Here is a 56,694-nt window from a genome sequence, read left to right on the forward strand (position 1 = left end):
AGCTCGGCGACCTCGTCGCGCGCGGCGAGACCGTCGACGCGGGCGCGCAGCTCGTCGAGCTCATCACGGCCGGCGACGTCGTCGCGCGAAGCGAGGCCCTCGAGGTGGGAACGCAGCTCGGCGACCTCGTCGCGCGCGGCGAGACCGTCGACGCGGGCGCGCAGCTCGTCGAGCTCACCGCGGCCGGCGACGTCGTCGCGCGAAGCGAGCCCCTCGAGGTGGGAACGCAGCTCGGCGACTTCGTCGCGCCCGGCGAGGGAGTCGATCCGGCCGCGCAGGTCGGCGAGGCCTTCGAGGCGCGAACGCAGCTCGTGGACCTCGTCACCGGAGGCGAGATCGTCGATCCGGGCGGCGAGCGAGTCGTGGGCGAGATCGAGGCGCTGATGGAGCTCGGCGACGTCGTCGCTCGCGGCGAGGCCGTCGACGCGGCGGCGCAGCTCGGAGAGCTCGTCGCTCGCCGGCAGTGCGTCGATGCGGGCGTGCAGCGCGGCGAGCTCGTCGTTGGAGACGGTGCCGTCGATCCGGCGGGCGAGCGCTTCGACCTCGTCGCGGCGGGCGAGCTCGTCGCGCACACCCGCGAACTCGCGGCTCGCATCGCCGAGGACGGCGATCCGTGCGTGCAGCGCGGCGATCTGGCGCTGGGTGTCGCCGACGAGGCTCTGGACCTCGCGCTCGACGGTCTCCTGGTCGGCGACGCGCTCGGCGACCTGCTCCTGCTGGTTGAGCTGCAGGCGCAGCTCGGCCAGGGCGCGGCGCAGCTCGGCGACCTCGGCCGGAACGGCACTCGTCTCGCTCTGGAGCTGGGCGACCTGGTCGGCGAGCGACGCGTGGCCCGCGACGAACGCGCTCAGCGACGCGATCTGGCCCGCGGCGGCGTCCTGCCGGGCGACGGCTTCGCGCAGCTCGGCGACTTCGGCGGCCGCCGAGTCGTGGCGGGCGACGGCCTCGCGCAGCGCCGCGAGCTCAGAGGCGTGGGCGATGTCGCCCGATGCGGACTCCTGGCGCTCGACGGCCTCGCGCAGCGCCGCGACCATCGCGGAGAGCGCCTCGTGGCGCGCGACGGTGTCACCGGAGGTGGACTCGTGGCGCGCGACCGCGTCGCGCAGCGCCGGCAGCTCCCGCGCGGCGTCCTCATGGCGCGCGACCGTCTCGCGCAGCTCCGCGAGCTCACCGGCTGCGTCCTCATGGCGGGTAACCGCCTCGCGCAGCGCCGCAAGCTCGTCGCCGTCGGCGTCACGTCGTGCGACGGCCTCACGCAGCTCCGCGATCTCGCCGGCAGCGCCCTCGTGGCGCGTAACCGCGTCACGCAGCTCCGCGAGCTCACCGGCGGCGCCCTCATGGCGCGCAACCGTCTCACGCAGCGCCGCAAGCTCGCCGCCGTCGGCGTCACGTCGTGCGACGGCCTCACGCAGCTCCGCGATCTCGCCGGCGGCGCCCTCATGGCGGGCCACGGTCTCGCGCAGCGCGAAGATCTCATCCGCCGCGGCCTCTTGACGCGCGACCGCATCGCGCAGCGCCGCGATCTCGCCGGCCGCCGACTCCGTGCGCGCTCGCAGCTCGTCCGCGTCGGCCTCACGGCGCGCGGCAGCCTCGCGCAGCCCCGCAACCTCACCCGCGGTCTCCTCGTGGCGCGCGACCGTCTCACGCAGCGCGGCGAGCTCATCCGTTGCCGCCTCATGGCGCGCGATGGCCTCGCGCAGCGTCGCGATCTCACTCGCGGCCGCCTCCTGGCGGGAAACCGCCTCGCGGACCGCGGCGACGTCGCCCGCCGCCTCGCGCAGCGCAGCGATCTCGCCCGTCACGGCCTCGTGGCGCGCGACGGCCTCACGCAGCGCGAAGATCTCATCCGCCGCGGCCTCGTGGCGGGCGACCTGCTCACGCAGCGCGGCGACGTCGGCCAGCGCCTCGCGGAACTCGGCGAACTGCGCCGTCACCGACTCCTGGCGCTCGACGGCCGCCCGCAGCTCGGCCACGTCGCCGGCGGCGGCGCCGCCACCCGCGACGGCCTCGCGCAGAGCCGCGACCATCCCGGACAGCGCGTCGTGGCGCGCGGCGGTGTCGCCCGCGGCGGACTCGTGGCGGGCAACCGCCTCGCGCAGCGTCGCGATGTCGCCCGCGGCGGCCTGGTTGCGCTCGACCAGCTCGCGCAACGCATCGACGTCCGACGCGGCGGCAAGGTCCGCGGAGGCGGCCTCGTGGCGCTCGAGCGTCTCGCGCAGCGCAGCGACCTCGGCGGCGGCCTCCTCCTGGCGCGTCAGCGACTCGCGCAGTGCGGCGACATCGGCCACCGCGGAGCGCAGCTCGGCGACGTCGCCCTGGTTCTCGACCGCCTCGCGCAGCGCCGCGACCATCGCCGACAGCGCCTCGTGGCGCGCGACGGTGTCGCCGGCGGCGGACTCGTGGCGCGCGACGGCCTCACGCAGGACATCGAGGTCCCCGAGGGCGGAGGAGGTGCGCGCGACGTCCTCGCGCAGCGCGGCGATCTCGGCGCCGCGCGCCTCGTGGCGCTCGACGACCTCACGCAGCGAAGCAAGCTCACCCGCGAGGTCCTGCTCGCGCATCGCCTCGACACGGGCGCGGAGCGTCTCGGCGTCGCGGGTCAGGTCGTCCAGGCGGCGGCGATCGTCGCCGGCCAGCCCTTGGGCGGCGGCGCGCTCGACGGTGACGGCGGAGAGCTGCTCGCGGACGGCGTCGGCGCCGCGCTGCACCTGCTCGACGCGCTCCAAAGCGGCCGACAACTCGGCGCGCGAGGCCTCTCGTTCCCGCTCGCGTTCGCGCTCCAGGCGCTCCAGCGTCGCGGCGAGCTCCTCACGGGCGACTTGTGCGGCCTCCTCGTGCTCGGCGCGCAGCGTCTCCAGCTGGGACGAGACGTCGGCGCCGCCGAGACGGGCCTCGAAGCGGCGGGCGGACTCGGCGATCGCGTCGACCGCGCGCTTCTCGGCGGCGGCGACGGCGTCGGCCAGGCGGCCGTCGGCGCGCGCCTCGGCGGAAGCGCGGTCGCGCTCGAACTGGTCCAGGCGGGCGGCCAGCCGGGCCGAGGCGGCCTCGGCGTTCGCCAGCGCCTGGCGTCCGGAATCGTCGTGCTGCGCCCGCTCGAGCCGCTCCAGGCGGGCGAGCTGCTCGTGGCGGTCGAGCTCGGACGGCACGCCGGACAGCGCACGCTGGATCTCGCCGCGCAGCGCTTCGGCGGCGCGGTCGGCGGCCGCGCCACGGCGCTCGGCCTCACGGCGCGCCTCGTCGAGCTGGGCGGGCAGGCCGCCCGCGACGCGCTCGAGCTCGTCGATGCGCTCGACGGCGCTGAGCAGCCGCGCGACGACCGCGGCGGCGTCGTCGAGGTCGCGGAAGTCGCCCTGGATGCCCGGATCGGTGTGCGCGAGCCGCTCTTCGGTCTCCGCGTCGGCGAGCGCGCGCTCGGCCTCGCGGCGGGCGAGCTCGGCCTCGACCCACGGCGTCGCCTGCAGCGGGCGGAAGATGACGAGCGTGCCGGCGGTCCGCCAGCCCTCCCACGGCTGGACCTCGGGCTCGATCGCGGCCTTCAGCGCGCGGACCACGACCGGGTGCTGCTGGCGCATGCGCAGCAGCATCAGGTTCAGCGGCAGCTCGAAGGAGAGGTCCTCGAGGAAGAGCGAGAAGTCGAAGCCCTCGTCGAGCTTGACCGGGACGAAGACGGCCTCCATCGGGAACTCGTCGCCGTCGCCGCGACGGCCGACCAGCTGCACCGAGCCGGAGACGCGCGGCGGCTCGGCGAGGTCGAGGAACTCGCGCCACGCCTGACCCGCGGGCGGCAGCGTGCCGCCGATCAGCGAGGCGAAGAAGTTCTGCCCGAGGATGGACTCGGACGGCTGATCGAAGAGCAGCTCCGCCGGCTCGGACCACTTGGAGACCGATCCCTGGCCGTCGGTGAGGACGAAGTACCCGTTGACGATCTGGCGCAGGATCGCGTCGAGGGCGTCGACGGGGCCCGCTGCCGCTTCCGCCATCACGGCGTCGGCCGTGTTGGATGGCGGGTTGGTCAGGGGGTTCATCGAGGAGGTCTCCGGAGGGTCAGGCTTGCGGCGGGTTCTCCTCTCTAATCGGCAGGCGTAGCCATTCGTCCAATAGGGTTGCCGCCGCACGCGAGTCGAGCGATGCTTTTCCGCCCGCTTGGAGCGCCAGCGAAGTCGTGAACCGCTCGTCGTAGAGCTCGACCGGCACGTCGATCGCGCGCGCCAGCCGCTCGGCGAACTCACGCACCTCGATCGTCTGCGCGGAGTCGCGCCCGGAGAGCGAGAGCGGGAGCCCGACGACCACCCGCTCGGCCTCCAGCTCGCGGATCGCCGCCTTCAGCGCCTTGAAGCCGTTCTTGGTCTGAGGCCGCAGCACCGGGTCACGCGGCGTCGCGAGCGTCCCAGAGGGATCGCTGACCGCGACGCCGCAGCGCGCCGAGCCGTAGTCGAGCGCGACGACGCGCACTCAGCCGGCGAGCGCGCGCTCGATCTCGGCGCGCGCCGCGGCCAGGGCGTCCGGCAGCTTGTCCGGGTCCTTGCCGCCCGCCTGGGCCATGTTGTCGCGCCCGCCGCCGCCACCGCCGACCGCCGCCGCCGCGACCTTCACGACCGCGCCGGCCTTGACGCCGCGCGAGATCGCGCCCGGCGTGACGGCCACGAGCAGCGACGCGCGGCCCTCCCCCGGCGCGCCGAGGACGACCACGGCGGGATCGCCGAGCTCGTTCTTCAAGCGGTCCGCCATGTCCGGCAGCGCCTTCGGGTTGGGCACGTTGCGGATCTCGAACACCGCGCGGATCCCGTCGATGTCGACGATCTCCGTCGGCGCGGCCGCGACCGCCGCCGCCGTCGCGCCCGACTCCAGCTGCTTCTCGAGCTCGCGGCGCTTCTTGACCGCCGCCGCGGCGACGTCGGCGACCGCGTCGGGCTGCGTGCGCAGGGCGATCGCGGCGTCGTGCAGGACGCGGTCGTGCTTGCGCAGCAGGCCGATGCCCAGCGGACCGGTGACCGCTTCGATCCGGCGCACGTTGGCGGCGCTGGAGGTCTCCTGCGTGATCTTGAAGACGCCGATCTCGGCCGTGGCGCGCACGTGGGTGCCGCCGCACAGCTCGCGCGACCAGTCGCCGCCGCCCACCTCGACCATCCGCACGACGTCGCCGTACTTCTCGCCGAACAGCGCCATCGCGCCCAGCGACTTCGCCTCGTCCAACGTCGTCGTCAGCGCCCGCACCGGCTGGTTCTCGAGGACCATCGCGTTGACGCGGTCCTCGACCCACGCGCGGTCCTCTTCGCTCAACGGCGAGCCGTGGGTGAAGTCGAAGCGCAGCTTGTCCGGCCCGACGTAGGAGCCGGCCTGGTGGACGTGGGTGCCGAGGCGCTCGCGCAGCGCCGCGTGCAGCAGGTGCGTCGCCGTGTGGTTGCACTCGGTCGCGCGGCGGGCGTGCCGATCGACGCGCGCGAACACCCGCTCGCCGTCGTGCAGCTCGCCGGTCAGCGGCTCGAGCACCAGCGCCTGATCGTCGCCGAGGCGCACGACGTCGACGACCTTGGCGCTGCAGCCGCCGTCCTCGCACTCGATCACGCCGCCGTCGTGGACCTGCCCGCCGCCGGTGGCGTAGAACGGCGACTCGACGAGCTTGGCCAGCACGCGGCCGTTCTCGACCGTCACGCCGGCGATCGCCGTCGTCTGCTCGGTCGTCTCGTAGCCGGTGAAGACCGACGGAGCGCCCGCGGTCGCGGCGAAGGTGCGCAGCTTCTCGCGCACGTCCTCCCCGCCCTCGCGGCCCGCCGAGGCGCGCGCCCGGACGCGCTGCTCCTCCATCAAGGACTCAAAGCCCTGCTCGTCCACGCCCAGCCCGCGCTCCGCGGCCAGCTCCAGCGTGAGGTCGAACGGGAAGCCGAACGTGTCGTGCAGCTTGAAGGCCTCGTCGGCGCCGATGCCCTCCTCGCCGTTGGCGGCGGCACGCGCGATCACGTCGTCGAGCATCTTCAGGCCGGACTCGAGGGTGCGGTTGAACGCCTCCTCCTCGTTGCGCAGCCACATGTCGACGGTGTCGGCCTGCTCCAGCAGCTCGCCGTAGTGGGCGCCCATCGTCTCGCGGACGACTTCCGCGTAGCGCGGCAGGAAGCCCGGCGCGATGCCGATCCGCCGCCCCTGGACGATCGCGCGGCGCATCAGGCGGCGCAGCACGTAGCCGCGGTCCTCGTTGGACGGGACGACGCCGTCGGCGATCAGGAACGACATCCCGCGGGTGTGGTCGGCGAGGACGCGCAGCGCGCGGTCGACGTCCTCCGACGAGCCGGCGGCCTTGCCCGAGAGCTCCTCGCCCAGCTTGATCAGCGGGATGAACTGGTCCGTGTCGAACACGCTCGTGACGCCCTGGAGGATCGCCGCGAGCCGGTTGAGGCCGAGGCCGGTGTCGATGTTCTGCGCCGGCAGCGGCGTCAGCGTGTTCACCGGGTTCTGCTCGAACTGCATGAAGACGAGGTTCCAATACTCGAGGAACCGCTCGTTCTCGCCGCCGGGAAGATCATCTTCCTTACCGAACGCGAGGCCGCGATCGAGGTAGAGCTCGCTGCAGGGACCGCAGGGACCGGTCGGGCCGGCCTGCCAGAAGTTCTCCGAGCGCGGGCACTCGACGATCCGCTCACGCGGCACCCCGATCTTCAGCCACGCGTCGATCGCCTCCTGGTCCGGGCCGAGACCGAGCTCCTCGTCGCCCTCGAAGACCGTGACCCAGATGTCGTCCGGGTTGAAGCCGAAGCCCTCCAGCGACAGCTCCCAGGCGAACGCGATCGCGCCCTCCTTGAAGTAGTCCCCCATCGAGAAGTTGCCGAGCATCTCGAAGAACGTCAGGTGGCGCGTGGTCAGGCCGACCTGGTCGATGTCCGGCGTGCGGAAGCACTTCTGACAGCTCGTGAGGCGGTGGTGCGGCGGCTTCTCACGGCCCTGGAAGTACGGCTTGAGCGGGTGCATCCCCGCGGTCGTGAGCAGGACCGACGGATCGTGTTCGGCGGGCACCAGCGAACCGGACGCGAGGCGCTTGTGGTCGCGGCTCTCGAAGAAGGTCAGAAAGCGGTTGCGGATCTCGTCGGATGTCACGCCGGTGAGTCTAGGCTGCCGCCCACGATGCGAGTCACCTCGACACGAGTGGTCTACGAGAACCGCTGGATGCGGGTCCACGAGGACCTCACGGAGCTCCCCGACGGCACGCCCGGCCTCTATGGCTGGATCGAGAAACCGGCGTCGGCGATCGTCGTGCCGCTCGAGCAGGACCACGTGTGGCTGGTGCAGCAGTACCGCCACCCGGTCGGCGAGCGCTTCTGGGAGTTCCCGCAGGGCTCGTGGGAGGAGACCGCGCCGGAGTCGGCGGAGGCGCTCGCGCGAGCCGAGCTGATGGAGGAGACCGGGCTGCGGGCCGAGCGTCTGCAGCCGCTCGGCCGGTTGTACTTCGCGTACGGAATCTCCAATCAGCCCGTCGACGTGTGGCGCGCGTCGGACCTCACGGAGGGCGAACGCGCGCTGGAGCACACGGAGCAGGGCCTGATCGCCCGCCGCTTTCAGCGTGCCGAGGTCGAGCGGATGATCGCCGCCAACGAGATCCGCGACGCCGCCTCGGTCGCCGCGTGGCACCTGGCCACGCGCTGACGCTACATCCGCAGGCGGCTCCGCTTCCCGCTGCGCATCTCGTCCTGGATACGGCGGATGCGCTCGTTCTGCGCGTCGTCGGCCTCCTGGTTGATGCGCACCTTCTCCGCCCACACCGCGGTCGACTCGTGGTTCTCGAGCGCCGCCTGCACACGCGGGCGGACCTCGTCGAACAGCGACGCGTACGGCTTGTCCGGATCAGCCATGAGGTATTCCCACGTGAACTCCGGGCCGGCCTGCTCGATCACGCGGACCCAGCCGTTGGAGCCTTCCTCGGCGCCCTCGGCCTCCCACGCGGCGATCATGTAGGCGTACGTCGCCTCGGGGTTCTCGGTGCGAAGGATCTCGTTGTTGCGGGCGACCGGACGGAACGCCGAACCAGCCGCGTTCTTGACGCCGGCGTCCTTGACGGATTGGGGCCAGGCGTCTACGTCGTCCTGTAGGTGTTGGAGCATCTCTTCGCGAGTCATCGTGTGACTATTGTGGCCCACCCGACGATGACGTCCCCCCGCAATAGGCAAGCCGACTGCCCCGGAGCCGCACCGTAGAAGGGTTCAGAGAGTTCCAATTCGAGTTCGCGATGGGTTCCCACAGGCGGGGATCCGGCCACGCGGCAGGGGACTGCGCGGGAGTGGTAGCGCAGCCGGACGGCGTCGACCTCGGCCCCCGGACGGTGCAGGCGAGCGCCACGAACGGCCACGCGGTCGACCGCCAGCTCGGCCCGCGAGCCGACGACGACGCGATTCGCACCCGCCTCGGTCCGCAGCACGTAGAGCGGCTCGACGGCCGCGACGCCCAGCCCCTTGCGCTGGCCGACGGTGAAGTGCTGGAAGCCGTCGTGCTCACCGAGGACCTCCCCGCCCGAGGACACGATCTCCCCAGGGGCGTCTTCCAGGCCGGCGTGCCGCTGCAGGAAGCGGGCCTTGCCGGTCCCGGCGAGGAAGCAGAGATCCTGTGACTCGGCGCGGGTGGCGACCGGCAGCTCGGCCTCGGAGGCCAGCGCCCGCACCTCCGGCTTGGTCAGCTCGGCGAGCGGAAAGCGCATGCGGGCGATCGACTCCGGCGCCAGCGCGGCGAGCATGTAGGTCTGGTCCTTGGCCGGGTCGGCGGCGACCCGCAGCAGCCCGTCCGGCGTGACCCGCGAGTAGTGGCCCGTGGCGAGGTCGGCGGCGCCCAGGCGCGTCGCCATGTCGAGCATCGCGTCGAGCCGGACGTGCCCGTTGCAGCCGACGCACGGGTTCGGCGTCTCCCCCGATCCGTAGCCGTTCAGGAACGGGTCGACGACGCCCGCGCGAAACTCCTCGCGCAGGTCGAGCGTGAAGTGCGGCATGCCCATCCGGTGCGCGACCGAGCGGGCGAGTCGGACCGCGTCGGCCGAGCAGCAGGACGCCGCGGCGTCGTTCTCCTCGTCGCGCCAGAGCTCGAGCGTCACCGCGACGGCCTCGCGCCCGGCGCGGGAGACGAGCAGCGCGGCGACAGCGGAGTCCACCCCACCGCTCATCGCGACCAGCGTCCGGCGGGGATCGAGCGGCACGGCGGCGTCGATGCAGGCGGCGCCCAGGGCTCGGTGCAGCGCGTCCCCGACGAGGTCGGCGGCGTGCAGCTTGCCCGGCGAGAGCCCGCCCAGCTCCGCGGCGATCTCGCGCGTTCCCACCCGCCCGGCCTCGAGCAGCAGCTCGCCTGAGACGAGCGTCACGGCCGCGCTGGCGGCCGCGGTGAGTGCGCCGCAGCCCTCGGCATCGAACCCGGCCTCGACGACGCGGTCGCCCGCCACGCGGACGGAGATCCGCACGAGGTCGCCGCACAGCACGCCGCCGGCGTGCCCGTCGAAACCCCCGGAAAGCACGACGCCGCGCCCCATGGGCGCGGCGAGGTGTTCAGTGAAGCGCTCGCGGTCCATCGACCGCAGATTCTATTTGGCGCGATTGATGGCGCAGGCGGTCGCGCCGAGGTCGTTCGCTTTCTTGTCGAACGTCCGCCAGGCCTTGCGCTCGTCCGCCGTGTAGTGGATGGCGACATCGTCGTAGATCGACTTCGACTTGCCGGCCTTCACGAACTTCCGAAGCAGCTTGATGTCGATGTCCGTCGCCTTCAGGAATGTGGTCTTGAAGCTCTTGAACTTGGCGGGAGCGGCCAGACGCTTGATGCCACTGCGGTAGTCGACCGTGAGTGCCAGGGCGCGCTTGTAGGACTTGACCCGTGCGGGCCGGCCCGGGACCGTCGGGCCCGACCACCGCTCCTGGCGGGTGTTCTGGTCGGTGCACAGCGAGTTGATGTCGCGCAGGTACGCGTTCGTGTGATTCGGCTGGATGCTGGCGCGACGCGCGTCGGCGATCACCTGATTGATCGACACCGTGTCGGCGTAGCCGGTGAGGACCGAGCCCTTCAGGTCGCGGTCGATGACGACGATCGTCGGGCTCTGCGTGACGCCGAGGTCATTGACGAGCGCGCCGTAGGTCGAGAGCTTGTCGAGCGCCACCTGCTTGACGACGACCTCGCCGTCGTAGCGGTTGGCCTTCTTGAGCTCGTTGCGGACGTAGCGGTCGTCGTCGGCGAGGGGGCGCCACGGCTTGGCGTCCTCCGACAGCACGCCGAGCACGAGCACCTTGCGCTCCTTCAGCGCGGCGGAGACGTCCTTCGGAAGCTTGGCGAGCGCCTCAGCCGGGACCGCGGCGATCGGGGCGGGCTGGGACTTGACGTCCGGAGCGGACGTCGTCGCCTTGCTGCCGGCGACGGCGGTCGCGGCGGGCGCGGCGGTGGTCGCGGTGGACCCGCCCGCGACCTTCTTGGCCGCCTCGACGGCACGGCCGAGGCCGGTCTGCGGCGTCGACACCGGAGGCGCGGTGGTGGTGGTGGATGTCGTCAGCGGCGGGACGGCCGGCTCGCTCTTCGGACGCAGGAGCGTGAACCAGGCAGCAAGGAACACGACGGCGCCGATGAGAATGATGCGGACGGGCTGGGAGATCTGGCTCACGAACCAGTGAATCGGCATCTCGCAGCCCGAGGTTGAGTCACATGGGGTGCCGACCCGACCCTGGACGCACATTCGGTCGAAATCTGGCGCGCATCGACTAGGTTGCTGAACCATGGTCCACCGTTTCGCCCTGGCTTGTGTAGTTCTGGCTTGTCTACCGACCGCCGCCGCGGCCGCAGCTCCTCCGAAGACCACCGTCACGGTGCCGCCGCCGCCGCGCACCGACTGGTTCTCACCTCCGACGATCGAGTGGCAGGCCGACCAGCCAGCCACCTTCCAGTGCAGTGATTGGACCCGCAAGACGTGGACCGCGTGCGTCTCGCCGTACGTTCCCGCGCGTGGCGAGATCGGCGGCCAGGACCTGTACGTGCGCGCGGTCGGCTCCGACGGCAGCACGGAGGCGAACCCGGTGCACATCTTCTGGGTCGCAGATTTCCCCCAGGATGCGGTGACCGAGGAATCGGCGATCACGGGCACCTTCGAGCCGGGCCACCAACTGACGTGCTCCGAGGGCCGATACACGTTCCCCGTGGCTGCGCCGTTCGTGTTCGAGTGGACACGCAACGGGAATCCGATCGGGACGGGCCAGACCTACACGGTGACCCAAGCCGACGTCGGCGCGCAGGTCTTCTGCGGCCTTCGGATCTACTACACGCCGGACCGATTCATCTATTGGTTCGGCGATCCGTACCCCGCCGAGCCGAGTTCCGACGTGCCGGTGACCGAGCCCTGTACGAGTTCAGAAGCCGCGACGCGCCACGCGGTCGACCCTGCGGGCGACGGGCTGGACAACGACATCACCGACATCTGGGCTCGGACGGACGACCACTGCGGCTTCGAGCTGACGCTGGGGCTCAACACGTTCTGGGATGGCGTCTACCAGAACTTCTACCTCAACTCGGACGGAAGCCCGTCGACCGGTGATCCGTCACACGCCGGGGCCGATCGCCGGTTCCGCATCTTTCGGGCCGCCGACGGCCAGCGCGTCGAGCTCGCCTGGTGGAACGACGCCGCGCTGGACTGGGCGGTCGCGCGCAAACTCCCCTACACCTGGGATCCGGCGGGGAAGCAGCTCAGCTTCGGCGCGTCGTTCGACGATCTCGGGCTCAAGCCGCACACGATCGCGCGGATGGCCTTCGACACCTTCACAGACACGGCCGAGCTGACGTTCCCGGTGACGCCGAGCGACGAGCCGCCCACTCCGACCCCCACCCCCACCCCGACCCCGACCCCGACGCCGACGCCGACCCCGACACCGACGGGAACGGACACCGGCGGCACGACCCGGATCACCGGTCACATCGCCAGGCTGAACGGGACGCCGCACCTCACGGGCAAGGCGAGAGTCGGCAAGCGCCTGACCTGCAAGGCGGGCACCTGGAGCGGCGCGCCGAAGCTCAGCTACGCGTGGAAGCGCAGCGGCAAGGCGATCAAGGGCCAGAAGCAGCAGACCTACACGGTGCGCAAGGCCGACCGCGGAAAGCGGTTGAGCTGCGCCGTCACCGGGACCAACGCGGGTGGGACGAAGACCGTCACCACCCGCGCGGTGCGCGTCAAGAAGTAGGCGGCGGGACCGTCAACCGAACCCCCACCTCGGCGAGCTGTGCCGCGTCCACCGCGGCCGGCGCGCCGGTGAGGGGGTCCGAGCCCGAAGCGGTCTTCGGGAAGGCGATCACGTCGCGGATCGAGTCGCGGTTGGCGAGGATCGCCACGATCCGGTCGATGCCGAGCGCGAGGCCGCCGTGCGGCGGCGCGCCGTATTTGAGCGCGTCCAGCAGGAACCCGAAGCGCGACTGGGCCTCCTCCTCGGAGATCCCGAGCGCGGTGAAGACCTGCTGCTGGACCTCGGGGCGGTTGATACGGATCGACCCGCCGCCGATCTCGGAGCCGTCGAGGACGATGTCGTAGGCGCGCGAGCGCAGCGACCCCGGGTCCTCGAACGAGCCCAGCGGCGCCGTGAACGGGTGATGGAGCGCGTCCCAGCGCTGCTCGCCCGCGTTCCACTCGAACATCGGGAAGTCGACCACCCACAGCAGCTCGTGGCGGCCTTCGGGGATCAGGTCGTAGCGGCGCGCGATCTCCAGCCGCAACTCGCCGAGCGAGACGGCGGCGACGTTCGGGTTGGCGTCGGCCACGATGCAGAGCAGGTCGCCGGCCTTGGCTCCGAGCACGCCCTCGATGGCGGATCGGTCGGCGTCGCTCAGCGCCTTCGCCGCGGGCGAGCGCCACGTGCCGTCCTCCTGGACGACCGCCCACACGAGCCCGCCGGCGCCGTAGCGCTTGACGACCTCGGTCAGCTGGTCGGCGACGGCGCGGGTCGCCTCGCGCGCACCCGCGTTGAAGCCGCGGACGACGCCGCCGCCCTCGAGCACGCCCTTGAAGACCCGGAACTCGGTGTCCTTGACGGCGTCGGCGAGATCGGCGATCTCCAGGCCGAAGCGCAGGTCCGGCTTGTCGGAGCCGTACTTGAGCATCGCCTCGTCGTAGCCCATGCGGCGCCACGGCGCGGGCGGCGCCGGGAAGTTCGCGGCCTCGAAGACGCGGGTGAGCAGGCCCTCGATCGTGGTGAGGACGTCCTCCTCCTCGACGAAGCCCATCTCGAGGTCCAGCTGCGTGAATTCGGGCTGGCGGTCGGCGCGCAGATCCTCGTCGCGGAAGCAGCGCGCGATCTGGTAGTAGCGCTCGTATCCGCTCATCATCAAAAGCTGTTTGAACAATTGGGGCGACTGCGGCAAGGCGTAAAACGCCCCCGGGGTCAGTCGCGACGGCACGAGGAAATCGCGCGCGCCCTCGGGCGTCGAGCGCGTCAGGATCGGCGTCTCGATCTCGAGGAAGTCGTTCGCGTTGAGGTAGTCGCGGATCGCCCGGTTGGTCGTGTGGCGCATGACCATCGCGTCGCGCATGTTCTCGCGGCGCAGGTCGAGCATCCGGTTGCGCAGGCGGATCATCTCGTCCACCGGCCCGTCCTCGTCGATCGCGAACGGCGGCGTCAGCGACTCGGCCAGGTGCTCGGCGTCGGTGACCGACAGTTCGATCTCGCCCGTGGCCAGGTTCGGGTTGACGTTGCCCTCCTCGCGCCGGACGATCTCGCCGGCGGCGGATACGACGTGCTCGGGCCGCAGGCGCTGCGCCAGAGCATGCGCCTCGGGCGAGGTCTCCGGGTGGAAGACGAGCTGGACGATGCCGGAGCGGTCGCGGAGGTCGATGAACACCAGGCCGCCGTGGTCGCGCCGGCGGTGGACCCAGCCGGCCACGCGCACGTTCTCGCCGACACGTCCGGCGTCGAGCTCACCGGCCCAGGCGTCACGGTACGGGTTCGCGCGTGGAGGTCTCAAATCTGTCCCCTGATGTGGTGCATGACGGACTCGGGCGCGACGAGTTTGTCCTCACCGCCGTCGCGGTCGCGAAGCTGGACGCCTTCGTCGCCGAAGATGGCAACGTAGCGGGCGCGGGTGCGTGACGCCTGCTTGAGCTGGCCCTTGAGGCTGCGGCCGGCGAGTTCGAGTCTTGCCGTGTGGCCGGCGCGGCGGGCGTCGGCGGCCAGGCGGAACGCGGCCTCCTTGTGCCCAGGCTCGTAGGCCACGTAGAGCTCGACCGGAAGCTCGACCGGCGGCGGTTGCGTGGACGCCATGAGCATCCGCTCGACGCCCGCCGCCCAGCCGATCCCAGGCGTGGGCGGCCCGCCGATCGCCTCGGCGAGGCCGTCGTAGCGGCCACCGCCGCCGAGCGTGTTCTGCGCCGCTTCCAGCGCACCCGACTGGAACTCGAAGAGCGTGCGCGTGTAGTAGTCCAGACCGCGCACGAGTGTCGTGTCGACGGTGTAGGAGAGATCCGAGGCGCGCAGCAGGTCCTGGACCTCGGCGAAGTGGTCGAGGTCCTCCTGCGGCAGCCGGTCGATCAGCCGCGGGGCCTTGGCCATCACCCGTTGCGTGGGTTCGTGCTTGGCGTCGAAGGCGCGCAGCGGGTTGAGGTCGATCCGGTCGATCACCTCGCGGCTGAGCTGATCCTCGTTCGCCCGCAGGTACGCGATCAGCTCCTCGCGGTAGGCCGCGCGGGATTCGGGCTGGCCGAGGCTGGCGAGCACGAGGTGGACGTCGCGCGCCCCGATCGCCTCGAGCAGCTCGGCCAGCAGCAGGATGACCTCCGCGTCCACGGCCGGGTCGGCGGACCCGATGGCCTCGACGCCGATCTGCCAGAACTGGCGGAACCGGCCGGCCTGCGGGCGTTCGTAGCGGAAGAACTGCGAGAGATACCAGAGCTTGACCGGCTGCGGCTCCTTGTGCAGGCCGTGCTCGAGATAGGCGCGGACGACGGGCGCGGTGCCCTCCGGGCGCAGCGTCAGGCTGTCGCCGCTGCCGTCCTGAAGCGTGTACATCTCCTTCTGGACGACGTCCGTCGCCTCCCCCACCGTGCGGCTGAAGAGGTGGGTCGCCTCGAAGGTGGGCGTCTCGATGCGGCCGTAGCCCGCCGCGCCGAGGAGCTTGGCGGCGGTGTGCTCGAGGCGGGCGCGCTCGTCCGCCAGTGAAGGCAGCACGTCATACGTGCCGCGCGGCGCCTGGATCTTCTTCGTCACCGGTGGGCGAGTTCGCGCAGGAATGGGTTGCTCGCCCGCTCGGCGCCGAGCGTCGTCGGCCCCATGTGGCCGGGCAGCACGCCGGTGTCGTCGGGCAGCGTGTCGAGCAGCTTCGCGATCGAGTCCAGCAGCGTCTGGTGATCGGCGCCGGGCAGGTCGGTGCGGCCGATCGAGTTCTCAAAGAGCACGTCGCCGGAGAACATCGCCTTCTCCGCCGGGATCGAGTAGGTCACGTGGTCGCGGCTGTGGCCGGGCGTGCCGATGACGTCGATCTCGAAGCCGGCGAGCTGGAGCTTGTCGCCGTCCTTGACGGTCTTCTCGGGCGAATAGGACTCGAACGGCCCGAAGCCCGGGAAGCGCATGTGGGCGTTGATGTCCTCGAGGATGAAGACCTCGCCCTCGGGGCAGTAGACCGGCGCGCCGGTGCGGCGCGCCATCTCGGCCACCGCGCCGACGTGGTCGAAGTGGCAGTGGGTGATCAGGATCGCCTCGACGGTCGCGCCCAGGTCGTCCAGCGCGGTCGTCAGCGTGTCCGGCTCGTCGCCCGGATCGATCAGGATCGCCTTTTCGGCACCTTCGAGGCGAGCGATCCAGGTGTTCTCCTGGACCGGCCCGACTGTCAGCCAGCGCGCCTCCATGGCTACTTCTTCGCCGCTCCCTGGCGTTTGAGCATGCGCGCGTACACCCACTTGTCGGTGGTGTAGGCGAGCGGCGTGTAGATCACCAGGGCCAGCAGGGACAGGAACAGGCCCTGCTGGATGCTGGCGCCGTTGCCGAGGATCCCCACCTGGGTGAGCACGAAGAGCAGGACGGCCATCGCGCCGGCCTTCAGCGCGGCGCTGTTCCAGGAGGGCGGCTTGGACTGGCGCCGCTCGCGCGCGGACAGCTGCCCGGCCTTCTTCTGCTCCTCCGCGGTGGGCTTACGGCCGGTGCGGCCGCGTGCCTCGATCGAACCGGCGGCGTTCCCGCGGTGCTTGGTCGTCCGCTTCTTGCGCTTCGTCTGGGCCATTGCCTCTACGAGAGTAGATGATCTTCAAGCGGTTTCGGGCCGCGGAGCGGGACGTCTTCGGGGAAGTCGACGAGCGCCGCCCGCGGGGCGGGCGCGACGAGCTCGGCGCCGGTGACCGTCGCGTGCTCGCGGACCGCCGCGACCACTTCGGCCGCGGTCACGCGCGTGTGGTCCTCGATGTTGGTCGAGACCTGGACGCCGTCCGTGAGCCGCAGCCCCAGCGCGCGGACGTCGAGCGTCTCGCGCAGGTGGCGCGCGATCGCCTTCGCGGTCTCCAGATCGGCGTCGACGAGGACGTTGAAGGCGACCAGCGGGGGCCGCGCGGCGACGAGCGTCGCGCCGGCGGTCGGATGGCTCGCGGGGCCGAAGTCGGGGTCGACGCCGTCGAGCCCGCCCGGCCGGCGCAGCTCCGCCCGCGTCCGCCCGCCCCCGAGCTCCCCGTAGAGATACACGGGGATGCCGAGGCGCCCGAGCTCCTCCGCCAGCACCAAGGCCTCCGCGCACGCCGCGCCGCGCTGGTCGTCCTCGAGGTAGACGATCGGGGCGACGTCGACCACCCCCACGCGCGGGTGCAGGCCCGCGTGCGTGGTGAGGTCGACCAGCTCGATCGCCGTCCTCGCCCCGTTGAGCACCGCCTGGTGCAGCTGCCCGGGCGCGCCCGTGAGCGTGTACACGGCGCGGTGATGGTCCCAGTCGGAGGAGTCGTAGATCAGGCCTGGCCCGAACGCCTTCGCGATCGCGCCGATGACGTCCTGATCGCGGCCTTCGGAGATGTTCGGGACGGCGAGCAGCGGCGGCATATGGGCGGAGATCGTGGCAGCCGAAAGTCGTTCGCTAGGCTAATTAGCGATGCAAACCATCTCCACCACGGATCTCGCCCATCGCCTGCGGCCGGTGATCGCCCGGCTCGCGCGGCGCATGCGCCAGCAGGCCGGTGGAGATCTCAGCCCGACCCAGGGCGCCGCGCTGAACACGGTCGCCTGTCACGGGCCGCTCACCCCGTCAGAGCTCGCCGCGCGCGAGAAGATCCAGCGCCCCACGGCGACGCGCGTGCTCGCGCGCCTGGAGGAGGCGGGACTGATCCAGCGCACCGCCGATCCCGCCGACCGGCGCTCGAGCCTCGTCTCCACGACGCCCGCCGGCACCGACCTGCTCGCGTCCGTGCGTGACCGCAAGGACGCCTATCTGGCTCAGCGGCTGGACCGCCTGAGCCCCGAGGACCTCGCCGCACTCGATCGCGCCGCCGGCATCCTCGAGCGTGTGCTCGAGGAGGGGGCCGAGTGAGCCCCGCCATCGCGCGCACGTTCTCCTCGCTCAAGGTCCCGAACTACCGCAAGTACTTCACCGGTCAGATCGTCTCGATCACCGGCAACTGGATGCAGACCGTCGGCGAGATGTGGCTGATGGTCAAGCTCACCGGTTCCGGCAGCCTGGTCGGCCTCACCGCGGGCCTGCAGTTCCTGCCGATCCTGCTCTTCGGCGCCTGGGGCGGCCTGCTCGCCGACCGCCTGTCCAAGCGCCGCGTGCTCACCTACACGCAGCTCTCGCTGATGATCCCGGCGCTGACGCTGTTCGCGCTGACGGCCTCCGGTGCCGCGCAGCCGTGGATGGTGCTCGCGCTCGTGCTCGTCCGCGGCGGCGTGCTCGCGATCGACAACCCCTCACGCCAGTCCTTCGTGGTGGAGATCGTCGGCTCCGACCGCGTGGTCAACGCCGTCGCGCTGAACTCCGTCGTCGTCCACAGCTCCCGCATCATCGGCCCCGCGCTGGCCGGCACGGTCATCGCGCTGATCGGCATCGCCCCCTGTTTCCTGGTCAACGCGTTCTCGTTCCTGGCGATGTTCATCGCGTTGCGGACGATGGACACCAAGGCGCTGCAGACGCCCAAGCCGGTGACCCGGCGGCCGGGCGAGGTGCGCTCGGCGCTGCGCTACGTCCGGCGCACGCCCGAGCTGCTGGTCCCGCTGCTGATGATGGCGCTGGTGGGGACGATCTCCTTCAACTTCCAGGTCCTGCTGCCGCTGCTGGCCGACTTCACGTGGCACGGCACGGCCACCACCTACGCGCTGCTGACCGCGGCGATGGGCGTCGGGTCCGTCGGCGGCGCGCTGGCCGCGGGGGCGCGCGGGCGCGTCTCCCCCAAGCTGCTGGTCGGCTCCTCGCTGCTGTTCGGCTTCGCGATGCTGCTCGCGGCCGGAGCGCCGACTTTGGAACTGCAGATCCTCGCGCTGGTGCCGCTCGGCGCGGCGTCGGTGACGTTCGCGGCGGGCGTGAACTCGACCTTGCAGGTCGCCGTCGAGCCGGCGATGCGCGGCCGCGTGATGGCGCTCTACAGCATCGTCTTCCTCGGTTCGACGCCGATCGGCGCACCGCTCGTCGGCTGGCTGGCGGGTGCCGCGGGCCCGCGGGCAGGGCTGCTCGCGGGCGCGCTCGCGGCGTTGCTCGCCGGAGTGGCGGCGTGGGTGTGGTTCGCGCGGGCGGGCGAGCTGGACGCGCTGTCCGTGCCGCGCGGGCACGGCGGACGGATGCGTGCGCCGCAGCGCCTGGTCGCCTTCGCGCGCGATCGCGTGAACTAAATCGCAACGCCCGAATCGGACGCGGACCGCTAGCGTCACGGGCATGCTCCAGCCGCCGTTCGCGGAGCGCCGCCCAGTCGTCCGCGAGGCCGTCGAGTGGGCCGCACGCATGCACGCCGACCAGCGCCGCGCGCTCGATCGCGCGCCCTTCGTCCTGCACCCGCTGGAGGTCGCGTCGCTCCTGAGCGGCCGCGGGTTCGACGACGAAGTGCTCGCCGCTGGCATCCTGCACGACGTCGTCGAGAACACGACGGCGACGGTCGCCGACGTGGCCTCGCGCTTCGGCGAGCGGGTGGCGGAGATCGTCGCGGCGGTCAGCGAGGACCCGTCGATCGAGGACTACGACGAGCGCAAGGCCGCACTGCGCGAGCGGGCGCGGGCGGGTGGGATCGCCGCGCGAGCCGTCTACGCCGCGGACAAGCTCGCCAAGGCGCGCGAGCTTCGCTCCCAGGCCGCGAGCGACCCGTCGGTGCTGGTGGACGCGCACAACCTGCTCAGGCTCGAGCACTACCGCCAGAGCCTCGCGATGCTCGTCGAGGCCGGCGACGACCAACCGATGGTCGATCAGCTCGCGTTCGAGCTGTGGGCGCTGCGGGCGCTGCCGCCTGAGGCGTGATCGCCCGGTAGATTGGCGGGTGAGGATGAGCACGCCGACCGCGTCGAGTCCGCTGGAGACCGTCGCCCGCAATCACGGGGCGACGATGGCCTCGCGCCACGGCCGGCGCGTGCCCGCGAACTTCGGGTCCGTGGGCGCCGAGGAAGCCGTCTGCCTCCGCGCGGTGGGGATGGCCGACCGCTCGGACCGCGACACCTTCGAGCTGCGCGGCACGCCGTCGGTCGTCGAGGGCGCGCTGATCGCGGTGGGTGAGTTCGCGTGGTGCTCGTTCGTCACCGCCGACCGGGCGCTGGCACGCTGCGAGCACGAGCACGCCGCGGCCTGCCGCTCGTTGCTGGCCAATCTCGACGGTTTGAATGCCGCGAATCGGACCGCCGCCTTCGCCGCCATCGGCCTGATCGGGCCGCGCGCGAAGCAGCTGCTGATGGAGATCGACCTCAACCCGTCGGGCGTCGTGATCCAGGAGGCGCTCGGCTGCTACGAGATCATCCTCCCCGCCGAGCGCGGCCCGCAGTTGTGGGAATACCTGCTCGAGGCGGGTGCGCCCTACGACCTCGCCTGCGTGGGGCACGACGCGCTGGACCGGCTTTCCGCCGCCCACCGTTTCGATGAGACCACCTGAGTGCCCCGTCGCCTGATCCCGCCTGCGGCGGGGCGCGCCGGCGCCCCGCCGTCGGCATGATCAGTGGTCGGGTCGGAAGGCGAACCAGCGGTGCCAGCGCGCGACTCGTTCGCCCAGCTGCGCGCCCTGGACGTCAGCGGTGCGGAAGTGGATCCCGCCCCACACCCGCGCCTCGATGATCTCGTCGAGCACCTGCGAGAAGCGCTCGAAATGTCGCGTCTGCCCGGGGAACCGCGGGCTGCTCACGTCGAACGCGATCCGGTCGGTGTGGAAGAAGTCCTGCAGCGTGTTGATGATCGAACTGGAGACGCAACTGTGCCCGGACGGATGGTCGGGGAAGTTCGGCGTCGCCAGACCCGCCTGCGTCGACGGGTCGAACAGCGGTAGCCAGTTCGGGTCGGCTTCCGTCTTCGGATTGCCGTCGGTGCCGGCGTTGCGGATGGCGTCGATCGGGCGCCAGAACAGGTGACGGTACTTGTCGTTCCAGCACGAGATCGCCGCGTCGGCCGCCGCCAGCGTGACCCTGCCGAACAGGCGCGCGTTCTGCGCCGGGCTGAGCTGGTAGCGAGCGGAGAGGTCCCGCAGAACGCCGCCGTAGAGCTGCAGCGGCTGCGCCTGCCAGAAGACGGCCGCCATCGTCTGGTCCGCGGTGCGGGTGGTGCTGGCGAGCGCGCCGATCTCCTTGACCTCGTTGAGGTCGCGCGCGTACGCCCGGCTCGTCAGGGGGTTCGGGCCCGGGGTCCCGAACCAGCGTGCGCTCGGGATGACGAACGGCCGCACGTCCCCCACCCACCAGGCGGGGTCGACCGCCGTCAGCGGCGGCGAGACGCGCCACGCTCCGGGTTCCGTCCCGAGCGGGTACGGATACGGCGCCCCGTGGGCCATCCGTCCGTCGTTGGCTCGCGCGGCCAGCATCGCCGCGGCCGCGGCCTCACCCGCGGCGATCCCGCGGGCCCGGCGCTCATCGGCGGGCAGCTTGGCCAGGGAGGCGTCGTAGTTGGCCTGTAGCACCGTGGCCTGCGCCGGGTAGAGCGCGACGAGCACCCGGAACGCCGCCGTCGCCGCTGCCGCGTCCTGCGACGCGGGGCGCCGCACCGGCGCGACACGCAGATACGGCCGGTGACTCCGGTCGATCGCGTTCACGGCGTCGTAGACGGCGCCGTGAACCATCGCGAAGCTGAGCGTGGAGGCGTGTGCCGTCGGCGGCGGGACGGTCGTCAGGATCGTGTTCTGCGCGTGCAGGTTCCAGTCGATGATCGCGTCGCCGCGCGCAATCGCCGGGAACGCGAACAGCACGCCAAGACAGATGACAACGAGCCGTTTCATGACGCCGGCTCGATGTTCTGGTTGACGCGGAACGTGTTGTCGGGGTCGTAGGCCGCCTTCACGCGCGCCAGCCGCGCGTAGTTGCCGCGGTAGCTCGCCCGGACCCGCTCGCGCCCCTCGTCCATCATCATGTTCACGTAGGCGCCGCCCGCCGAATACGGGTGCAGCGCCTGCTGGTAGTCCACGCTCCAGGAGCGGATCGCGGGCACGTTGGCGGGGTCGGGGTCGACGCCCGCGTAGACGGCGTTGAAGGTCGCGTCGCGATACGCCCAGGCCGTGTCCTCGTTGCCCACGTCGTGCGCGGCGCCGTCGATCGCGTACAGGTGCATCGTCGACTTCATGGTCGGCATCTCGGCGCCGAACCGGGCGTGCAGCGCCACGGCCTCGTCAGGGAGGTCGTTGACGAAGTCCGCGCGCCAATACCACTGCTCGCCCTTCGGATAGAGGGCGTCGAACGCGCCCTGCAGCATCGCGTGGGGCATCGGCCCAGGGCCGTGCATCAGCGGCTCCGGCAGGGCGTCGAGGAACGGCTGCATGTCGCGCGTCGCGTCCTCCTCGCTCCCGACGTGGCACCAGACGACGCCGCACACCTTGCGCATGTAGAGGTGCTCGGGGAACGGCGGGGCCGGCGGCACGGTGCAGAACGCGAAGAAGCCGTTGAGGTCGCGCGGGGCGGCCGGGAGGAACTCGCGGTAGACCGAGAGCACCTCGGTCGCCTGCTCGACCGGCCAGAACGTCGGCCCGCCGATGACGGTGCCCACCTCGTGCAGCCGGAACAGGAAGGAGGTCACGACGCCGAAGTTGCCGCCGCCGCCGCGCAGCGCCCAGAACAGGTCGGGGTGCTCGTCGGCGCTCGCGCGGACGGCGCGACCGTCCGCGAGCACGACCTCGGCCTCCAGCAGGTTGTCGATCGCCAGCCCGAACTTGCGGGTGAGGTGACCGAGGCCGCCGCCGAGCGTGAGGCCGCCGACGCCGGTGGTCGCGATGATGCCGCTCGGGGTGGCGAGGCCATGCTCGCCCGTGGCCGCGTCGACTTCACCCCACGTGCACCCGCCGCCGACGCGGACCGTCCGCGCGGCCGGGTCGACGTCGATCCGCTTGAACGCCGAGAGGTCGATGACGATGCCGTCGTCGCACGTTCCCAGCCCGCCGCCGTTGTGGCCGCCGCCGCGGATGGCGAGCGGCAGGTCGCGCGCGCGGGCGAGGGCAACCACGGCAGCCACGTCGTTGGCGTCGGCGCAGCGCGCGATCAGCGCCGGCCGGCCGTCGATCAGCGCGTTGTAGACGGGGCGGGCGTCCTCGTAGGCCGGATCGCCGGGGCCGATCAGTAGGCCGCGGAAGCCGGGCAGGTCCTGGGTGGGACTCATGAGATCGCTCATGGGCGCGACGCTAAGCGCCTCAGACGTCCGCGTCATGACCCGCCCTGACCCACTTTCGGCCGTCCGTGATGCGACCCGCGCACCTACGCGCCTGGTCAGATCTGACTATCGTCTGGCCGTGGGCGCCGACCTTCCCGGTCCGCTTTGTCTCCCTTCCGCATTCCCGTTCGTCGGGCGCGAGAGCGAGCTGGCGGCGCTGCGCGAGTTGCTCCCGACCGCCGACGACGCGCGTCGGGTGGCGGTGCTGGGCGGTGAGGCGGGCTCCGGGAAGAGCCGCCTGGTGCGCGAGCTCGCCGCCGAAGCGGCCGAGCGCGGCGCGCTCGTCCTCTACGGCGCGTGCGACGCGGTCGTCCGCGCGCCCTACGGCGCGTTCGTCGAGGCGCTCGAGCACCTCGCCCGCGTGCTCGAGCCCGCAGCGCTTCGCGCCGCTCTCGGGCCGACCGGCGGCGAGCTGGCGCGGCTGATCCCCGATCTCGGGGACCCGGCGCCGCGCCCCGAGACCGACCCGGACACCGTCCGCCATCGGCTGCACACCGCCGTGACGGACCTGCTGACAGCAGTGAGCCGCGACCGGCCCGTGCTGCTGGTGCTCGAGGACACCCACTGGGCTGACGCGCCCACGCTCGGCCTGCTCCGCCATCTGGCGCGGGCGAGCGGGCGGGCGCGGCTCCTGCTGCTCGTGACCTTCCGCGACGCCGAGGTACCGGACGGGCTGTCGGAGACGCTCGCCGACCTGCGCCGCTCCGACGACGTCGTGCGACTGCGCCTCCCGGGACTCTCCGGCGAGGATGTCGGCGACTTCGTTCGGCGGGCCGGAGCGGGAGCCGACGTCGCCGAGCTCGCCCGGACGATCAGCGACCTGACCGCGGGCAATGCCTTCCTGGTCTGCGAGCTGTGGCGGGCGCTCGTGGACACCAACGTCGTCCGGGTGGTCGACGGCGAGCTGCGGCTCGTCCGCCCGCTGGCCGAGCTCGGCACTCCGGAGAGCGTGCGCGAGGTCGTGGGCGGGCGGCTCGCGCGGCTGCGACCGGAGACGAGCGACCTGCTGGAGCTCGCCGCGGTCGCGGGCTCGGAGTTCGGCCTCGACGTCCTGCGCGCCGTCGCGGGCCCCGGCGAGGCGAACGTCCTCGGCGCCCTGGACGAGGCCGTGCGCAGCGGCATGATCGAGGAGCTCTCGTCGGTGCGGCTCGAGTACCGCTTCGCGCACGAGCTCGTCCGGCGGGCGCTGTACGACCGGCTGACCGGGCTGCGGCGCGCGGAGCTGCACCTGCGCGTCGGCGAGGCGCTGGAGGCGAGCGGCGCGCGCGGCGCGGCGGAGCTCGCGCACCACTTCACCGCCGCCGCGCCGCTGGCCGGCGCCGCGCGCGGCATCGCCTACAACGTCGACGCCGCCCGGCACGCGGCCGCCGCGCTGGCCTTCGACGAGGCCGCGGAGCGGCTGGAGGTCGCCCTTGGGCTGGGGGTGGTGTCCCCGGCCGAGCGCGCCGAGCTGCTGATCGAGCTCGGGCAGGCCAGGCACCGCGCGGGGCGGGCGGTCGAGGCGCTCGCCGCGTTCGCCGCGGCGGCGGACCTCGCGGACGCTTCCGAGCTCCTCGCCCGCGCCGCGATCGGATACGAGGACGCCTGTTGGCGCCCGGTCATCACCGACCAGCTCGCCGTGGACCTGCTCGAGCGGGCGGCGGCGGGGCTGGGCGAGGAGCCGTCGCAGCTGCGCGTCGGCGTGCTCGGGGGTCTCTCCCGCGCCCTGCTGATCCGCGGCGAGCATCTTCGCGGAGCCGCCGTGCGCGAGGAGGCGATCGCGATGGCCAGGCAGCTCGGCGATCGCGCCGCGCTCGCCACCGTGCTCGCCGCGAGCTACTGGTCGCGCGAGACCAACCCGCCGGGGCGGGTGCTCGAGGCGCTCACCGAGGCCCGCGACATCGCCGCCGAGCTGGGCGACGTGGAGCTCCGGACCGTGTCCATGAACTGGCGCGCAGGGATCCTCATGGCGCTGGGCGACATCGACAGCGCGCGGGACGAGGTCAACGCCGTGCGCGAGATCGCCGAGCGGGCCGCGCAGCCGTTCCATCTCCACGTGGCCGAGCATTGCGGCTCGGCGATCGCCTTGTGCGAGGGCCGGCTGGCCGACGCCGAGGCGATGGCGGAGCGCTCGCACGAGTGGAGTCGTCTGCTGACCGGCCGCGACGCGTCGGGTGTCTTCGGCATCCAGATGTTCGGCGTTCGCCGCGAGCAGGGCCGGCTCGACGAGCTCGCCCCGGTCTTGCGGCTGCTGGCCGGCGAGGGCGGGCACTGGCGCCCCGGGCTGGCGTCGCTGCTGGCCGAGCTGGGCATGGAGAGCGAGTGCCGCCGCGAGCTCGCCCGCGTCACCCGCGAAGGGCTCGACCAGTTCCGCGCGTCACTCTGGCTCGCCTCGTTGACGTATCTATCGGACGCCTGCGCGGCCGTGGGCGACGAGGTGACCGCCGAGGTGCTGTATCGCGAGCTCGCGCCGCTGGCCGGTGACAATGTGCTGATCGGCCACGTCGTCGCGTGCTACGGCGCGGCCGACCGCTACCTCGGCATGCTCGCCGCGGTGCTCGGCGACTTCGCGCGCGCGGAGCAGCATTTCGAAGCGGCGCTGGAGCTGAACCGGAGGATGGGCGCGCAGACGTGGCTCGCGCACACCGCGTACGAGTACGGGCGCTCGCTGCTCGTTCGCGGCGGCGACGAGCGCGCCGCCGCTCTCCTCGGCGAGGCGGAGGCGCTCGGCTCGCAGATCGGCATGCCCGCCCTGCGCCGGCGGATCGCGGCGCTGGGAGCGGAGACGCACCCCGCCACACCGTCGCTCCCAGACGGTCTCTCCTTCCGCGAGGTCCAGATTCTCAGCCTGGTCGCCGAAGGCCTCAGCAACCGCGAGATCGGCACCACGCTCTTCATCAGCGAGCACACCGCCGCCAACCACATCCGCAGCATCCTGCGCAAGACCCGCTGCGCCAACCGGACCGAGGCCGCCACTTACGCCCACCGCCACGGCCTGGTCGAGGTGTAGTCATGGGAGTACGATGAGCGTCGATGCCGTTGTACGTGATCGAGCGCACCTTCGCTGAAGAGCTCGAGCTCACGACGGACGCCGTCCGCGAGATCGACGAGATCAACGCCGACGAGAACGTCCGCTGGCTCTTCTCCTTCCTCAGCGCCGACAAGCGCCACACCTACTGCCTCTACGAGTCCCCTAACCCGGAAGCGATCCGCGCCGCCGCCAAACGCGCGAACGTCCCCGCCGACGCGATCGTCGAAGTCAGCGGCCTCGCCTCCCCGGACCTCGCCCCGCGCCTGCGCGAGTGGGCCGCGGTCCAAGCCACCACCTGACCCGCCTCACGCCCGCTCCGCGATTCCCGCGGACTGGCCGAACGGCGTGCTGATCGTGTCCCAACTGTCGTGCTCGCGGCTTGGGTCACGCGACGACGCTCGACGTGTGTCATCACCAAACACCACTCGCCGGCCGTCGGTTCCGCTCGCGCGACTCGACCGCGACAAGCTCGCGTTCGGCCCGGTTCGCATCGTCCGGGAATCCGATCGCGCCGCGTTCGGCCAATACCTGCGCGCTCGACGCGAGCGCCGTCGCACTCGCTCCCGGCACCGCAACGAAGGAGCGGCCGTGCCCCCGCTGCTCAATGGTGGGTTCGACGCCCACCCGGACCCGGACAAGTACATCCATGCGGCGATGCAGTGGCATTTCGGCCGCGACACGGGCTCGCCGTTCTGGCTCGAGCGCGCTCGGTCGCTTGGCTTCGATCCGCGTACCGACGTCCGCAGCTTCGACGACCTGTCGCTGTTTCCGAACGTCACCGACGAGCTGCGCGACGTCCCCGCGACCGATCTGATCCCGCGCGGCTACGGCGATCATCCCGACATCGTCGGGGTCTTCGAGAGCGGCGGCACGACCGGGTCTCCCAAGCGCATCGTCTTCCTGCGTGACACGTGGGAGCACAACCGCGAGTGGACGGTCGCCCACTACGCAGCGCGCGGTGTTCCGCGCGGCCGTGGTTGGCTGGCGCTGTTCCCGAGCGGGCCGCACATGGTCGGCGAGCTGTGGCGCTCCCACGCGGCGGCGATGGACGGGACCCTGTTCACGATCGACATGGACCCGCGCTGGGTCAAGAAGCTGCTCGCCGCCGGCCGCCGCGACGAGGCCGACGCCTACTCCGAGCACCTGATCGAGCAGGCGAAGTTCGCCCTCGAGACGCAGGACATCGGCGTGCTGGTGGCGACGCCGCCGCTGCTCGAGCTTCTGGCGCAACACGATGACCTCATCGCGCTCGTCCGCCAGAAGGTCCGCGCGATCGTGTGGGCGGGCGCCCACATGGACGCCGACACGCGAGCCCTGCTGCGCACCGAGGTGTTCCCCGGGATCGAGCTGATCGGTCTCTACGGCAGCACGATGGTGCTCGGCGCGGCGCTGGAACGGCCCGGCCTGAGCGCCGACGACGCGTGCATCTTCGACCCGCCGTCGCCGCAGATCTCGTTCCGGGTCGTCGACCCCGCGACCGGCGGCAACGTCGGCTACGGCGAGCGCGGCCAGGTGGTGATGAACCACGTCAGCACGTCGTTCCTGCTGCCGAACAATCTCGAGCGCGACGTGGCCACGCGGATCCGTCCGCCCGAAGGGCAGGTCGGCGACTCGGTCGCCGACGTCACACCGGTGGGCGCCTTCGAGGGCGCCGACGTCATCGAGGGGGTGTACTAGATGGCCGCCACTCACGACCTGCTGATGCTCGACGCGCTCGGCCCGGCCGGCGCCTACCAGACCCGCGAGCGGCAGACGATCACCGACGTCGCCGGCCACCCGCTGGCCGAGTTGAGCCAGGTGCCGCGCCTGTTCGTGACCCGTGCGATGGCGGCGCTGCGCAAGGCCGACCCCCTGCCCGTCGACGAACGGGTGGCGGCGATCGCGCGCGCCGGCGAGCTCTACGCCGGCGTCGTCGACGGCGTGCCGATCGCCGACCACGAGCACCTCGTCAGCCGCACCACCGGGCTGCCGATCTGCGTCGTGCGCGAGGCGACGCAGATGATCGCGCGATCCGCGGCGGAGGCCTACTCGAGCGCGCAGGCCGCCCGGCCGGCCGGGGCGGTCAACGACTGGCGTGACCCGCTCACGCATGCCGGCCGCGGCGTCTGGACGCGTCGCGGTGAGGTGTTCGCGGTGCACGCGCCCGGCAACGAGCCGGCCGTGCACGGCCTGTGGCTCGAAGCGCTGGCGCTCGGCTACCGGGTGGCGGTGCGGCCGTCCAGCCGCGATCCGTTCACACCCCACCGGCTCATCTCGGCGCTGCGCGCGTCCGGCTTCCGCGACGACCAGATCGTGCTGCTGCCCTCGAGCCACGACGTCGCGGAAGAGATCATTCGCGCCGCCGATCTCGCCCTGGCCTACGGCGGCGCGAACCTCATGCGCAAGTACGCGGGCTTGGCCTCGATGCTCCCGCAGGGGCCGGGCCGTTCGAAGATCCTCCTGACCGCTGAGGCCGACTGGCGCGAGCACCTCGACGTGATCGTCAGCTCGGTCAGCGCGATGGCCGGTCGCGCGTGCACCAACACCACCGCGGTGTTCGTCGAAGGCGACCCCACACCCGTCGCGCAGGCCATCGCCGAGCGTCTCTCCGCGCTCCCGAGCCTGCCGCCCGAAGACGAGCACGCGGTGCTGCCGGTGCTCCCGCTCGCCGAGGCGCAGCCGCTCGAGGACCATCTGCTCGCCAAGGCGCAGGGCACCCGGGCCTGGCTCGGCGGCGACGGGATCATCGACGATCTCGGCGACGGCAGCGCCGTGCTGCGCCCCGCGGTCCACCAGCTCGCGCGGCCGGACGCGCCCCAGGCCGGCATCGAGCTCGCGTTCCCCTGTGTCTGGGTCGCTCCGTGGACGCGCGAGTCCGGCTTGGAGCCGCTCAAGGACACGCTCGTGCTCACCGCCATCACCGCTGACACGGAGCTCGTCGACGCCCTCGTCGCCGACCCGACGATCCGCAACGTCTACGTCGGCGATCGGCCCACCTGGTGGCTGGAGCCCGGCATCCCCCACGACGGCTACCTCGGCGGCTTCCTGATGGGCGCCAAGGCCGTCATCCGCGACTGAAGGAGTCTGGCGATGCGTGCAGCACTGTTCGTCGAGCCCGGCCGGATCGAAGTCGGCCAGCGGCCTGATCCCGCGATCGTCGAGTCCACCGACGCCGTCGTCCGCGTCGTGCTCGCGTGCGTCTGCGGGACGGATCTGTGGTTCTACCGCGGCGACTCGCCCTTCGCGCCCGGGCCGATCGGCCACGAGTTCATCGGCGTCGTCGAGGACGTCGGCCTCGACGTCTGCACGATCGCGCCAGGGGACTTCGTGATCGCGCCGTTCGGGTTCAGCGACGGCACGTGCCCACACTGCCGGCACGGTGTCACCTCGGCCTGCGTCGCCGGCGGCCTGTACCCGACGAGCGGGGACGGCGGCCAGGGCGAAGCGGTGCGGGTGCCGTTCGCGGACGGCTCCTTGGTGGTGGTCGGCGGTTCCGGGCACTCCGACGAGCAGCTGGCGTCGCTGCTCACCCTCTCCGATGTCATGTCGACCGGCCATCACGCGGCGGTGTGCGCCGGCGTGGGCGCGGGCGACGTGGTCGCCGTCGTGGGCGACGGCGCCGTCGGGCTGTGCGGCGTGCTGGCCGCCAAGCGACTCGGCGCTGGGCGGATCATCGCGCTGAGCCGCAACCCGCGCCGGCAGGCGGTGGCGCGGGAGTTCGGCGCCACCGACATCGTCGAGCAGCGCGGCCCGGAGGCCATCGAATCCGTGATGGAGCTCACCGGCGGCGTCGGCGTCGATGCCACGCTCGAGTGTGTCGGCACCCGCCAGGCGATGGAGACGGCGCTGTCGATCGCGCGCCCGGGCTCGACCGTCGGCTACGTCGGCATGCCGCACGGCGTCGAGCTGCCGGTCGGCGAAATGTTCGCCCGCAACACCGGCGTGCGCGGCGGGATCGCCAACGCCCGCACCTACATCCCCGAGCTGCTCGAGGACGTCCTCGAGGGCCGCATCAACCCGGGCCGCGTGCTGGACTACTCGACTGGGCTGGACGGCATCTCCGACGCGTACGTCGCGATGGACGAGCGGCGGGCGATCAAGTCGCTCGTCCGGGTCGGGACCGCGTGAGGACTGGCATCGAACCGCCCCGCGAGGGGACCCGAAGCGCGATCAGGTAGAACACCGCGCCGGCCACACCGCCGACGACCCAGGAGATGTCGATGCCGCCGAGCGGCTCGACCAGCGGGCCGGTGATGATGGTCTGGTCGATGAACGGAACCTGGACGGCGACGGCGAGGAGGTACGCGATCAGGCCTCGCCACTGCACACCGCCGTACCGGCCGTGGGGAGTGAAGAACGAGGGAACGTCGTACTGGCCGTGTCTCACCAGGTAGTAGTCGGTCAGGTTGATCGCCGTCCACGGGATGAAGACGTAGAGCAGCACGTCGAGGAAGTTCACCAAGTTCTCGATGAAATGCCGGTAGCCGAGCAGCGCGCAGACCGTGCCGGCGGCGATCACGAGCAGCGAGCCGATCACGCGCATCGAGATCGAGTGACGCACGTCCTTGAAGCAGCTGGCGATGCTCGCCAAGGCGAGCATCCCGGTGTAGGCGTTGGCCACGTCGGATCCGATCAGACTCAGCGCCATCACCGGTAGCACCCACTGACCGGCGACATCCCGCACCGCAGCGACCGTCGAGGACGCATCTGGGAGGAGCGCGAAGAGGTATGCGCCGAGGACTCCGCAGAAGCTGGCGGGGATGGCGCAGCCGAGCACCACCGCCCAGAACGTCTTCGTCTTGTTGACCGTCTCCGGCAGGTAGCGCGAGTAGTCGGACACGTACGGTGCCCAGCTCGCCATCGCGATCACGAACAGCCCCGTGGCGCCCATGAAGAGCGCGAACGACGGCGCGTCGTTCGCGGCGGCTGGCCCGCTCAACCCCCCGTGATCGATCGCCCGGATGAACACGACGACGAACGTGATCGCGAGGATCACCGTCATCCACCGCTGCCACCGGTGGATCCAGTCGTAGCCGTAGAGCGTGATGACGGCCACCGGCACGGCCAAGATCGCGATCCAGCCCGGAAGGCTGATCGAGCCGACGAGCAGGTGCAAGGCATCGGCTTGGATCACGAGCTGGGCGGCGAGGAAGCCGACGTCCAGGACGATCGAAGCGGCGAACACGACCACGGCGCCGTAGAAGCCGAACTGACCCCGGCTCTGAATCATCTGCGGCACGCCCAGCGTCGGCCCTTGGATCGCGTGGAGCCCGACGAGACAGAGACCGATGGACGTGCCGAGCACGATCGCAATGCACGCCCAGAGGAAGTCGAGGCCCAGCGAGATCACGATGCCGCCGAGCACGACGTTGAAGATGTTCGCGTTCAGCGCGAACCAGAGCGTGAACTGATCGCGAATCCTGCCGTGACGTTCCGCAGGCGGAACCTGGTCGATCGAGCGGACCTCGATCAGCGACACGGTCGCCCCTTGGTGTTTTCACCCGTCCCCGACAGATGTTCAAGTGTCGGACATCCGTGTTCACGCGTCAACGCGGTTTGTCGCGGCTCCTAAAACGCGCCATTGTTCCGGATTCCTCATGTCGGCGACGAGGGAGAGCGAAGCAGAGATCCGGAGACTCGGTCGGCTCGTGCAAGAGCAGGCGGCGCTCCGGCGCATCGCGACGCTGGTGGCGCAGGGCGCTCCCCTGGGGAACGTGTTCGCCGTTGCGGCAGAGGTGATCGCCCGCGTATCGGGCATTCCGTCGGTGAGCATCGCCAGATACGAGGCCGACGGCACCGCGACCGAGTTCGTCGCGAACGGCACCCCGAGCGCCGACGTGCGCTCCACCGTCGACGTTCCGATCCTCGTCGACGGACGCATTGCGGGCGCGGTCATCATCCCATCGACTGACACCGCGCCGGCGCCGGTGGACGCCGCCGCGCGCCTGACCGATTTCACCGAACTGCTCGGGACGGCGATCACGAGCGGCCAGGCGCGCGCCGAGCTGCGGCGGCTCGCCGAGGAGCAGGCGGCCTTGCGTCACGTCGCGACGCTGGTCGCGCAAGGAGCCGAGCCGAACACGGTGTTCACCGCGGTTGCCGTCAAGGCGGCGCAAGTCCTCCGCGTGGGTGCCGTCAGCCTCCTGAGCTATGACGCGGGCACGCAGACCTTCACCAAGATCTTCGGGACGCACGGGGAGCGTTCCGCGGTGCCGGATGGAACCCAGTCGCGGGTAGCCGATTGCCCTGAGGGAGTCCTGGTCGTGGAGACCGGCCAGGCGGCCCGCATCGACGACTGGTCCCAGATCCCGGGGCTCGTCGCCGCGCGGCACCGCGAATTCGGCTTCGGCCAGGCAATCGCTGCCCCGATCGTCGTCAACAGCACCATCTGGGGCTACATCGGCGCCTACGCGGAGGCCGACGAGATCCTCCCGCCCGAGTCCGAGAGGCGGCTTGCGGATTTCACCAACCTCATGGCGACCGCTCTCGCGAACGTCCAGGCCCGCGACGAGTTGCGCGGGCTCGCGGAGGAGCAGGCGGCGTTGCGGCGAGTCGCGACGATGGTGGCCCGCGAGCGTCCCGCCGAAGAGGTGTTCGCCTGCGTTGCCGAGGAGGTGAGGCGGCTCGTACAGGCCGAAGCCGCAGCGGTCTGGCGCTACTGCTCCGATGGAGACGCGATCGTCGTCGGCAGCTGGGGCACGATCGCCAAGAAGCTTCCGGTCGGGCGCCGCGTGAAGCTCGACGGGGACAGCGTGGCGGCCATGATCTTGCGGACCCAGCGCCCCGCGCGCTTCGACGAATTCCAATCGCCCGCAGGTTCGATCGCCGCCGCGGCACACGAGGTGGGTGTGCGCTCGGCGGTGGGAGGCCCGATCCTCGTCGACGGCGCTCTATGGGGCTCGATCGTGGCCGGAACATCCAGCCCGACGTCGATGCCCGCGGACGCCGAAGCCCGAATCGCGCAGTTCACCGAGCTGGCGGCGACAGCGATCTCCAACCTCCAGGTGCGCGAAGCGCTCGCGGCGTCCCGAGCTCGAGTGATCGCGACCGGCGACGAGCAGCGCCGGCGAGTCGTGCGCGACCTGCACGACGGCGCCCAGCAGCGGCTCGTCCACACCATCGTGACGCTGAAGATGGCCCGCAAGGAGCTTGAGCGGTATGGACCGGAGGCCGCCGCCCTGGTGGACGAGCCACTGGAACATGCCACCAGGGCGACCAACGAGCTGCGCGAACTCGCCCACGGCATTCTCCCGACCGCGCTCACGAGAGGCGGTCTGCACGCCGGGATCAGCGAACTCGTCTCCACGATGTCCATCCCGGTCCAAGTCGCGATCTCCGTGCAGCGCACCTCTCCCGACGTCGAGGCGACGGCGTACTTCGTCGTGGCCGAAGCGCTCACCAACGTGGCGAAGCACGCGCACGCCCATAGCGCCACGGTCCGCGTGCACTTGGACGACGGCAACCTGCAGCTGGAGGTGCGCGACGACGGGGTCGGCGGTGCCAAACCCGACGGAACCGGGCTTGTCGGCCTCAGCGACCGGCTGGCCGTCCACAACGGAACCCTGCGGGTGGAGAGCCCGCCGCATGGAGGCACGGTCGTTGCGGCCTCCATACCGGTGGCCTGAACAGCGATCTCGAGCTGCCTCGCTAGACTGCGCGCCTGCCCCGCCGGAGTAGCTCAGTCGGTTAGAGCAGCGGAATCATAATCCGCGTGTCGGGGGTTCGAGTCCCTCCTCCGGCATCACCGCGTTTCGTCGCTTTCTTCGCTCTAGCAGGGCTTTCACGCAGTCGCTTCGCCTGGCGTCCGAGCTCGACGGACCCCAGCGAAACGCCCTGTTCGCGTCGCTTGTGTCCCCCGGCGTGTCCCCCACAGGGGCCGACTTTCCGGGCTGAGCGCTAGAGCGGGCATGGCGAACTGGCGAAAGACCCGAACCCCGAGCGTGTACGTGTCGCACGCTTCGGACTGCCCGGCGAACGCCGACCCGAAGGCCCGGTGCCGCTGCGAGCCGTCCTTCCGCGGCCGCCGCCGCCATCCGGTCACCGGCACGCCTGAGTGGCAGAAGCCGGTCGTCAAGAGTCGAGCCGAGGTCCTGACGTGGCTCGGCACCGCGAAAGCCGGCGGCGAGCACCTGCGCGAGATTGCCGCCCGCGGTCCGTTGTTCGAGGAACTCGCCGACCAGTGGCTCGACGGTGTCGAGCGAGGCCGGATCGGCCGACGCCGCGGCAAGGGCAAGGCATACGCCGACACGACAATTCTCGCGATGGGCCGCTCCCTGAAGTACCACGTGGTCCCAGAGTTCGGCCCGCGTTACGCCTCGGAGATCACCGAACTCGATTGGCAAGCCTGGATCGATGCCCTCGCCCGCCGCGGCCTCGCTCGCTCCACGATCGCGAAGCACATCTCCGTCGCCTCGGACATCTACGCGTGGGCCGCTGCACCGTCGCGCCGCTTGGTCCCGCACAACCCGCTCCGCCTCGTCGAGCTCCCACCCAACGACGAGAAGCCCCGCCTGCGCGTCGCCTTGGCGCCCGAAGCTGCGGCGCTCCTCGCAGCTCTCGAGCCGGTCGACCGTCTCCCCTACGCGATCGCCTTCTACGCGGGCCTCCGCCGCGGCGAGATCGCCCGCCTGGAATGGCTCGACGTCCTCGACGGCGACCGAATCGCGACCCGGATCACGGTCCGCCGCTCGAAGAGCGAAGCCGGGACCGGCCGACGCCCACCGATCGCCGACAACCTCCGCACGATCCTGTTGGAGGCTTGGCTTCGCCAGGGCGAGCCGCACGAGGGCAAGGTCGTGGATCGGTCGGTGATGTCGGGCAAGATCGCCAGACAGGCCGAGAAGGCCTGGGACCTCGCGGGCCTGAACCGAATCACGCTCCACGAGTGCCGCCACACCTACGCCTCACTGCTGATGGCGGCCGGCTACACGATCAAGGAGCTGATGGAGTTCATGGGCCACGCCGACCTACAGATGGTCAATCGTTACGTGAAGCTCCTGCCGCAGCCAGGCGAAGACGACGCGGCCGACCGACTCAATGACTACCTCCGACGCTCCGAGTCCAGCTGACCTCCCGTCCCAGCGAGGCGAGATCTGGAACGACACCGACGCGATCGCGCGCCACCGGGCGATGACGCCGTCACAGCGGCTCACGCTCGCGATCGAGGTCAGCCGCGCCGCGCTGCTGTTCGCCCGGGCGGGCGGAGCCGTCGACGTGGCGTCGACGTTCGACCCGGCCGGCCTCGTCGCGGCGTTGAAAGAGGCCTGCGTCGACTACGTGATCGTCGGCGGCCTCGCCGGCGCGGCCCACGGCGTCGTGCGGGCGAGCGCGGACATCGATCTCGTGCCGTCGCCGAGCGAGACTCTGGCCGCGCTCTCGTCTCTCGGCGCCGCCTACGCGGACGACGTCATCCGAACGCGCTGGGGCGACGTCCACTTCCAACGCGGGCTCTCGTATCTCCAGCTCCGCGACAACGCCCTCGCCGTCCGACTCGGCGACGCCAACGCCGCCGTCTGCTCGCTCGCCGACTTCCGCTCGATGAAGCTCGCTCTCGCCCGCCCGCGTGACCTGATCGACCTCGCGGAGCTTGATGAGCTTCACGCAGCATCAACATGAGATCGGTCAAAATGACCGATCTTGTGCAACCTCGACTCAGACCCTTCTTGTACAAGATCGGTCAAAATGTCCTATTCTGTGCACGATGCCAGGCAAGGCCTACAACGCGCTCATGGACGTGGCCGTGGACCAGTACGGCTACGTGACCGCTGCCGACGCCGCAGCCGTCGGAGTGGTCGCCGACCGCCTGCGCAAGATGGCCGAGCGCGGAACACTGGAGCGGATCGCGTACGGCCTCTACCGCGTGCCGGCGGTCGCGTTGACGAGCCTCGACGAGTACATGGAAGCGACGCTGTGGCCGCGCGGAGGCGGAGTGATCTGCCACGACACGGCGCTGGACGTGCACGGGCTGTGCGACATCAACCCGGCCAAGATCCACATCACGGTGCGCAAAGACCTGCGCATCACGCGTCGGATCCCAACCCTGTACCGGCTCCATTACCGCGACCTCGAAGAGCACGAGACCACCTGGCACGAGGGCATCCCGATCGTCACGCCGGCACGGGCGATACGCGACGGCATCGAGACACATGTGGGCACGCACCTAATCGAGCAGGCGATCGCGAACGCCCGAGAGCGCGGCGCAATCACCAGGGCCGAAGAGGCCGAATTCAAACGCCTCACCCTCCTCGACCGGCACGCCGCGTAGGTCTGACTCGATGCCCACCGAGCGCCGCAAGCCGCCGCACAACGTCAACGTCCTCATGCGCTGGGTCAACGAGCACGCGAAGGCGACTGACGTCGGCCGGAATCGCCTGCAGCGCTGGATCTCGTACATGATCGTCGCCGCCATGCTCGACCGTGTCCGCGACGAGGACGACGATCCGGTGTTCGCCCTCAAAGGAGGCGTGGCGATGGAACTGCGGCTCGGGCTGAAGGCGCGAGCCACGACGGACTATGACGCCGCCTATCGCGAGCGCAGCGGCGACATGCTCGCGCGCCTCGACGAGGCACTCACCGGCGACTACGGCGATTTCGTGATCACCGGAGGCCGGCCCCAGGCCATCGGGAACACCGCCGCGGTCCGACTCGAGGTCAAGCTCGTATACCGAACGCGTCCTTGGGGCACGGTCACGCTCGAGGTCGCCCCGACGGAAGGCGATTCAGGCCGGGAGATCGAACGGGTGCCCGCGATCCCGCTAGGTCCGTTCGGGCTGCGTGGGCTCGAGGCTGTCCCGTGCGTCGCGGTCCGCTACCAGATCGCCCAGAAGCTGCACGCTTGCACGGAGGACTTCGCTTCAGGACCCCCGAACAACCGCGTCCGCGACCTCGTCGACGTGCTCATGCTCCAGGGCCTCATCGACGACATGGCGCGGGTCCGAGAGGCCTGCATCGAGATCTTCCAGTTGCGCGCCAAGCACCCGTGGCCGCCAACCGTGATCGTCTTCGAGCGCTGGCCCGAGCTATACGCCGCGCTCGCTGCGCAGATCGACTTCGATCCATCCGACGTCAACCGAGCGGCGGCCGACGTCCAGGCGCTGATCGACGCGATCGACGCCGCTGACGGACCAACGTAGAGCCGTCCACGCACGCTGATCAGACCGCCGGGTCGAGCAAATCAGCCGTCGCGTCCTCGGGCGGATAGCCGTATGCGTAGACGAGCAGGTCGACATCGCCGTGGTTCGCGCTCTGCAGCGGCGTCCCGGGCGGCACGTTCACGACTCCACCAGTCGGCACGTCCACACGCTCCGGCGTCTCGCCCAGATAGATCGACAACTCGCCGGCGAGCACGACGAACGTCTCCTCCTGGATCGGGTGCCGATGGCGCTTGCCTCTCGCTCCGGGCTCATAGCGCCACACATTCCCCCGCACGTGCGTCGATCCGATGGCGTCGCTCAACTCGGCGACGTGCCGAGCCGGCTCGCCAGGCTCGTGCGGCCGGGTGATCCACTCGAACTCGTCCGGCCGAATCGCGCGAAAACTCATCCGACGAGCCTAGGACGCACGGGCTCTACGAGATACCGCGCGTTCCGCTGCGCCCAGCGCTCGAGCTCGATTGGCTGGACCAGGATCAGCTGCCCCGACGGAATGAGCTTCAGCTCGGCCTGCACAAACCGCTCGAAATGGCTCACGCTCATGCCGATCGAGATCGCCGACTCCTCTCGTGTGTAGGCATACCGGCGCACCGGCTCGATCGGTCGCTGCGGCATCTTCTTCGGCATGTGATCAGAGCTCCCGTCCACGTTGTTGTCCTAGTACTCGCTGCGTCGCCCGCTCGGCCATCGCCTCGTAGCGACTCTTCACGTCGTCTTCGCTCTGGACCTCGAAGGGCCGCGATCCATGCGCCTGCTCAATCTCGGCGCGCCGCTCGTCCGCGATCACTCGCGTGGCAGCCAACTCGCGAGCCCGGGCCGCATCGAGCCGCCGACGGCGTCCGGGGAGCCAAGTGCGGCCGCGCTCCTCGAGCGCGCGCCGCTCGCGCGTCGCAGCGGCGAGTTCATCCTCGCGCTCGCGGGAGGCGGGCCTTCCGGAGTCGATCGCCAGTACCTGCGCTTCACTCGACTCCATCGACCGCCTGAGCCGCTCGAACGCTCCGATGCCCGCCTGGTCGACCGGCGCGAACTCAGCCCGCCCGTCCTCCTCGCGCTCGGCGACGTAGAGCCGATTCGACTCGCGCCCGCGGCTGAGCGCCACGTACGCCCACTCGTTGCCGACGTTGCCGCTCGCCAGGACGAGCGAGTGATCCACCGTGAGCCCTTGCGCGACGTGGCCGGTGATGGCATAGCCATGCAGCAGCGTGGGGTCGCCGTCCCGCGTCGTCCCGTGCAGGAACTCTCGGTCCAGCCGCACGCGCCGACCGTCGACCTCCAGGGCCAGGGCGATCGCTGCCGGATCGGCTTCGGTCACTCTGCCGCGCTGTCCGTTGCTGACGCCGAGACGCGAGTCGTTCTGCTTCACGACAACCCGATCGCCGACCCCGAACGAGCCGCCGGCCAGGTCGACTTCCGGACCGCTCACGTCTCCACGGGCTCGAAGCTGCATTCGCGCACGGCTATTCAGATCGGCAACATCGGCCCGCAGCCGAGCAATCATCACGCTCTGGTCGCTGTCGCCCAGAGCAAGCCAGTCGGCGACAAGCCGTGTCCGGATGTCGTCGCTTGTCGGCTCGACAACCAAGCGCTCGTGGCTGGCGTACAGACCGAGCGCTTCGTCAGCGCGGCCCTCACGCAAGTGATCGAGAGCGACACGCTCCCATCGGTTGACCTGTCGCACGTTCTCGGTGAGCTCGATCGCCAGCCCTCGCTGAACAAGTCCGCGAAACGCACCGCCAGCACCGATCTCGGGCAACTGCCGGTGGTCGCCGATCAGCACGACCTTGCCCTCAACGCGCCCGACCTGGTCGACGAGCTCCGCCAGCTCCCGAGTGGGAACCACGCCGGCCTCATCAACCACCAGTACGCAATGGCGAGGCAAACCGGCCCCACCCCCGCGGCGAAGATCGCCGAGCAACGCCGCGATACTCGTGCTCTGAATCCCGGCGCCGGTCTGCATTTCGTTCGCCGCACGCCGCGCCGCCGCAACGCCGAGCACCGGAAAGCCGGCGGCCTGCCATGCCTCCCGCGCTGCACCGAGCGCGAACGTCTTGCCCGTCCCTGCCTTCCCGGCCACCACCGCGACACCGTCCCCGCTGAGACACAACGCCTCGACCATTCGCCGCTGCTCCTCGGACAATGTCGACCTGGACTCAATCGCCCGCTCGACGTCGTCATCGCCGGCCATACCGGCGCGACCCCCACGGCTGGATGCCACACGATCGATGAACCGCTGTTCAAGCGCGAGATGTTCCGGAGTTGAGTAGCGCGTCCGCTCGACCGCCACTGGCATCACGCGCCCATCCCGGCGTCGGAATACCTCATCCGGGTCACGTGTTTCGTCGTCCGGCACGAGCGCCACTGCTCGCGTCTCAAGAAACAGCTTCGCGGCCCGCTCCAGCTGACTGGCCTCGACGGCATTCCCGGTGGGTAGCGCCTCGCAGAGCGCCTGAATCACCTCGCCGGTCGAGAACGTTGCTGACCGACTAGTGATGCCAGTCGACCGAACCAACGCATCGAACACCTTCTCCCAGCGCGGCTCATCGACGTCACGTCCACGCACACGCGCGACGAACAGCGCGAGCTCGCGCTCGCCAAACCCAAGCTCCCCGGCTCGCACCTTCCACTCGGCGACTAGCTCGCCGGCATCGACCTTCGACTTGACCGCCCGCGTCGCCAACGCCGCGGCTTCCGCAGCCCGAGCTCCGGACGTGCCACGCTCTTCCAACGCCGCATCGATCTCGGCGCGGCGCCGACTGAACGCTTTCATCACCACGCGCGGCACTCCGACGACCTCAGCGATTCCTTTCCGCACTGGGCTCCACTCGATGCCGAGCGTCCGCGTCAGCTCACTTCGCAGCACGGCCTGGTAGACGAAGCTCGCGGTGCGCGCGTGCGCGTACAGCCGCCGGCCATCAAGCGCCGACCAGCGCCCGTCAAGCCCGCGCCCCAAGTTTGCGACGAGCACGTGCGTATGCAGCTGCGGATCGCCAGCGCGCGACGTCCTATGCCGAAACGCCGCGGCAATCAGCCCAGGCGCCTCCTCGACAATGACACCGCCATGGCCACGCCGGACAGCTGCTGCGTTCCTCTCGAGATATCCAGCTGCTTGCAGCACCGCGATGTCATGCGCAGCGCGAACGCGCTCATGGAGCCTGACCTCGCCGATCCCAAAGAGCACGCTGACGCTCTTCGGCGCCGAGAACGTGAGATCGAACCCGGCCACGCGCGCCCGACTCGACGAGCTCCGCAACTCGCGGCCGTCCTGAGGATGCGCTCCGGCGAGCACTCGCCGCAGAGCGTCAGCTCCGACGTCGTCGCGAAGCCCGATTTCGTATCCGGCCGATCCGATCCAACGTCCGCGTGCCTCGTGTGGGCCGAGATAATAGTCCTCGACGCCACTCCCGACGCTCTGCACGACGTCGACCCGCGCCTCGGCCTGGTCGAGGTAGTACTTGGCCTGTCCGGCCGCGAGCTTGCCGATCGAAAGCACTGTTCCTCGCCCTAAGCCGCCGAGGGACGCGTTCTGGCAAATAACCTCGTCCGAGTAGCTCTTGATCGATCTCGATTGCGGTCTCCCACTACCTATCTAGCCGGTGAGAACCTCCTCGCGGCCACGCGCGGCCTGCGCCGCTTGAGCCTTCGGTCGAGGCGTGACGACCCCGAGGATGATTAGCCTCCCGGCGCTGGCCCGCCCAGCGGGGAGCGTTACCCCCGCCTGATGTGCCGCGGCGACGGATGGCGAGTGGCCCGAGGAGCACCTGCACCCCGGTGCAGGGGTGTGCACGGGTCTTTGCAGGATCTCGGCGTGCGATCTGGAGGACCTGCTCTTCGCCGGACTGCGCGGGCAAGGGTCACAGTGCACCATGCTTGTCCTAATGAGCACTATTCAAACGAAGCTAGTCCGCATTCTGATGGCTCTTGCGGTAGCGGGCGCGGTCCTCCTCGCAGTCGCTGCAGTGGTCGCCTTCATTCGCGTGTCCGCCGACTGGCTCGCAGCGACGGACGGAATCGCAGACCCGACGAAGCGCGCAGAAGAGACCGGTCGCGCACGCACTGTCGTCCTAGCGGTCCTCGCTGGCACGCTGGCTGCGGTGGGGGCCTATTACACCCATCGCAACTACCAGCTCACCAGGCAAGGGCAAATCACCGAACGATTCACGCGCGCCGTCGATCAACTGGGGAATCGCGACAGCATGGACGTACGCCTCGGGGGAATCTATGCGCTTGAGCGCGTTGCGCGAGATTCCGCATACGACCATGGCCCAATCGTTGAGATCCTGACGGCCTTCGTCCGCGAACGCACTCCGATCCCGGATGAAGACGTCATCGAAAACCTCATCCAGATGGAACCCGACGTCTACCCGAAGCCGCCGGAAGCAGACGTCCAGGCCGCGCTGACCGTGCTCGGGAGACGCAAGGCCGCGTACGATCCGCCCGCGCCATGGCGGATCAACTTCGCGGGCTGCTATCTGCCAAGGGCGCATCTGCAGGGAGCACAACTGCAGCGGGCCGACCTCTCTTACACGGTCCTGACCGATGCGAAGCTCGAAAGGTCGGTGCTGACTAATGCACGGCTTGTCGGCGCCAAGATGTACATGACCAACTTGACGGACGCGAAGCTAACGGGCGTGAATCTTCGTGAGGCGTTCGCGAACCGAGCAGTCTTTGCCTCGGCCGATCTGTCTGAGGCCGTTTTGGCAGGCGGTCGGTTTCGGGGCGCAGAATTCGTCTATGCGGCGCTTCGGGACGCCAAGCTTGACGACGCTGATCTCGAAGGTGCGAGCCTCAGCGGCTCGAATCTCGCCGGGGCGAGTCTGAGTGGTGCAAATCTCGCCAACGCATCGCTGACGCGGGCGGACCTCAGCGCATCGCACCTGGACGGCGCCCGATTCGGCGGCGCCGATTTCCGGTCGGCCCGGCTCGGAAATGCCCGCTACGACTCAGACACGGTATGGCCGAACGGCTTCGATCCGGTCGCGGCCGGCGCGGCTTGCATCAGCGCCTCGGCAGACGCAGGCTCTTGACTTTGGTCAACGAGGTTGTAGACGATTGACAGATGCTTCCCGGTGAGCGTTCCACGTGACCGACCTGCTCCGAATCCGAAATGAGGAAGTGGATCTGGGTGAACACCCGGACCCGGGGACCCTGCGAGGCAAGGTCGAGCCGTGGTTGGCGGCCGTCCTTCAGAGCGAACACCTATCGCTGCTTCTCGGGAACGGGCTTGCGATGGCGATCGGCTACGCCGCCGACGCCGTGCCGCCAACGATGGCAGCGAGTCCGTTTTCCGGCCAACTGGCGGACGAAGTCGAGGCCGCGGCAAAGCGGTCAGCTGCCGCGACTGGCCGAGGCAGTCCCAACATCGAGGATCGAATTCGAACCGCCCTGGCGCTTCAGGCTGGGTTGGAGATCATGGGCGACTCTCGATCCGAGCTTTGGGCTGATCAGATCGACGGAGCGCTTCGCGGGCTGCTGTCCGAGGTTCTCGCGGGCGAGCGGGGAATCAAGAAAGCAGTTGAGGCCGCGTCCGACTCCGGACTTACAGCACATCGACTGCTTGTCTCATTTCTCCTGACGTTCGCGAGCAGGAGCGCCTCTCGCGATCGCCTCAACCTCTTTACGACGAACTACGACCGCATTGTCGAGTTCGGATGCGATCTTGCTGGCCTCCGGCCGATCGATCGATTTGTCGGAGCGCTCGAACCAGTCTTCCGTTCATCGCGCGTCGACGTTGACCAGCACTACAACCCTCCCGGTATACGCGGCGAGCCTCGCTATCTGGAGGGAGTACTTCGACTAGGCAAGATCCATGGCTCTCTGGACTGGCGTTTCCGGAACGGCGCACTGCGCCGCGTCGGCCTGCCATTCGGCGCCGATCCAGGGCATCCCGAGATCCTGCCGGACCCCGCGCTTGGACTCATGATCTATCCGAATCCGGCCAAAGATGTTGAAACCCTTCTTTATCCGTATGCCGAGTTGATGCGGGACATGTCAGCGGCGCTCTGCAGGCCCAACTCCGCCTTGGTTACCTACGGATATGGATTTGGGGACGACCACATCAACCGCGTCATCGCAGACATGCTTGCGATTCCTTCGACGCACCTGGTTGTTATTTCTTTTGACTGGTGCGAAGGTCGGCTGGCGCGCTTCCTCGATCGTTCAGGTCGTCCCGCCCAGGTGACGCTGATGGTCGGCAGCCACTTCGGCTCCCTGCCGACACTGGTCGATCACTATCTTCCTAAGCCAGCGATTGACACCATCAGTCTCCGAGAGGCCGAGTTGCGCCAACGTCGGCAGCCGAGACCATCTGAAAGTTCCGATGTAGGTGGAGGGGGAGTGTCGTCCTGAGCACTCCCGTTGAGCACGCAGCTTCCCTATCTGTGGGTACGGTCGAGTCGGTTGCTCCGCACGAGATCCGCGTATCGTTGGACCTCGATGCCCCTCAAGCCGTAGCGCTCAACGCTGGAGAGCCGCAACGGTTCCCGCGAATCAACGGTTTCGTTCTGATCCCGAACGAGATCGGCTCTGTCGTCGGCATCGTGACGTGGCTTGGCGTGGAGCGGTCGCCATTCCCAAAACGCACTGGCCTTCGCGACTTCGGCCTCGTTGATCTGCCTTATCCGCTCCGTAAGCTCACGCTGGTGCCCCTCGGGACTCTCAAGTCCCGCGTGGTAGGGGAAACGCTGGTCTACGAACTTCAACGTGGCGTCGCGAGTTTTCCCTCAGTCGGTGATCCGGTTTCGCTGCCTACTGCGGCACAGCTTCGCGCTCTGGTAGAGGCGCGAGACGTCGACCGCCGCGTGACGATTGGGCATTCGCCTCTTGGGGCAGACGCACGCGTGTCGGTCGATCCCGACAAGCTGTTCGGACGACACCTGGCGGTTCTCGGCAACACGGGCTCTGGCAAATCGTGTTCAGTTGCTGGCTTGATCCGATGGTCTCTCGAGGATGCGGCTGCAGCGCGCGTCGACAAGTCGAAACCCGTCAACGCTCGGTTCATCGTGCTCGATCCCAATGGGGAGTACCGCCGAACATTCGAAGATCTGGGCCAAGTGCGCCTGTTCGAGGTCGTCGGTGGGCAAATCGCTGAGTCCGAAAAGCCTAAGGCGCAGCCGCTGCGAGTGCCGGCGTGGATGTGGGACAGCCACGAGTGGGCCGCATTCGCACAGGCCGCGCCGGCAACCCAGCGTCCACTCCTGCTGCAAGGTCTTCGGAACATGCGCTCCGGCGCGATCCTCGAAAGCGGGCCCGCCCTCCGTCTTGCGCGCATGGTCGGAGGGCATCGTGTGTTGTTGAGAGACCGCGTGGCGAGCGTCCCGGCGTACACGGGCCGCTACAAAGGCGCTAAGGACTGCGGAATCCAACTTGACGCCTTTGCTGAGGGTCTCGAGCGCTACCGAGGCGAGATTCCCGCGGCCGAGGGCGAGCTCGATGCGCTCATCGGAGGAATTCAGAGTGCGACAGCGTCGCGACGCAACGAATGGACGCCGCCAGGCGAGAATCGTCCGGTCGTCAGCTTTGATGATTTCAGCGAGGGAGCGCTTGAGGACGTCCTGGTCCTGATCGACAAACTTCTTGCGACACTTCCGTCCCCACACCCGCTGGGTGGGTCGAACGAAGACGCGCCGATCGAGTTCGACCCCACCGAACTCGCGGGCCATCTTGAAGTGCTCGCCGGAAGCGCAGAGTTCGCCCAGGCGGCTGCGTGGGCGGGAACGTTGCTCCTACGCGTTCGATCAATGCTCGCCGACTCCCGGGTGGGACCGATCGCCGCACCGCCGCAGGACATCACCCTCGCTCAGTGGCTTGAGGACTATCTCGGACTCCCGGACGGATCCAACGGCTCGATTGCAGTCCTCGATTTGTCACTCGTTCCCGCGGAGGTATTGCATCTTGTCATCGCGGTACTCTCACGCCTCATCTTCGAGGCACTTCAGCGTTATCGGCGGCTGAACGGGGTTGAGCTCCCAACAGCCTTGGTACTGGAAGAAGCGCACACTTTTGTTCAGCGGTATCTACCCGATGAAACGATCTCGTTGGCTGGGCGTCAATGTCGGGAAACTTTCGAACGAATCGCCCGTGAAGGTCGAAAATTTGGGCTCGGCTTGGTCCTGAGCTCCCAGCGACCCTCGGAGCTTTCCCCGACGGTGCTCGCACAATGCAACACTTTCCTTCTTCACCGTCTAGTCAACGATCAAGATCAGCAACTCGTTGCGCGCCTCGTTCCCGACAACCTCGGCGGCCTTCTACGAGAATTGCCAAGTATGCCTTCGCAGCAAGCGATTCTTCTCGGATGGGCGACGCCGGTGCCAGTCCTTGTCGAGATGCGACACCTGCCGAAAGAACAGCGACCGCATGCGGCTGACCCTCAGTTTTGGGGTGTTTGGACAGGATCCGAGAAACGGGAGGCCGGATGGGAGCCCGTGATTACGGATTGGACGGGCGATTCGGGCTAGATCGATCCACGCCGCATCCGTCTACGGGTGACTCTTGTGTCCCCTCCCGTGTCCCCCAACCCTGCCAACAGGCGGCTGAGAGCCAATTCCGATGACAATCATAATCCGCGTGTCGGGGGTTCGAGTCCCTCCTCCGGCATCACCCGAATCGCCCGGATTTCCCGCCCTAGAGCGCGAAATCAGCAGAATCCTCTCAAGCGCCCGAACCTCAGCGGACCCCCGTTGACCCCCTCTCGCGTGACATTTGTGTCCACCCGTGTGTCCACCCGAAGTCGGTTTGGTTCGGCGGCAGGATGTCGCTGCGCTTCCGCCGCACGAAGACCCCGAGCGTCTACGTCGCGCACGAGCTCGGTTGCCCCGCATTCGCGGCGGATGGGCCGCGCTGTCGCTGTACGCCGTCCTATCGCGGGCGCCGCCGGCACCCGGTCACCGGAAAGCCGCTCTGGGGCGGGACGACCAAGAACCGCGCCGAGGTCCTGAGCTGGCTGGCCGACGCCGAGGTCGCCGCCGAGTCCGCGGCGATCCAGCCTCCGCTCGGCCCAGCGCTCGAGACGCTCGGCGACCAATGGATGGAGGGCGTCGAGGCAACGATCGGCCGGCGCCGCGGTAAGGGCAAGCAGTACGCGCAGACCACGATCGACGGTTACCGCCGCTCGTGGCGGCACTTCGTGCGGCCCGAGTTCGGGCCGATGGTGGCCGAGGAGATCAGCGAGATCGAATGGCAGATGTGGGTGGACCAACTCAGTCGTGAGGGGCTGTCGCGCTCGCGGATCGCCAACCACGTCGCCGTCGCATCCTCGATCTACGCCTGGGCCTTGTCCCCCAGCCGTCGCCACGTCACTCGCAATCCGCTGCCGGATGGTCGAGCTGCCGCCGAATGATGAGAAGCCGCGCCTGCGCGTCGCGTTGGCGGCGGAGGCCGAGCAGCTCCTGGCGGCCCTGTCCCCCGAGGACCGCGTGCCATACGCCATCGCCTGCTACGCCGGGTTGCGACGCGCCGAGATCCATCGCCTCGAGTGGCCCGAAGTTCTCGACGAGGGCAAGATCGCCAGCCACATCCTCGTGCTGCGCTCTAAGAGCGAGGCCGGGACCCAGCGCCGCCCGCCGGTCGCCGAGCCGCTGCAGCAGATCCTCGCGAGACTTGGCTGCGCCGCGGGCGGCCGACCACGGGAGCGGTGTGCGAGCGCTCCGTCATGTCCGGAAAACTCGCATCGGCCGCGACGGCAGCGTGGGAGAAGGCCGGACTGCAGCGCATCACGTTGCACGAGTGCCGACACACCTACGCTTCGATGCTGATGGCTGCCCACTACACGATCAAGGAGATCATGGAGTACATGGGCCACGCTCGATCTGCAGATGGTCAACCGCTACGTCAAGCTGCTCCCGCAACCACGTGACGACGACGCCGCGGGCCGGCTCAACGTCTACCTGCGGGCCTCGCGCACGCATTGACCATCGGCCGACGCATCCGGCCCATAACACGGATTTGACGTAAAGGACGACGCTGCCGGGGGCTGGCAGTGTCCCGTCGGCGAGACATCGGCAACCACTGTCGTCGCTCTACCCCAGCTCGTGCTCTCAGTGGCGCAGCGTGAGGTGGATGACGGTCTCGGCGGCGCCGGATGGCATCACCGCGACGGTCACGGCGAGCGACTTCAGCTTGCGGATCTTGCCCGCGAGTCGGCGAACGAGCTTCAGCCGGACGTTCGCCGTCTCACCGGCGGCGGCCGAGAAGTGTCCGCGAGTCAGGGTGAGCGTGCCCTTTGCCATGTGCAGGCGCTTGGCGGTCGCCGCGGCGACCGTGACCTTGACGGTGCCGTGGCAGGCCTTGGCGCAGTGCATCGAGAGGGGCAAACCCTTCTTGGCGGCGGTGGCGAGGTGCGCGCGGGTGAAGGCGATCCGCGAGACGACCGGTGTCGTCGGGGTTGGCGTCGGGGTCGGGGTCGGGGTCGGCGTCGGCGTTGGCGTCGCGGGGTCGATGAACAGCTCCTCGTCGGGCGTGAGCCAGGGGTCGCTGTAGCCGTCGATCACGTGCAGCGCGATCAGCAGGCAGTCTCGCTGCGGGGAGGTCGGGATCTCATCGAGCGACTGAGGACAGTGCCCGCCGCCCGGGCCGACGAGCCTGCGGTTAGACGTCAGGGGAAAGCGTACGTCGAACTCGCGCCCGGCCGGCATCGTCCACGCGTGCCCTGCGTCGTCGGATGGGATCGCCGGCCCGTAGGCGCCCGCGATCGTACGCGCTGGACACGGCGGGTAGTTCGCTTGCGGCCCGTCCCCGTCGGCGTACAGGCAGGTGATCGGATGGGTGGCATCGATCGCCATCGACACACCCGGGGGCAGCACGATGTCCAGCTCGGCGAGTTGGTCCCCGCTGCTGCAGGCGGTGTCGGTCGTCGCGCCGAAGACCGCGCGGGCGTAGAACACCTCGCCGGCCTTGGGGAGCTTTGACGGGTCGGCGAGATAGCCGGCCTTGGCGATCGCACCGATCTCCTGGAGGTTGATCACGCACTTCACCTGCGTGCTCGTCGCGGGCACGCCATCGTTCCACTGCTCGGCGGCGCGGGCGGTCGAAGCGGCGGCGGAGAGAACGCAGGCGGATGAAAGGACCGCGACGAGCGCGCCCAGCGACGCGATCCTGCTCCCTGCCCTCATGACGCGGACTCCCCGACCGCCGCCGCGACGGCGTGCTGCAGCGCCGCGAACAGCTCCGTCCAGCCGCTGAACGGCTGCTGCGGCCCGTCCGCGACGACGAGCCGGCCGGCCACGGGCCGCTGCGCCGCATCGAGCTCGACCCGGGCGATGATCATTGGCTGGTTGCGGGGCACCCCTCCACCCTGCTCTGTCGCGGGCGTGCCCGCATCTCGGTAGGGACCACAGAAGTTCTGAACGACGTAGCCGGTCGTGGTTAGCTGTCTGATCATGGGGGAGCGTGGCTTCAGCGACCTGCTCGAGCGAGTCGCCGAGGCCGATGCGCTCCGCGCCGCCGTTGCCGCCGCCCGGCAGGGGCAGGCGTGTGGACTGCTGCTGGAGGCGCCCGCGGGCATCGGGAAGACGGCGCTCCTACGCGCCGGCGCTGCTGCCGCCCGCCAGTCCGGCATGACGGTCCTCACCGCGCGCGGCGGCGAGTTCGAGCGGGCCTTCGCGTGGGGGGTGGCGCGCGAACTCTTCACGCACGCCTTCCGAGACGCTGCGCCGTCGTTCGACGGCGCAGCGGCGCTCGCCGCGCCGCTGTTCAGCGCGGACGCCGTGCCCGCCGATGACACGCAGGCGTCGTTCGCGCGTATCCACGGGCTCTATTGGCTCGCCGTCGCCCTCGCCGAACGCGCGCCGCTGGCCCTCGTGGTCGATGACCTGCACTGGAGCGACGAACCGTCGCTGCGCTTCCTCGCCTACCTCGCGGTGCGGCTGGAGGGACTCCCGCTGCTGCTGCTCGCGGCGACGCGTCCCGCGGCCGGCGAGCCGCACGGGCACCGGCAGGTGTTCGATGCCCTCGCAACTGCCGCGCCCATCACGCTGCTGCACCCGGCGGCGCTGAGCGCGGCCGGCAGCGCCGCGCTCGTCCGCGACGCGTTCGACGAGCGCGCCCCCGACGCGCTGTGCAGCGCCTGCCACGAGATGACCGGCGGCAACCCGTTTCTCCTGCGCGAGCTGGCGGGTGACCTGCGGGCCGATGCGGTCGAGCCCACCGTGGCGGCGGCCGCAGCCGTCCGGCAGATGACGCCGCAGATCGTCTCGCGCAGTGTCCTGTTGCGTCTGGCGCCGCTTCGCCCGGAAGCCTCCGCGCTCGCCCAGGCCGTGGCGATCCTCGGTGCACGCGCCGACTTGCGGCGCGCGTCCGCGCTGGCCGGCATCGACATGTCCACTGCGTCCGCGTTGGCCACCGCCCTGTTGCGCGCCGACATCCTCGAGGACGACCTCGGACTCAACTTCCGGCACCCGATCGTCCGCGCCGTCGTGCTCGACGAGCTCGGCCGCCCGGAGCGTGCTCGGCTCAACGCCGCCGCCGCACGGTTGCTGTACGGCGACGGCGTCCCGGCGGAGGAGTTCGCCTCCCACTTGCTCGCCGCCTCGGCGAATGGCGATCCGTGGACGGTCGCGCGTCTCGGCGAGGCCGCTGCCTCAGCACGCGCCCGCGGGGCGCCGGAGATCGCGGCCGCCTGCCTACGCCGCGCACTCGACGAACCGCCCGCCCCGGCCGACCGCGGCCCCCTACTGCTCGAACTGGGCACGCTGCAGGCCGTGCTCGACCCCGGGGCCGGCCACGCGGAGCTCCGAGAGGCGCTGGCGCTCGCGCCGGGTCCTGACGAGCGTCAGGTCGCGACGCTCGCCCTCGCGCACGCGTTAACGTTGTCGGGCGCCTTCGCGGACGCAGCCGCGGTGCTCGACGAGGACGTCGCAGACGCCCAGCCCGACGTTGTGGTGGCGCGCCTGGCCGCGGTGCGCTGGGGCGTCGAGACGCAGGAGTTGCGCCAGTTGCTAGTCGAAGGGCTCCGGACACGCGTCGCGGAGCAGGGGGAGGCAGTCGACCCGCGGCTGTCGGCAGCGTTCGCGGTCGAGACGGCGGCGGCCGGGCGTGATCGCGCCGCCGCCCTGACGCACGCCCGACGAGCGTTGGCACACCCCGAGCTGTTGACGCAGAGCGCGAACGTGAGCCTGATGCCGGAGGTCGTCAGCGTCCTGGTGTTCGCCGACCACTACGACGAAGGCGACACCGCGATCACGGCGCTCCAGACCATCGGCCGAGCGAACGGCTGGCCCCTTACCGCAGCGATGGCCGCGACAGTCGCCGCCATGTCCGCCTATCAGCGCGGCGCGATCAGCGACGCCGCCGCCTCCGCCCGCGAGGCACTCGAGGCCCAGGACACGATCTGGCTCACGACGATCGCCCTGGCCTTTCTGCTCGCGGCGCTCGTCGAGCGCGGCGAGGCGTCCACGGCGCAACGCGAGCTCGCGGCCCGCGGCCTCGATCACGAACTGCCTCCAATCTGGCCGGCCAACGTCCTGCTGCACCATCGCGCCCGCGTCCACGCCGCACTCGGTGACCTCGACGCCGCCGCCGCCGACCTGCGCCACAACGGCGAGCTGACAGCGGCATGGCGCGTCGAGGACGCAGGGATGATGCCGTGGCGCTCACAGCTCGCGCTGGTGCTCGCAACGCGTGGCGAACACGCCGCAGCGCAGGCACTCGCGGCGTCAGAGCTCGAGGCCGCCCGGCGCTGGGGCGCGCCGCGGGCGATCGGCGTCGCCCTGCACGCCGCCGGAGTCGCCGCCGCCCGCGACGGCGACCTGGCCTTGCTCACGGAGGCCGTCGCGGTGCTCGACGCCTCCGACGCACGCCTCGAGCACGCGCGCGCCCTGACCGAACTCGGTGCGCTGCTGCGCCGACGCGGCGAGCGCTCCGCGGCCCGCGAACGGCTCGGCCAGGCCCTCGACCTCGCGCACCACTGTGGCGGCCTCGCGATCGCCGAGCGGGCCCGCCAAGAACTCCGCATCGCAGGCGCGCGACCCCGCCGGGATGCGCTTCGCGGCCGTGACGCGCTCACACCCAGCGAGCTTCGCGTGGCCCGGATGGCGGCCGACGGAATGACGAACCGGTCGATCGCGCAAGCGCTATTCGTGACGCTCAGGACGGTCGAGCTGCACCTGACCAGCAGCTACGCCAAACTCAGAATCGGCTCCCGGACCGAGCTCGCCGACGCGCTGATCGCCGCCGCGTCGTGAAAGCATGGAGGAGAACACACGCGGGAAGTGGCTACTCACGGCGGAGCGATCGACCGCCAGCGCGCCGCGAATGCTCGGCCCTTGCCGGCCGCTCACGTTGGCGCCCGGCGGCCGGCACGGCACCGCGGGCAACGGTTGTGCGTGGCATTTGAGGTCAATCCCCGAAGAGCACGGGCCGAGGTTACGCTCGATGCCTGGCCGGCGAGTTGGCCCCTCATCCATCGCCGTGTTAGCCCCGGCGGCATGGCGGCATGGCGGCTGGGACCGCCGCGATCCTTCCGGCCGGAGTCATGACGCGTATGTGGTGATCTTGACCGGGATCGGGACGGACGTGACCTCCTCAACGATCCGTTCGACCTCGACGTGCACATCCGTGACGTCGGGCACCACGTCCAGAACGTCGGCTTCCAGGACGCCGGCCGGGCACCCGACCAATACGACGGCCTCGAACGCCACGACCCTCTTCGCGACCAGTTCCTCGTCGCGCTTCGACCGACGCACCGGCTCGCCGCCGAGCCACGCATCCGCCTCATCGACGGCATCCCGGTCCTGATCCGGCCCGAGTCGGGCCTGCGAACCAGCCCAGGCCGGGCTGGCGCGGCGGGATCTATGACTTCATGCGCCGCGTCCTGACGACCGAGCACGGCAAGGCGCTCTACAAGCAGCGACAACACATCATCGAGTCCGTGTTCGGCAACACCAAACACAACCGCGGCATCACCCACTTCCATCGCCGCGGAAGAGCCGCCGTCAGAACCGAATGGCGGCTCTACATGGCCACCCACAACCTGCTCAAGCTCCACAACTACCACCTCGTCCGACAGGCGGCCTAGGGGCCGCCCGCCGGCGGCTGCGCCGCCGGCGCTTCGACGCCGACGCGAACGAGCCGCGCGAGTCAAGTCCCGAGACGTGGTGTAGGAGCGTGGCGTGTCGATCGTCGGTGACGACGTCGGCCGCGGCCCGTCGGGTGGGCGCGCGCGATTGGTGTGAGTCGGATGCGCGGACAGCAGCGGTTCGTGGTGTAGCTCAGGATCGTCGGGCAGAACGTCAGTTACGAGCGACACGGCAAGGGGTTATTCACGGCGCGCTGCGTTCAGCACGTCGAGTGTCCTCGACCGGCAGACTTGGGCCTAACGAAGTGCTCGTCGGCCGTGGGTTGCTGATCGCCGGTGCAGACGCGCCCGGATGCCGCGGCGCCGTTCGCGCACGAGCGAAGCGCCGGAAGACGAAAAAGCCTGCGCGTGGGGTGCCGTACATGTCGGTCAGTCCGGCGTCGAAGCGGGCGTCGGACGGTTCGCCAAACCACTTGTAGACGTAGACCCGCGTCAGCGTCGACCGCCGGCCGCGGCGCGGGGCGTCATAACGGTCGGCGAGCGTGAACAGCCAGCGCGTGCTCTGCGCCGCACGCGACTCGGAGTATCCGAACTGCGCGCTGTCGCCGAATCGGACGATGCCGCCGGTCTCGGTCAGCCAGAGTTCTCCCGGCGCCGTGGCGAGCATCTGACGCGTGTCGGCGGAGGTATGGAGGTTGACGTCCTGGTAGTTATGGAGTCCCCAGAGACGCGGACGTCCCGGCGCGCGGCGCATGAACGCCCGCAGATAGGGGAACAGATTCGCGGTGTCGAGCAGGTCGGCGGCCATCACGCGGAAGCGCCGCGTGCGGCTCTGGTGCAGCAGCACGCGGTAGTAGCGGACCGCGAGATTCGGGCTCGTGAAGGTGGGCTGTGAGATGTGGTTGACCTCGTTCCAGGCCGAGTAGGTGCGCACCCACGGGAAGCGGTCATCGAACGTTCGGATCGCTTCGCGGTAGGCGCGCGCACTCGGCGCGCGGCACGCCGGGTCCGGCGCGTAAACGCGGCCGTCGAAGCACCCGCGATGTGCGGTGAACGTCACCAGCACGTCCTGCCCGCGCGCCCGCGCGGCGTTCATGAACCCGGTGACCTCGGCCTCCTGGCCGTGCCGGTACCAGTCCCACGGCACGAGATAGCGGACTCGCGTCAGGCCAAGACTCTGCCACGCCGGGTTGTCGAACATCGCCGCCGCCTGCTCGCTCACGCCGACGCGGTAGGAGCCGACGGCGGTGTCCGCGGCGAGCGACGCCGCCACAAGCGCGATGAGCACGCCAAGCAACCGCATCTCGACACTGACGCTATCCGAAACCCGCTCGCTCCGCGTCGGATCCCTTAACCGTTCGTTGACGCGGGGCCATGCGCGGGCGTAGCGTCGGCGGCACGCCCCCTGTCATTCGCGCTCCACCCGTCTCACGGCAGTTCCTCACGCACCGAAGGTCTTTGAGGAAAGGCGAGAGACATGCGTATCAAGCGTTGGTCCGACCCGGCAGTTGCGGCCGTTGTCGCGCTCGCGGTGCTGGCCGCCGCCGCACCGGCGGCAACAGGCGGGAAGGGGAAGACCCTTCGCCTCGTCGCCGTCCAGAAGCAACAGCAGTTCATTGATCTGGCCCCCACCGGTCCGTCGCTCGGCGACCAGCTGGTGTTCTCAGACACCGTCTACCGCAACGGTCGCGAGGCCGGCACCGACGGCGCGGTCTGCAGCATCACCCAGATCGTTCCGCCGTACACGGTGGCGACGTACCAATGCGTGGCCACGATCCGGCTGCGCAACGGGCAGATCACCGTGCAGGGGCTCAACGAGTTCCAGGGCCAGGGCGACCCCGGGCCGTTCAGGTTCGCGATCACCGGCGGGACAGGCACCTATAGCGGCGCGTCCGGGGAGGTGGTCGTCCGCTACGACAAGGCCGGGAAGGGCCACTACACACTCCGCTTCGACGCACGAAAGAACCACCGGCGCTAGACACGCGCGACGGCTGCGGGCCGCGGCGCCCGGACGCACTCACGCCATCACGGTGCCGACGGACGTCGCGGAGCCAGCCAATGCACATCGTCGACGCCGGCCCCTGATCCGCGCTACTCATTCGTGCGGTGTGCGCGCGGACGCCTCAAAGGTTCGGCGGACAACCTGTCCCTATTGCGACCGCGCGACCGAGCGACAGTGCAGGCATGAGCGATCAAAATGCCCTCATCACCGGCGCCACCTCCGGCATCGGGAAGGCGTTCGCCGAGCGCCTGGCGAGCGACGGCTACGACCTCAACATCGTCGGCGGGCGCGAGAAGCGCCTGGCGACTTTCGCCGCCGAACCACTGTCGTCACCGTCGAGACCGTCGCGGCGGACCTCTCGACCGACGAGGGAGTGGCGACCGTCGCGGACCTCGCGGCATCACGGCCACTCACGTTCTTGGTCAACAACGCGGGTGTGGCCCACTACATGCCGCTGCCCGAGCTCGCCCAGGAACCGCTGTCTGACGGCGCGATCTCTGGCGCGGACGGTCGCGGGGCGTCCACGCGTTACTGGCGCTGCCCGCTCCGCGCGTGACCGTCATCTCGACCTGCGGCGCGTCGAAACCGGGGGCACTTCGACATACCCGTGTACGTCGCCGACCGCGTTCTACCCGCGCACCGGTACGCGGTAGCGTGCCGACCCGGCCGTGCGAGTGAGGACGCCATCCGGGGTTGTGCCGGAGCGGGACCGCGCGCAACCGCTGCTGGCGTACGTGTAGGTTTGGCCGGATGCGACAAACCCGCGGAACAGTCGCCATCGGACCAGCGTCTCCCGGCATCTGGCTGGCGCGGCCGCGGAACTCGGTCGACACCAGCACACCCCGGGCTGCGCCCGTCACGCCCACGCGGCCTGCCCCGCCGTCTGGCTGGTCAGGAGGCCAGCTGCGGGCGCAGCGTCACCGTGAGCAAGCAAGACTCGACGGCCTGACAGTGCAGGTGCTCCGGCTTCTCGCGAACTCGTGACCGTTCACCCCGGTCAACGCGAGGCGGCGCCTATCGGGCGCTGAGCGAGCCCGACGTGGTGGCGGTGCTCCGGCCGGCGGAGCGCGACCCGTTGATGAAGCGGCCGCGCGCGGTGAGAGCGCGTCGTGTCGCGCGCCGTGACGACGCGGTCGTCCATGGCGGGGAACGGCGCACGCGGTTGCGCTGACGCCGATTCCGCGCCGGCCAATTCGAGGCTCCGCCGGATGTGCCTGCTACGACGTTCGCGGGCGCGGATCGGGACCCGCCGTGACCGCCCACGTGCCGGACGCCGTGGCTTCGGGGAACGATGTCGCGGCAACCACCGCCGAGGTCGAAAGCGCCAGGCGTGGTCTCCGCCGCCGCCCGTGGGCGGGTCGAAGGAGCTCTGGCTCAGCAGCCGGGCCGCCGGCGCGGTCGGCGTACTGAGTGTCGGCGTCGTCGAAGCGCGCCCGGACGCGGTGGGGCCAGCGCAAGCCATCGTTTCCACACGGCTGATCGTCGGCCGCGCGACTGGGTTTGCCTCCGACCGCTAGCGCGCTCAGGCGTCGTTCGGAGCAAGATCCGGCTCGCTCGTGGGGCGTAAGCTCGACTCGAAGAGGAGGTGACGATGGCTCACAGCAAGGAGCCCGCGACGGACGAGCGGATTGTCCGTCTGCTCGAGGAGATCAAGGAGCAGCTCGCCGACATCAGCACGCGGCAGGAGCAGATGGCGCATGACCTGGCCCGGCTGCTCAAGCACGCGTAGCGTCGCGTCGCACGCCGACTTCTCGGGTGGCGGGTCAAGGCGGCGCTGGGGGCGCCGCCGTTGCTGCCTCGACCGAGTGGGCCGCTGCGGTCAGTTCGTAGCCGACCGAGTAGCGGACCCGGTGCGCTCGCGCGCCCAGGCCAGCAGTTGGTGCGTGACGCCAGCGGTATCGGCCCTGAGCAGCAGCGTGAGCTCCTCGATGTGCGCGGCCGGGATCTGCGCGAGCGCGTGCTCGGCGACGGCGATCTGATCGGCCGCGGTGTTGGTGCCTGCGTTGCCGGGTCGTAGCTCGCCGCCGAGCGCCTTACCGGTCTCGTGCGCGTCGGCGAGCATCGGGTGAAACCCGTAGCCGCCTTTGAACGCGCCGGCCGTGCCCTCCTTCTCTGAATGAGCGGTGATCAGCGCCCGCGTCGAGATCGATCGTCAACGCCGTCGGGGCGCCGGCCTGCTCCCAGACCCGCGCGCGAGCGATCGCATGGACGGCACGCAACCGATCAAGCGCGCCGAGATCTGAGGCGATCATGTCGATCACCCGAAACGCCGTCGACCGCGACGCGACCTCCCCGAAGAGCGCCGCCTGATCGCTCATCGTCGCCAGCTCAGACAGGCAGTCGCCGCCGTCGGCGAGCACGACCGCGAGATCGCGGAGCACACGACCGGGGTCATGACCGCCCCCGCGCCGGCGCAGCGGACGCAACCGCGCAGACAACGCCCGCGTCAAGCCCGTCCGCTCCGCTACTCCGACCAGCAACGCGCTACCGGCGTGCGAGACCGATCCCGCTCCATCCGAGCTGACCTTTAGCGTGGAACGGCGCCCATCGCGCATCACCCGCAAGGTGATCCCCCCGAGTCGAAGCCTTCAGCAAGCAGGCCGAGATGCGGCCGTCTCCGAAGTTGCCGATGAGCAGATCGCCGGAGAAGCGCCCGAAGCCCGCCGGTGCCTGGGCGAGGCCCCATGGGGCGTTCAGGTGACCGAATTGGGCGACGCGGAGCCGGCCGGCGGTGTCAAACGCATCGACGATGCCCAGGCCGCGGCCATGGGCCTCGTCGTCGCTGCCGGCTTGCTGCTTG

The 56,694-nt window shown here is 70.2% G+C and carries 49 protein-coding genes, 1 tRNA gene and 2 pseudogenes; 28 read left to right on the top strand and 24 right to left on the bottom strand.

Annotation, left to right across the window (positions count from 1 at the left end; translation table 11 throughout):
- The 3 genes from OM076_RS37160 to alaS form a co-directional block, all read right to left on the bottom strand.
- On the bottom strand, nt 1–4,025 hold a 4,025-nt coding region (locus tag OM076_RS37160; protein ID WP_270045239.1), incomplete at its 3' end, for a coiled-coil domain-containing protein.
- Between the two features lie 19 nt (nt 4,026–4,044).
- A complete protein-coding gene (ruvX, locus tag OM076_RS37165; protein ID WP_270045240.1) occupies nt 4,045–4,452 on the bottom strand; it encodes a Holliday junction resolvase RuvX in 408 nt (135 codons plus the stop codon).
- On the bottom strand, nt 4,453–7,086 hold the full coding sequence (gene alaS, locus OM076_RS37170) for an alanine--tRNA ligase (RefSeq protein WP_270045241.1): 2,634 nt from the start codon (nt 7,084–7,086) through the stop codon (nt 4,453–4,455).
- Between the two features lie 27 nt (nt 7,087–7,113).
- Here alaS and OM076_RS37175 point away from each other — a divergent pair, with 27 nt between their 5' ends.
- The gene (locus tag OM076_RS37175; RefSeq protein ID WP_270045242.1) at nt 7,114–7,632 is read left to right on the top strand and encodes an NUDIX domain-containing protein; all 519 of its coding nucleotides are present in this window, start codon (nt 7,114–7,116) and stop codon (nt 7,630–7,632) included.
- 2 nt (nt 7,633–7,634) lie between these two features.
- Here the strand turns inward: OM076_RS37175 and OM076_RS37180 are convergent, their stop codons facing one another.
- Genes OM076_RS37180 through OM076_RS37190 form a run of 3 tightly spaced genes read right to left on the bottom strand, consistent with a single transcriptional unit; the run spans nt 7,635 to nt 10,624 of the window.
- Nucleotides 7,635–8,102: a hypothetical protein gene (locus tag OM076_RS37180; RefSeq protein WP_270045243.1), complete on the bottom strand. Its 468-nt coding sequence runs from the start codon at nt 8,100–8,102 to the stop codon at nt 7,635–7,637.
- On the bottom strand, nt 8,099–9,532 hold the full coding sequence (gene mnmA / locus OM076_RS37185) for a tRNA 2-thiouridine(34) synthase MnmA (protein WP_270045244.1): 1,434 nt from the start codon (nt 9,530–9,532) through the stop codon (nt 8,099–8,101). The genes OM076_RS37180 and mnmA overlap by 4 nt, the downstream gene beginning before the upstream one ends.
- A gap of 12 nt (nt 9,533–9,544) precedes the next feature.
- On the bottom strand, nt 9,545–10,624 hold the full coding sequence (locus tag OM076_RS37190) for a hypothetical protein (RefSeq protein WP_270045245.1): 1,080 nt from the start codon (nt 10,622–10,624) through the stop codon (nt 9,545–9,547).
- A gap of 184 nt (nt 10,625–10,808) precedes the next feature.
- Between OM076_RS37190 and OM076_RS37195 the strand changes: the two genes are divergently transcribed.
- On the top strand, nt 10,809–12,170 hold the full coding sequence (locus OM076_RS37195; protein WP_270045246.1) for a hypothetical protein: 1,362 nt from the start codon (nt 10,809–10,811) through the stop codon (nt 12,168–12,170).
- Here the strand turns inward: OM076_RS37195 and aspS are convergent.
- The 5 genes from aspS to OM076_RS37220 are packed head-to-tail and all read right to left on the bottom strand — an operon-like array spanning nt 12,160 to nt 16,988.
- Nucleotides 12,160–13,941, bottom strand: a complete 1,782-nt coding sequence (gene aspS, locus OM076_RS37200) for an aspartate--tRNA ligase (RefSeq protein WP_270045247.1) — start codon at nt 13,939–13,941, stop codon at nt 12,160–12,162. The genes OM076_RS37195 and aspS overlap by 11 nt on opposite strands.
- Nucleotides 13,938–15,179 carry a histidine--tRNA ligase gene (hisS, locus tag OM076_RS37205; protein ID WP_270045248.1) on the bottom strand — a complete coding sequence of 414 codons (1,242 nt, stop codon included), beginning with the start codon at nt 15,177–15,179 and terminating at the stop codon, nt 13,938–13,940. The genes aspS and hisS overlap by 4 nt, the downstream gene beginning before the upstream one ends.
- The gene (locus OM076_RS37210; protein WP_270045249.1) at nt 15,176–15,817 is read right to left on the bottom strand and encodes an MBL fold metallo-hydrolase; all 642 of its coding nucleotides are present in this window, start codon (nt 15,815–15,817) and stop codon (nt 15,176–15,178) included. The genes hisS and OM076_RS37210 overlap by 4 nt, the downstream gene beginning before the upstream one ends.
- A 2-nt stretch (nt 15,818–15,819) precedes the next feature.
- The gene (locus OM076_RS37215; protein WP_270045250.1) at nt 15,820–16,188 is read right to left on the bottom strand and encodes a hypothetical protein; all 369 of its coding nucleotides are present in this window, start codon (nt 16,186–16,188) and stop codon (nt 15,820–15,822) included.
- A 5-nt stretch (nt 16,189–16,193) separates the two neighbouring features.
- A complete protein-coding gene (locus tag OM076_RS37220) occupies nt 16,194–16,988 on the bottom strand; it encodes a glutamate formiminotransferase (RefSeq protein ID WP_270045251.1) in 795 nt (264 codons plus the stop codon).
- Nucleotides 16,989–17,037: 49 nt separating this feature from the next.
- Here OM076_RS37220 and OM076_RS37225 point away from each other — a divergent pair, with 49 nt between their 5' ends.
- Genes OM076_RS37225 through OM076_RS37240 form a run of 4 tightly spaced genes read left to right on the top strand, consistent with a single transcriptional unit; the run spans nt 17,038 to nt 20,002 of the window.
- Complete coding sequence (locus OM076_RS37225) at nt 17,038–17,472, top strand: MarR family winged helix-turn-helix transcriptional regulator (protein WP_270045252.1); 435 nt, start codon at nt 17,038–17,040, stop codon at nt 17,470–17,472.
- Nucleotides 17,469–18,764 carry an MFS transporter gene (locus tag OM076_RS37230; protein WP_270045253.1) on the top strand — a complete coding sequence of 432 codons (1,296 nt, stop codon included), beginning with the start codon at nt 17,469–17,471 and terminating at the stop codon, nt 18,762–18,764. Before OM076_RS37225 ends, OM076_RS37230 begins: the two co-directional genes overlap by 4 nt.
- 43 nt (nt 18,765–18,807) lie before the next feature.
- On the top strand, nt 18,808–19,380 hold the full coding sequence (locus OM076_RS37235; RefSeq protein WP_270045254.1) for an HD domain-containing protein: 573 nt from the start codon (nt 18,808–18,810) through the stop codon (nt 19,378–19,380).
- A gap of 25 nt (nt 19,381–19,405) precedes the next feature.
- Nucleotides 19,406–20,002: a hypothetical protein gene (locus OM076_RS37240; protein WP_270045255.1), complete on the top strand. Its 597-nt coding sequence runs from the start codon at nt 19,406–19,408 to the stop codon at nt 20,000–20,002.
- 60 nt (nt 20,003–20,062) lie between these two features.
- Here OM076_RS37240 and OM076_RS37245 read toward each other — a convergent pair whose 3' ends face one another.
- Together OM076_RS37245 and OM076_RS37250 are read right to left on the bottom strand one after the other, a co-directional pair.
- Nucleotides 20,063–21,328, bottom strand: coding sequence for a vanadium-dependent haloperoxidase (locus OM076_RS37245; RefSeq protein ID WP_270045256.1), 1,266 nt, complete (start codon nt 21,326–21,328; stop codon nt 20,063–20,065).
- Complete coding sequence (locus OM076_RS37250; RefSeq protein ID WP_270045257.1) at nt 21,325–22,707, bottom strand: FAD-binding oxidoreductase; 1,383 nt, start codon at nt 22,705–22,707, stop codon at nt 21,325–21,327. Before OM076_RS37250 ends, OM076_RS37245 begins: the two co-directional genes overlap by 4 nt.
- A gap of 118 nt (nt 22,708–22,825) precedes the next feature.
- On the opposite strand from OM076_RS37250, the gene OM076_RS37255 reads away from it, so the two are divergent.
- The 5 genes from OM076_RS37255 to OM076_RS37275 all read left to right on the top strand — a co-directional run bounded on the left by OM076_RS37255 (nt 22,826) and on the right by OM076_RS37275 (nt 29,863).
- Nucleotides 22,826–25,735, top strand: a complete 2,910-nt coding sequence (locus OM076_RS37255; RefSeq protein ID WP_270045258.1) for an ATP-binding protein — start codon at nt 22,826–22,828, stop codon at nt 25,733–25,735.
- A gap of 23 nt (nt 25,736–25,758) precedes the next feature.
- Nucleotides 25,759–26,055, top strand: coding sequence for a DUF4242 domain-containing protein (locus OM076_RS37260; RefSeq protein WP_270045259.1), 297 nt, complete (start codon nt 25,759–25,761; stop codon nt 26,053–26,055).
- 289 nt (nt 26,056–26,344) lie between these two features.
- The gene (locus tag OM076_RS37265; RefSeq protein WP_270045260.1) at nt 26,345–27,433 is read left to right on the top strand and encodes an AMP-binding protein; all 1,089 of its coding nucleotides are present in this window, start codon (nt 26,345–26,347) and stop codon (nt 27,431–27,433) included.
- Nucleotides 27,434–28,813, top strand: coding sequence for an aldehyde dehydrogenase family protein (locus tag OM076_RS37270; protein WP_270045261.1), 1,380 nt, complete (start codon nt 27,434–27,436; stop codon nt 28,811–28,813).
- 12 nt (nt 28,814–28,825) lie between these two features.
- Entirely contained in the window at nt 28,826–29,863 is a 1,038-nt protein-coding gene (locus OM076_RS37275; RefSeq protein WP_270045262.1) for a zinc-binding dehydrogenase, read from the top strand.
- Here the strand turns inward: OM076_RS37275 and OM076_RS37280 are convergent.
- Nucleotides 29,832–31,214, bottom strand: a complete 1,383-nt coding sequence (locus OM076_RS37280; RefSeq protein WP_270045263.1) for a purine-cytosine permease family protein — start codon at nt 31,212–31,214, stop codon at nt 29,832–29,834. The two genes, OM076_RS37275 and OM076_RS37280, sit on opposite strands and share 32 nt — an antisense overlap.
- Nucleotides 31,215–31,257: 43 nt before the next feature.
- Between OM076_RS37280 and OM076_RS46525 the strand changes: the two genes are divergently transcribed.
- The 6 genes from OM076_RS46525 (at nt 31,258) to OM076_RS37310 (ending at nt 36,867) form a co-directional block, all read left to right on the top strand.
- Complete coding sequence (locus OM076_RS46525; RefSeq protein WP_270045264.1) at nt 31,258–33,360, top strand: sensor histidine kinase; 2,103 nt, start codon at nt 31,258–31,260, stop codon at nt 33,358–33,360.
- Between the two features lie 42 nt (nt 33,361–33,402).
- Nucleotides 33,403–33,476: transfer RNA gene (locus OM076_RS37290), tRNA-Met, on the top strand.
- Nucleotides 33,477–33,681: 205 nt separating this feature from the next.
- Nucleotides 33,682–34,803, top strand: coding sequence for a tyrosine-type recombinase/integrase (locus OM076_RS37295; RefSeq protein WP_270045265.1), 1,122 nt, complete (start codon nt 33,682–33,684; stop codon nt 34,801–34,803).
- A complete protein-coding gene (locus OM076_RS37300) occupies nt 34,772–35,350 on the top strand; it encodes a hypothetical protein (RefSeq protein WP_270045266.1) in 579 nt (192 codons plus the stop codon). Before OM076_RS37295 ends, OM076_RS37300 begins: the two co-directional genes overlap by 32 nt.
- Nucleotides 35,351–35,462: 112 nt before the next feature.
- The gene (locus tag OM076_RS37305; protein WP_270045267.1) at nt 35,463–35,999 is read left to right on the top strand and encodes a type IV toxin-antitoxin system AbiEi family antitoxin domain-containing protein; all 537 of its coding nucleotides are present in this window, start codon (nt 35,463–35,465) and stop codon (nt 35,997–35,999) included.
- A gap of 10 nt (nt 36,000–36,009) precedes the next feature.
- The gene (locus tag OM076_RS37310; protein WP_270045268.1) at nt 36,010–36,867 is read left to right on the top strand and encodes a nucleotidyl transferase AbiEii/AbiGii toxin family protein; all 858 of its coding nucleotides are present in this window, start codon (nt 36,010–36,012) and stop codon (nt 36,865–36,867) included.
- Nucleotides 36,868–36,886: 19 nt separating this feature from the next.
- Here the strand turns inward: OM076_RS37310 and OM076_RS37315 are convergent, their stop codons facing one another.
- From OM076_RS37315 to mobF, 3 genes are read right to left on the bottom strand one after another with little or no spacing between them, the layout of a single operon-like run.
- Entirely contained in the window at nt 36,887–37,276 is a 390-nt protein-coding gene (locus tag OM076_RS37315) for a cupin domain-containing protein (RefSeq protein ID WP_270045269.1), read from the bottom strand.
- Nucleotides 37,273–37,512: a hypothetical protein gene (locus OM076_RS37320; RefSeq protein WP_270045270.1), complete on the bottom strand. Its 240-nt coding sequence runs from the start codon at nt 37,510–37,512 to the stop codon at nt 37,273–37,275. Before OM076_RS37320 ends, OM076_RS37315 begins: the two co-directional genes overlap by 4 nt.
- Before the next feature lie 4 nt (nt 37,513–37,516).
- On the bottom strand, nt 37,517–40,375 hold the full coding sequence (mobF, locus tag OM076_RS46530) for a MobF family relaxase (protein WP_270045271.1): 2,859 nt from the start codon (nt 40,373–40,375) through the stop codon (nt 37,517–37,519).
- A gap of 385 nt (nt 40,376–40,760) precedes the next feature.
- Here mobF and OM076_RS37330 point away from each other — a divergent pair, with 385 nt between their 5' ends.
- The 5 genes from OM076_RS37330 to OM076_RS47035 all read left to right on the top strand — a co-directional run bounded on the left by OM076_RS37330 (nt 40,761) and on the right by OM076_RS47035 (nt 46,735).
- Nucleotides 40,761–41,909 (top strand): pentapeptide repeat-containing protein, encoded by a 1,149-nt coding sequence (locus OM076_RS37330; RefSeq protein WP_270045272.1) that lies wholly within the window; start codon nt 40,761–40,763, stop codon nt 41,907–41,909.
- Nucleotides 41,910–41,964: 55 nt separating this feature from the next.
- Nucleotides 41,965–43,230: an SIR2 family protein gene (locus tag OM076_RS37335; protein ID WP_270045273.1), complete on the top strand. Its 1,266-nt coding sequence runs from the start codon at nt 41,965–41,967 to the stop codon at nt 43,228–43,230.
- Nucleotides 43,231–43,262: 32 nt separating this feature from the next.
- Nucleotides 43,263–45,338: an ATP-binding protein gene (locus OM076_RS37340; RefSeq protein ID WP_270045274.1), complete on the top strand. Its 2,076-nt coding sequence runs from the start codon at nt 43,263–43,265 to the stop codon at nt 45,336–45,338.
- A gap of 293 nt (nt 45,339–45,631) precedes the next feature.
- Nucleotides 45,632–46,219 (top strand): site-specific integrase, encoded by a 588-nt coding sequence (locus OM076_RS37345; RefSeq protein ID WP_270045275.1) that lies wholly within the window; start codon nt 45,632–45,634, stop codon nt 46,217–46,219.
- 312 nt (nt 46,220–46,531) lie between these two features.
- A complete protein-coding gene (locus OM076_RS47035) occupies nt 46,532–46,735 on the top strand; it encodes a tyrosine-type recombinase/integrase (protein WP_372518128.1) in 204 nt (67 codons plus the stop codon).
- A 181-nt stretch (nt 46,736–46,916) separates the two neighbouring features.
- Here the strand turns inward: OM076_RS47035 and OM076_RS37350 are convergent, their stop codons facing one another.
- Together OM076_RS37350 and OM076_RS37355 are read right to left on the bottom strand one after the other, a co-directional pair.
- Nucleotides 46,917–47,990 (bottom strand): hypothetical protein, encoded by a 1,074-nt coding sequence (locus OM076_RS37350; RefSeq protein WP_270045276.1) that lies wholly within the window; start codon nt 47,988–47,990, stop codon nt 46,917–46,919.
- Nucleotides 47,987–48,145 carry a hypothetical protein gene (locus OM076_RS37355; RefSeq protein ID WP_270045277.1) on the bottom strand — a complete coding sequence of 53 codons (159 nt, stop codon included), beginning with the start codon at nt 48,143–48,145 and terminating at the stop codon, nt 47,987–47,989. The genes OM076_RS37350 and OM076_RS37355 overlap by 4 nt, the downstream gene beginning before the upstream one ends.
- 112 nt (nt 48,146–48,257) lie before the next feature.
- On the opposite strand from OM076_RS37355, the gene OM076_RS37360 reads away from it, so the two are divergent.
- A complete protein-coding gene (locus OM076_RS37360; protein WP_270045278.1) occupies nt 48,258–51,059 on the top strand; it encodes an AAA family ATPase in 2,802 nt (933 codons plus the stop codon).
- Nucleotides 51,060–51,347: 288 nt separating this feature from the next.
- Here the strand turns inward: OM076_RS37360 and OM076_RS37365 are convergent, their stop codons facing one another.
- Nucleotides 51,348–51,560 (bottom strand): hypothetical protein, encoded by a 213-nt coding sequence (locus OM076_RS37365; RefSeq protein ID WP_270045279.1) that lies wholly within the window; start codon nt 51,558–51,560, stop codon nt 51,348–51,350.
- Nucleotides 51,561–51,676: 116 nt separating this feature from the next.
- Here OM076_RS37365 and OM076_RS37370 point away from each other — a divergent pair, with 116 nt between their 5' ends.
- The gene (locus tag OM076_RS37370; protein ID WP_270045280.1) at nt 51,677–51,892 is read left to right on the top strand and encodes a transposase; all 216 of its coding nucleotides are present in this window, start codon (nt 51,677–51,679) and stop codon (nt 51,890–51,892) included.
- 244 nt (nt 51,893–52,136) lie between these two features.
- On the opposite strand, the gene OM076_RS37375 is transcribed toward OM076_RS37370, so the two are convergent.
- On the bottom strand, nt 52,137–53,195 hold the full coding sequence (locus OM076_RS37375) for a glycosyl hydrolase (protein ID WP_270045281.1): 1,059 nt from the start codon (nt 53,193–53,195) through the stop codon (nt 52,137–52,139).
- A gap of 174 nt (nt 53,196–53,369) precedes the next feature.
- Here OM076_RS37375 and OM076_RS37380 point away from each other — a divergent pair, with 174 nt between their 5' ends.
- From OM076_RS37380 to OM076_RS37390, 4 genes and pseudogenes are all read left to right on the top strand, one after another.
- Nucleotides 53,370–53,870, top strand: a complete 501-nt coding sequence (locus tag OM076_RS37380) for an allene oxide cyclase barrel-like domain-containing protein (RefSeq protein ID WP_270045282.1) — start codon at nt 53,370–53,372, stop codon at nt 53,868–53,870.
- 206 nt (nt 53,871–54,076) lie between these two features.
- Nucleotides 54,077–54,154, top strand: a pseudogene (locus OM076_RS47040) (hypothetical protein); the annotation flags it as partial.
- Nucleotides 54,155–54,267: 113 nt separating this feature from the next.
- Entirely contained in the window at nt 54,268–54,450 is a 183-nt protein-coding gene (locus tag OM076_RS37385; RefSeq protein WP_270045283.1) for a hypothetical protein, read from the top strand.
- Nucleotides 54,451–55,485: 1,035 nt separating this feature from the next.
- Nucleotides 55,486–55,623: a hypothetical protein gene (locus OM076_RS37390; protein ID WP_270045284.1), complete on the top strand. Its 138-nt coding sequence runs from the start codon at nt 55,486–55,488 to the stop codon at nt 55,621–55,623.
- A gap of 90 nt (nt 55,624–55,713) precedes the next feature.
- Here OM076_RS37390 and OM076_RS37395 read toward each other — a convergent pair whose 3' ends face one another.
- From OM076_RS37395 to OM076_RS37405, 3 genes and pseudogenes are all read right to left on the bottom strand, one after another.
- Nucleotides 55,714–56,040, bottom strand: coding sequence for a transposase (locus tag OM076_RS37395; protein WP_308214368.1), 327 nt, complete (start codon nt 56,038–56,040; stop codon nt 55,714–55,716).
- Nucleotides 55,928–56,449 (bottom strand): transposase, encoded by a 522-nt coding sequence (locus tag OM076_RS37400; RefSeq protein WP_270045285.1) that lies wholly within the window; start codon nt 56,447–56,449, stop codon nt 55,928–55,930. Before OM076_RS37400 ends, OM076_RS37395 begins: the two co-directional genes overlap by 113 nt.
- Nucleotides 56,379–56,694 (bottom strand): annotated as a pseudogene (locus tag OM076_RS37405) (TIGR03118 family protein); the annotation flags it as partial. The pseudogene OM076_RS37405 and the gene OM076_RS37400, both read right to left, overlap by 71 nt.

It is taken from the genome of Solirubrobacter ginsenosidimutans (genome assembly GCF_027587205.1).

Coding starts and splice junctions, on each gene's coding strand:
- OM076_RS37300 (WP_270045266.1), top strand. CDS start 34,772: ATGACTACCTCCGACGCTCCGAGTCCAGCTGACCTCCCGTCCCAGCGA.
- OM076_RS37180 (WP_270045243.1), bottom strand. CDS start 8,102: ATGACTCGCGAAGAGATGCTCCAACACCTACAGGACGACGTAGACGCC.
- OM076_RS37210 (WP_270045249.1), bottom strand. CDS start 15,817: ATGGAGGCGCGCTGGCTGACAGTCGGGCCGGTCCAGGAGAACACCTGG.
- OM076_RS37215 (WP_270045250.1), bottom strand. CDS start 16,188: ATGGCCCAGACGAAGCGCAAGAAGCGGACGACCAAGCACCGCGGGAAC.
- OM076_RS37175 (WP_270045242.1), top strand. CDS start 7,114: ATGCGAGTCACCTCGACACGAGTGGTCTACGAGAACCGCTGGATGCGG.
- mnmA (WP_270045244.1), bottom strand. CDS start 9,532: ATGGACCGCGAGCGCTTCACTGAACACCTCGCCGCGCCCATGGGGCGC.
- OM076_RS37315 (WP_270045269.1), bottom strand. CDS start 37,276: ATGAGTTTTCGCGCGATTCGGCCGGACGAGTTCGAGTGGATCACCCGG.
- OM076_RS37305 (WP_270045267.1), top strand. CDS start 35,463: ATGGACGTGGCCGTGGACCAGTACGGCTACGTGACCGCTGCCGACGCC.
- OM076_RS37355 (WP_270045277.1), bottom strand. CDS start 48,145: ATGATCATCGCCCGGGTCGAGCTCGATGCGGCGCAGCGGCCCGTGGCC.
- OM076_RS37190 (WP_270045245.1), bottom strand. CDS start 10,624: ATGCCGATTCACTGGTTCGTGAGCCAGATCTCCCAGCCCGTCCGCATC.
- OM076_RS37220 (WP_270045251.1), bottom strand. CDS start 16,988: ATGCCGCCGCTGCTCGCCGTCCCGAACATCTCCGAAGGCCGCGATCAG.
- OM076_RS37400 (WP_270045285.1), bottom strand. CDS start 56,449: ATGCGCGATGGGCGCCGTTCCACGCTAAAGGTCAGCTCGGATGGAGCG.
- OM076_RS37270 (WP_270045261.1), top strand. CDS start 27,434: ATGGCCGCCACTCACGACCTGCTGATGCTCGACGCGCTCGGCCCGGCC.
- OM076_RS37360 (WP_270045278.1), top strand. CDS start 48,258: ATGGGGGAGCGTGGCTTCAGCGACCTGCTCGAGCGAGTCGCCGAGGCC.
- OM076_RS37240 (WP_270045255.1), top strand. CDS start 19,406: ATGAGCACGCCGACCGCGTCGAGTCCGCTGGAGACCGTCGCCCGCAAT.
- OM076_RS37235 (WP_270045254.1), top strand. CDS start 18,808: ATGCTCCAGCCGCCGTTCGCGGAGCGCCGCCCAGTCGTCCGCGAGGCC.
- OM076_RS37320 (WP_270045270.1), bottom strand. CDS start 37,512: ATGCCGAAGAAGATGCCGCAGCGACCGATCGAGCCGGTGCGCCGGTAT.
- OM076_RS37350 (WP_270045276.1), bottom strand. CDS start 47,990: ATGAGGGCAGGGAGCAGGATCGCGTCGCTGGGCGCGCTCGTCGCGGTC.
- OM076_RS37245 (WP_270045256.1), bottom strand. CDS start 21,328: ATGAAACGGCTCGTTGTCATCTGTCTTGGCGTGCTGTTCGCGTTCCCG.
- OM076_RS37390 (WP_270045284.1), top strand. CDS start 55,486: ATGGCTCACAGCAAGGAGCCCGCGACGGACGAGCGGATTGTCCGTCTG.
- OM076_RS37345 (WP_270045275.1), top strand. CDS start 45,632: ATGTCGCTGCGCTTCCGCCGCACGAAGACCCCGAGCGTCTACGTCGCG.
- OM076_RS37225 (WP_270045252.1), top strand. CDS start 17,038: ATGCAAACCATCTCCACCACGGATCTCGCCCATCGCCTGCGGCCGGTG.
- OM076_RS37375 (WP_270045281.1), bottom strand. CDS start 53,195: ATGCGGTTGCTTGGCGTGCTCATCGCGCTTGTGGCGGCGTCGCTCGCC.
- OM076_RS37370 (WP_270045280.1), top strand. CDS start 51,677: ATGCGCCGCGTCCTGACGACCGAGCACGGCAAGGCGCTCTACAAGCAG.
- OM076_RS37380 (WP_270045282.1), top strand. CDS start 53,370: ATGCGTATCAAGCGTTGGTCCGACCCGGCAGTTGCGGCCGTTGTCGCG.
- OM076_RS37310 (WP_270045268.1), top strand. CDS start 36,010: ATGCCCACCGAGCGCCGCAAGCCGCCGCACAACGTCAACGTCCTCATG.
- OM076_RS37275 (WP_270045262.1), top strand. CDS start 28,826: ATGCGTGCAGCACTGTTCGTCGAGCCCGGCCGGATCGAAGTCGGCCAG.
- OM076_RS47035 (WP_372518128.1), top strand. CDS start 46,532: ATGTCCGGAAAACTCGCATCGGCCGCGACGGCAGCGTGGGAGAAGGCC.
- OM076_RS37250 (WP_270045257.1), bottom strand. CDS start 22,707: ATGAGCGATCTCATGAGTCCCACCCAGGACCTGCCCGGCTTCCGCGGC.
- OM076_RS37330 (WP_270045272.1), top strand. CDS start 40,761: ATGAGCACTATTCAAACGAAGCTAGTCCGCATTCTGATGGCTCTTGCG.
- OM076_RS37260 (WP_270045259.1), top strand. CDS start 25,759: ATGCCGTTGTACGTGATCGAGCGCACCTTCGCTGAAGAGCTCGAGCTC.